At 38.8% G+C, this 46,893-nt stretch carries 32 protein-coding genes; 11 read left to right on the top strand and 21 right to left on the bottom strand.

Going from position 1 to position 46,893, the window contains the following annotated elements:
• Nucleotides 1-133 precede the first annotated feature (133 nt).
• Both A6E04_RS20455 and acnB read left to right on the top strand, forming a co-directional pair.
• Nucleotides 134-2,401 (top strand): patatin-like phospholipase family protein, encoded by a 2,268-nt coding sequence (locus A6E04_RS20455; protein WP_065612256.1) that lies wholly within the window; start codon nt 134-136, stop codon nt 2,399-2,401.
• Between the two features lie 222 nt (nt 2,402-2,623).
• Nucleotides 2,624-5,212 (top strand): bifunctional aconitate hydratase 2/2-methylisocitrate dehydratase, encoded by a 2,589-nt coding sequence (gene acnB / locus A6E04_RS20450; RefSeq protein ID WP_065612255.1) that lies wholly within the window; start codon nt 2,624-2,626, stop codon nt 5,210-5,212.
• Between the two features lie 90 nt (nt 5,213-5,302).
• Here acnB and A6E04_RS20445 read toward each other — a convergent pair whose 3' ends face one another.
• The 3 genes from A6E04_RS20445 to A6E04_RS20435 form a co-directional block, all read right to left on the bottom strand.
• The gene (locus A6E04_RS20445) at nt 5,303-6,442 is read right to left on the bottom strand and encodes a glycerate kinase (RefSeq protein WP_065612254.1); all 1,140 of its coding nucleotides are present in this window, start codon (nt 6,440-6,442) and stop codon (nt 5,303-5,305) included.
• A gap of 12 nt (nt 6,443-6,454) precedes the next feature.
• The gene (locus A6E04_RS20440; protein ID WP_065612253.1) at nt 6,455-7,720 is read right to left on the bottom strand and encodes a GntP family permease; all 1,266 of its coding nucleotides are present in this window, start codon (nt 7,718-7,720) and stop codon (nt 6,455-6,457) included.
• Between the two features lie 127 nt (nt 7,721-7,847).
• The gene (locus A6E04_RS20435; RefSeq protein ID WP_017021769.1) at nt 7,848-8,993 is read right to left on the bottom strand and encodes a sugar diacid recognition domain-containing protein; all 1,146 of its coding nucleotides are present in this window, start codon (nt 8,991-8,993) and stop codon (nt 7,848-7,850) included.
• A 143-nt stretch (nt 8,994-9,136) separates the two neighbouring features.
• Here A6E04_RS20435 and A6E04_RS20430 point away from each other — a divergent pair, with 143 nt between their 5' ends.
• The 6 genes from A6E04_RS20430 to A6E04_RS20405 all read left to right on the top strand — a co-directional run bounded on the left by A6E04_RS20430 (nt 9,137) and on the right by A6E04_RS20405 (nt 15,182).
• Complete coding sequence (locus A6E04_RS20430; RefSeq protein WP_065612252.1) at nt 9,137-9,505, top strand: YacL family protein; 369 nt, start codon at nt 9,137-9,139, stop codon at nt 9,503-9,505.
• 166 nt (nt 9,506-9,671) lie between these two features.
• Nucleotides 9,672-10,010 (top strand): P-II family nitrogen regulator, encoded by a 339-nt coding sequence (locus A6E04_RS20425; RefSeq protein WP_023604547.1) that lies wholly within the window; start codon nt 9,672-9,674, stop codon nt 10,008-10,010.
• A 17-nt stretch (nt 10,011-10,027) separates the two neighbouring features.
• Nucleotides 10,028-11,257: an ammonium transporter gene (locus A6E04_RS20420; RefSeq protein WP_065612251.1), complete on the top strand. Its 1,230-nt coding sequence runs from the start codon at nt 10,028-10,030 to the stop codon at nt 11,255-11,257.
• Nucleotides 11,258-11,429: 172 nt separating this feature from the next.
• Nucleotides 11,430-12,443 carry a Fe(3+) ABC transporter substrate-binding protein gene (locus tag A6E04_RS20415; RefSeq protein WP_065612250.1) on the top strand — a complete coding sequence of 338 codons (1,014 nt, stop codon included), beginning with the start codon at nt 11,430-11,432 and terminating at the stop codon, nt 12,441-12,443.
• Between the two features lie 67 nt (nt 12,444-12,510).
• Nucleotides 12,511-14,142, top strand: coding sequence for an ABC transporter permease (locus tag A6E04_RS20410; protein ID WP_065612249.1), 1,632 nt, complete (start codon nt 12,511-12,513; stop codon nt 14,140-14,142).
• A complete protein-coding gene (locus A6E04_RS20405; RefSeq protein ID WP_065612248.1) occupies nt 14,142-15,182 on the top strand; it encodes an ABC transporter ATP-binding protein in 1,041 nt (346 codons plus the stop codon). The genes A6E04_RS20410 and A6E04_RS20405 overlap by 1 nt, the downstream gene beginning before the upstream one ends.
• 92 nt (nt 15,183-15,274) lie before the next feature.
• On the opposite strand, the gene A6E04_RS20400 is transcribed toward A6E04_RS20405, so the two are convergent.
• The 14 genes from A6E04_RS20400 to hemL all read right to left on the bottom strand — a co-directional run bounded on the left by A6E04_RS20400 (nt 15,275) and on the right by hemL (nt 37,565).
• On the bottom strand, nt 15,275-16,687 hold the full coding sequence (locus tag A6E04_RS20400) for a phosphoglucomutase/phosphomannomutase family protein (RefSeq protein WP_017021776.1): 1,413 nt from the start codon (nt 16,685-16,687) through the stop codon (nt 15,275-15,277).
• Nucleotides 16,688-16,766: 79 nt separating this feature from the next.
• Nucleotides 16,767-19,172 carry a glycoside hydrolase family 94 protein gene (locus A6E04_RS20395; protein WP_065612247.1) on the bottom strand — a complete coding sequence of 802 codons (2,406 nt, stop codon included), beginning with the start codon at nt 19,170-19,172 and terminating at the stop codon, nt 16,767-16,769.
• A gap of 38 nt (nt 19,173-19,210) precedes the next feature.
• A complete protein-coding gene (locus A6E04_RS20390) occupies nt 19,211-21,115 on the bottom strand; it encodes a beta-N-acetylhexosaminidase (protein WP_065612246.1) in 1,905 nt (634 codons plus the stop codon).
• Between the two features lie 21 nt (nt 21,116-21,136).
• Entirely contained in the window at nt 21,137-22,012 is an 876-nt protein-coding gene (locus A6E04_RS20385) for a glucosamine kinase nucleotide-binding domain-containing protein (protein ID WP_017021779.1), read from the bottom strand.
• Nucleotides 22,005-23,732 carry a glycoside hydrolase family 9 protein gene (locus A6E04_RS20380; RefSeq protein ID WP_065612245.1) on the bottom strand — a complete coding sequence of 576 codons (1,728 nt, stop codon included), beginning with the start codon at nt 23,730-23,732 and terminating at the stop codon, nt 22,005-22,007. The genes A6E04_RS20385 and A6E04_RS20380 overlap by 8 nt, the downstream gene beginning before the upstream one ends.
• 51 nt (nt 23,733-23,783) lie before the next feature.
• Nucleotides 23,784-24,779 carry an ABC transporter ATP-binding protein gene (locus tag A6E04_RS20375; protein WP_023604539.1) on the bottom strand — a complete coding sequence of 332 codons (996 nt, stop codon included), beginning with the start codon at nt 24,777-24,779 and terminating at the stop codon, nt 23,784-23,786.
• Between the two features lie 23 nt (nt 24,780-24,802).
• Nucleotides 24,803-25,786 carry an ABC transporter ATP-binding protein gene (locus A6E04_RS20370; protein ID WP_017021782.1) on the bottom strand — a complete coding sequence of 328 codons (984 nt, stop codon included), beginning with the start codon at nt 25,784-25,786 and terminating at the stop codon, nt 24,803-24,805.
• A gap of 1 nt (nt 25,787) precedes the next feature.
• Complete coding sequence (locus A6E04_RS20365) at nt 25,788-26,813, bottom strand: ABC transporter permease (RefSeq protein WP_017021783.1); 1,026 nt, start codon at nt 26,811-26,813, stop codon at nt 25,788-25,790.
• Between the two features lie 2 nt (nt 26,814-26,815).
• Nucleotides 26,816-27,802 (bottom strand): ABC transporter permease, encoded by a 987-nt coding sequence (locus A6E04_RS20360; protein ID WP_012551046.1) that lies wholly within the window; start codon nt 27,800-27,802, stop codon nt 26,816-26,818.
• 146 nt (nt 27,803-27,948) lie between these two features.
• On the bottom strand, nt 27,949-29,622 hold the full coding sequence (locus A6E04_RS20355; protein WP_017021784.1) for an ABC transporter substrate-binding protein: 1,674 nt from the start codon (nt 29,620-29,622) through the stop codon (nt 27,949-27,951).
• A 613-nt stretch (nt 29,623-30,235) separates the two neighbouring features.
• Nucleotides 30,236-33,619, bottom strand: coding sequence for a response regulator (locus A6E04_RS20350; RefSeq protein ID WP_017021785.1), 3,384 nt, complete (start codon nt 33,617-33,619; stop codon nt 30,236-30,238).
• A 164-nt stretch (nt 33,620-33,783) separates the two neighbouring features.
• Nucleotides 33,784-34,803, bottom strand: coding sequence for a 16S rRNA (guanine(1207)-N(2))-methyltransferase RsmC (gene rsmC, locus A6E04_RS20345; RefSeq protein ID WP_050996374.1), 1,020 nt, complete (start codon nt 34,801-34,803; stop codon nt 33,784-33,786).
• 126 nt (nt 34,804-34,929) lie between these two features.
• Nucleotides 34,930-36,015: an AI-2E family transporter gene (locus A6E04_RS20340; protein ID WP_017021787.1), complete on the bottom strand. Its 1,086-nt coding sequence runs from the start codon at nt 36,013-36,015 to the stop codon at nt 34,930-34,932.
• A 254-nt stretch (nt 36,016-36,269) separates the two neighbouring features.
• Complete coding sequence (gene hemL / locus A6E04_RS20335) at nt 36,270-37,565, bottom strand: glutamate-1-semialdehyde 2,1-aminomutase (protein ID WP_017021788.1); 1,296 nt, start codon at nt 37,563-37,565, stop codon at nt 36,270-36,272.
• Nucleotides 37,566-37,800: 235 nt separating this feature from the next.
• Between hemL and erpA the strand changes: the two genes are divergently transcribed.
• From erpA to A6E04_RS20320, 3 genes are all read left to right on the top strand, one after another.
• Complete coding sequence (gene erpA / locus A6E04_RS20330) at nt 37,801-38,142, top strand: iron-sulfur cluster insertion protein ErpA (RefSeq protein WP_012551041.1); 342 nt, start codon at nt 37,801-37,803, stop codon at nt 38,140-38,142.
• A 130-nt stretch (nt 38,143-38,272) separates the two neighbouring features.
• On the top strand, nt 38,273-39,385 hold the full coding sequence (locus tag A6E04_RS20325) for an efflux RND transporter periplasmic adaptor subunit (protein WP_023604535.1): 1,113 nt from the start codon (nt 38,273-38,275) through the stop codon (nt 39,383-39,385).
• A gap of 9 nt (nt 39,386-39,394) precedes the next feature.
• Nucleotides 39,395-42,523: an efflux RND transporter permease subunit gene (locus tag A6E04_RS20320; RefSeq protein WP_065612244.1), complete on the top strand. Its 3,129-nt coding sequence runs from the start codon at nt 39,395-39,397 to the stop codon at nt 42,521-42,523.
• Between the two features lie 16 nt (nt 42,524-42,539).
• Here A6E04_RS20320 and shyC read toward each other — a convergent pair whose 3' ends face one another.
• The 4 genes from shyC to mtnN form a co-directional block, all read right to left on the bottom strand.
• The gene (gene shyC / locus A6E04_RS20315; RefSeq protein ID WP_065612243.1) at nt 42,540-43,850 is read right to left on the bottom strand and encodes a peptidoglycan DD-endopeptidase ShyC; all 1,311 of its coding nucleotides are present in this window, start codon (nt 43,848-43,850) and stop codon (nt 42,540-42,542) included.
• Between the two features lie 190 nt (nt 43,851-44,040).
• Nucleotides 44,041-44,652 (bottom strand): TRIC cation channel family protein, encoded by a 612-nt coding sequence (locus A6E04_RS20310; protein WP_012551037.1) that lies wholly within the window; start codon nt 44,650-44,652, stop codon nt 44,041-44,043.
• Between the two features lie 42 nt (nt 44,653-44,694).
• Nucleotides 44,695-45,648, bottom strand: a complete 954-nt coding sequence (locus A6E04_RS20305; protein WP_065612242.1) for a cobalamin biosynthesis family protein — start codon at nt 45,646-45,648, stop codon at nt 44,695-44,697.
• A 65-nt stretch (nt 45,649-45,713) separates the two neighbouring features.
• Nucleotides 45,714-46,409, bottom strand: coding sequence for a 5'-methylthioadenosine/S-adenosylhomocysteine nucleosidase (gene mtnN / locus A6E04_RS20300; protein ID WP_012551035.1), 696 nt, complete (start codon nt 46,407-46,409; stop codon nt 45,714-45,716).
• Nucleotides 46,410-46,893 lie beyond the last annotated feature (484 nt).

The raw sequence follows: 46,893 nt of genomic DNA, 5'->3' as shown, positions 1-46,893 counted from the left end.
GCTTTTTTACGTCTGTATAAACGTAATCTACGTTTATTAAGTATATTGTTAAATACCTTACTCTACTAGTTGAGCTTTCTCTCTACGCAATCATCCTGTATTCTTTTCTTATTGTATTTTCAAGGATGATGTTATGCGCTTCAAGCCACTTATATTCCCTTCTTTATGTCTTTATTTTTCTTCTTTCTTAGTGTTAGCTGATGAATCTCGTCCAAAAATTGGATTGGTGCTTGCCGGAGGTGGGGCTAAAGGTGCTGCACATATCGGCGTATTAAAAGCATTAGAAGAAATGCATATTCCCATTGATTACATTACAGGTACTAGTATGGGGGCATATATTGGAGGGTTATATGCATCAGGATTGAGTGCCGATGAAATTGAAGTCTTTATTGATTCCGTGAATTGGAATAGCGGTTTTGTTGATAAAGTTGAGCGAAGTGAAAGGCAAATAAGAGATAAAGAATATGAAGATCGCTACCAAATAGGAACCGATATTGGTTTCTCATTTACAGAATTAAAAGCGCCAAAAGGATTTGTTCAAGGCCAAAATATGGCAAAAATTCTTCGAACAACTTCAGGTAATGTTCCTTATTTAGAATCGTTTGACGATCTTCCTATCCCGTTTAGAGCGGTAGCAACCGATATTGAAAAACTCGAACCTGTTATTTTGGATAAAGGTGATTTGTCCAAAGCGATGATGGCCAGCATGTCAGTGCCAGGAGCCTTGCCACCAGTTGAATATGACGGCCTTTTATTGGTTGATGGTGGTAGTGTTAATAATATGCCTGTTGATATAGCAAGAGAGATGGGAGCGGATATTATTATTGCTGTTGATATTGGTTCGGACTATCTAGAAGCTAAAGACATATCTAGTTATTTATCTGTTATGGGCCAATTGACTAATTACATTGTAAAAAATAGTACTCTCCAACAAGAAAAATTATTAGATGAACAAGACATTTTACTTTCACCTCATGTCGGAAAAATGGAAACAGCAGAATTTGATAAAATGCCTTTTGCTTATGGTAAGGGTTATGATATTGCGTATGAAAAACATAAAGAATTAAATAAATTGGTTTTATCCAAAATTGATTATCAAGCATATTTAGAAGACAAAAAACTGAAAACTGAACAGCTTACCCGTGGTGAATCATTACCAATTAATAAAATAAAACTAGCTAATAATAGTCTATATACAGAGAAAATGCTGTTAGACCGATTGAATCTTAAAGAAGGTAAAGCTTATACCGCGGATGAACTTGAAGGGCACATCAGAGACCTGTATGTCATCGATAGGTTTGAAAGGGTTGATTATTACTATGAAGAAAATAACGTTGGTTCCCATGATCTTATTGTTGAGGTAAAAGAAAAAAGTTGGGGACCAAATTATTTAGACTTTCGTTTTGCTTTAGAAGATGATTTTGATAATCAAAGTAAATATTCATTAGGTATTTCTATAAATTTTACCGATATTGAATTAACAGGATTAAGAGATAATCGTTCAGAATTGAGAACAAATTTCGAATTCGGGACTGATAAATTAATTTCAGCTGAGTTGTATACTCCCTTTTTAGTGAACCAACTATTATTTACCTCTTTTAAATCGATTTATAGTGTAGAACAGAAAAAATTCTCCCTTTCAGGAAATGAGTTGAGCTCAATTGATAATAATTTCCCTCTAGAATACAGTGATCTTGTATTTGAAGGAGCGTTTGGTTTACAGGGGCACCTATGGAGTGATTTTAGAATTGGTGGCCGGTATACCAAGGGTGATGTTGCTTTTACCAGTATTTCAAGTATTGATGCAAGTTATACAAGAGAAGGTATTTTTGCTCAATATCGTCTTGATACACTGGATAATTATACCTTTCCTACTAAAGGCTTCTACGTTCGTTCTGAGTATTTATATTCTCATGATAATGTTGATGATAGCGCTATCGATTCGGATGGGACAAAAGATTCGGTTATAGAGTTTACAGTCAATACAAGAGCTGCTTGGACTCATTCTCGTCATACTTTCGTCGGTAACTTTGAATACGGTATTGTAGAAAATAAAAAAGGTGATTTACAATTAGAACCTAAATCTCTTGGTGGTTTTTTACGTTTATCAGGAACACCAAAAGACAGCTTAACTGGGCAGAATTTAATGTTTGCTAGTCTTGTTTATCGCTATCGTTTAATGGATAACGACTTTGGTTTATTTCAATCCCCTATATATTTAGGTGGCTCAATAGAAAATGGGGGGCTCTGGAATGGTGAAAGTTTTAAAGAAGCTCCAATTTATACTGCAGGGTCTATTTTTGCAGGAATAGACTCACCAATAGGACCAATTATTTTAGCTTATGGTAGAACAGAGCAAAGCCACGAATCGGTATATTTAAGCATTGGTGCAACATTATAATGTTTAAAAGTGCGCCATAAGTCATATGTTGTTTGATGTCGTTAGATTTTAATTTTAAGTTAAATTTGATATAGTCTGGCCACATTTTTAGTCTATATCGACATCATATTCTCTTGTTTTATTGAGATTTATAACAGTATTTAAAAGTTAATGGATATAAACTGAATCGTTTCCAAGGATGTTTACTCATTAAGAGTAGACCAGAAAGTGAGGAATTAAGTCGTGCTTGAAGCTTATCGTAAACACGTCGCAGAACGTGCTTCTGAAGGTGTGGTCCCAAGACCATTAAATGCTGAGCAAGTAGCAGCATTAGTTGAACTAGTAAAAAATCCGCCACAAGGTGAAGAAGAACTCCTTCTTGATTTACTAGAAAATCGCATTCCCCCAGGTGTTGATGAAGCAGCTTATGTTAAAGCCGGTTTTTTAACTGCAATTACAACGGGTGATATTTCTTCACCATTAGTGAGTCGTGAAAAAGCAGCAGAGTTACTAGGTACGATGCAAGGCGGCTACAATATTGATTCATTAGTAAGTTTGCTTGATGACGTCGAATTAGCGCCTATCGCAGTTAAGGCATTATCCCATACATTATTAATGTTCGATTCTTTTTACGATGTAGAAGAAAAAGCGAAGGCTGGCAATGTCTCAGCTCAACAGGTTATTCAATCTTGGGCAGATGCTGATTGGTTTACAGCAAAAGAAAAAGTAGCTGAAAAAATTACCGTTAAAGTATTTAAAGTCACGGGTGAAACTAATACCGATGATTTATCACCAGCACCAGATGCTTGGTCTCGTCCTGATATTCCTGTACATGCGAAAGCGATGTTAAAGATGGAACGAGAGGGCATTAATCCAGATCAAGAGGGCAGTGTTGGGCCAATTAATCAAATTGAAGAACTGCAAAAAGACGGTATTCCATTAGCGTATGTTGGTGATGTTGTTGGTACGGGGTCTTCTCGTAAGTCGGCGACAAATTCTGTTCTGTGGTTTATGGGTGATGATATTCCTTACGTACCGAACAAACGCACTGGTGGTGTTTGTTTAGGTGGTAAGATCGCGCCGATCTTCTACAACACAATGGAAGACTCAGGTGCGCTACCGATTGAATTGAATGTGCAAGACATGAATATGGGGGACGTCATTGATATCTTCCCTTATGAAGGTGTTGTTCGTAAAGGTAGCGCGGAAATCTCTAGCTTTGAGCTTGGAGCTGTATTACTTGATGAAGTTCGTGCTGGTGGGCGTATTCCACTGATCATTGGTCGTGGTTTAACAAGCCGTGCTCGTACTTCTCTTGGTCTTGAAGAGACCGGTTTATTTGCTAAACCAGTTGATCCATCGGCTTCAGATAAAGGCTACACTTTAGCTCAGAAGATGGTTGGTAAAGCTTGTGGAGTTGAAGGTGTTCGTGCTGGTCAGTATTGTGAACCTAAAATGACAACAGTGGGCTCTCAGGATACCACTGGCCCTATGACTCGTGATGAACTAAAAGATCTTGCTTGTCTTGGCTTCTCTGCTGATCTTGTAATGCAGTCATTCTGTCATACATCGGCTTATCCAAAGCCTGTTGATGTTAATACTCACCATACATTGCCTGATTTTATTATGAATCGTGGAGGAGTTTCACTTCGTCCGGGTGACGGTGTTATTCACTCTTGGCTAAACCGTATGCTTCTACCTGATACCGTGGGTACGGGTGGTGATTCACATACACGTTTCCCTCTAGGTATTTCTTTCCCTGCTGGTTCTGGCCTTGTTGCCTTTGCTGCTGCGACAGGTGTTATGCCTCTAGATATGCCTGAATCAATTTTGGTTCGCTTTAAAGGCGATATGCAACCAGGTATTACACTGCGTGATCTGGTTCATGCAATCCCTTACTACGGTATTCAGAAAGGGTTACTAACAGTCGCTAAAGCGGGTAAAGTAAATGAATTCTCTGGTCGTGTACTTGAGATTGAAGGTGTTGAACATTTATCTGTAGAACAAGCGTTTGAGTTATCAGATGCATCGGCAGAACGTTCAGCGGCTGGTTGTACAGTTAAGCTTTCTCAAGAGTCGATTGAGGAGTACTTGAATTCAAACATTGTTATGTTGAAGTGGATGATTTCTGAAGGTTATGGCGATCGTCGTACTCTTGAGCGTCGTGTTACTTCAATGGAAGAGTGGTTAGCTAATCCTGAATTGATGGAAGCAGATAAAGACGCGGAATATGCGCATGTGATCGAAATTGATCTTGCGGATATTAAAGAACCAATTCTTTGTGCTCCAAATGATCCGGATGACGCTCGTTTACTTTCAGAAGTTCAAGGTACAGAAATTAATGAAGTATTCATTGGTTCTTGTATGACAAACATTGGTCACTTCCGTGCGGCAGGTAAAATGTTAGAAGAGTTTAATGGCTCTTTAAGTACACGTTTATGGGTTGCACCACCAACTAAAATGGATAAAGATCAGTTAATTGAAGAAGGCTACTACGGTATATTTGGTCGTGCCGGTGTTCGTATTGAAACCCCTGGTTGTTCTTTATGTATGGGTAATCAGGCGCGTGTTGCTGATAAATCGACGGTAATGTCGACGTCAACTCGTAATTTCCCTAACCGTTTAGGTACTGGTGCTAACGTTTATCTGGCTTCTGCTGAGCTATCAGCGGTTGGTGCGATTTTAGGTCGAATTCCAACGCAAGCTGAATACTTAGAGTACGCTGAAAAGATTAATGCAACAGCAGCGGATACGTATCGTTACTTGAATTTCCATAAAATGGGTCAATACACAGACAAAGCAGATACGGTTATTTTTCAAGAACCTGCTTAATCTTTGTTTATAAATCAAAAAAGCAGCCAATTGGCTGCTTTTTTATTGCGTATTATTTGATTCCATAAGGGTATATTTAGAGGTATTACATTATTTTTTTGCACTCATAGAATAAATAGAAGCTACGTTTCTTGCTGTATTTTCAACATTTATTGCTGCTTCTTTTAGTGCAATCTCTAATGATACAGAGCGAGGAACGACACTAAATACCGCGTCAATACCATAATCATGAACAATAGCACAATCGTCAGATAAACAACCAGCAATGCCAATAACAGGTAAGTTATATTTTTTTGCAGTCCTGGCTACCCCAATTGGTGTTTTACCATGAATGGTTTGGCTATCGATACGACCTTCACCTGTAATGACTAAATCTGCATTAGATAACACATCACTTAAATTAACCGCGTCCATTACGATTTCGATACCAGGGCGAAGGGTGGCATCAAATAACCCAAGCAATGCAGCACCAAGACCACCAGCAGCACCTGCGCCTGCTATATCTTTAACGTCTTTATGTATCTGTTTCTTCATGATATCAGCGTAATGACTCAGATTATTATCAAGTTGGTTAACTATTTTAGGGGTAGCTCCTTTCTGTGGTCCAAAGACAAACGAGGCTCCTTTAGCGCCACATAATGGATTATCTACATCACAAGCGACTTCTAATAGAATGCTATCCAATCGAGGATCTTTATTACTCACATCGATAGTAACTAAGTTTGCTAATGAGCCGCCACCAAAAGCCAGATCATTGCCTTCTTTATCTAATAGTTTAATACCAAGTGCTTGAGCCATACCGATACCGCCATCATTGGTAGCACTGCCACCAATACCCACGATAATATGTTTAACACCTTTATCTAGCGCAGCTTTAATTAACTCACCCGTACCATAGGTTGTCGTATGTAATGGGTTGCGATGCTCAGGTGCGACAAGGTGAAGGCCAGAAGCCGCTGCCATTTCAACAATCGCCGTTTCTCCATTACCTAATAAACCGTAAAAACCGGTGACAGTATTTCCAAGGGGAGCGGTGACTTGGCATTCAATAATTGATCCGCCAGTAGCATCAATTAAAGATTGAACAGTCCCTTCGCCACCATCAGCCATCGGTAATTTAATATATTCAGCATTAGGTAATATTTGTTTAAAGCCAGCTTCAATTGCGGTAGCAACTTCCATTGCGGTTAAACTTTCTTTGTATGAATCAGGAGCGATAACAATTTTCATAATAAAGCCTTATTAAACAAATAAACCGAAGACGCCAAAAATAAGAGTAGAGACGGTAGCGATCATTAGACCGACTGCTGATTCGTAAGGGATTAGTTTTAAGCGTTCTTTCATATCCATATGAACAGCACCGCCTGTCGCATGAAAGAAACTGCCGTGTGGCATGTGGTCAAATACCGTTGCACCTGCATGAATCATTGCGGCACCAGCAAGAGCAGGCACGCCAAGCTCTAGGATAGTATGACTAAATACACTTGCAGCAACGGCAGTACCGGCTGTGGTTGATGCTGTTGCTAATGACATCATGGCACCAGAAATTGGCGCTAATAAGTAAGAAGGAAGACCAGATGCAGTTAATACTTCAATCAACCCTGATTTGAGACCTGAATTTGCAATAATACCAGCGAGTGTACCTGTACCTAGTAGCATCACTGCAACGGGAGCCATTCGAGATAGACCTGATACTGCAAAATGGTTAGTGTCTTTAAATCGGCCCATTGCTAGAGCACCAAGTAAGCCACCAAGTGGAAGGGCAATTAAAGGGTCAACATTAATTCCTGCGATAGGGCGTAAGGCAAGAAGGCTGATAGCAACAAGAGGGGCAACCATTGAAGCAACAAAACTTGGTAGGCGAGAATGATCAACAGAGACGACTTCGTGTTCTTGAACTTTACTGCCTTTATTCACCAATTTTTTAGCAATAAAGTAAGCGAAAACGACGCCAAATAAACCAGGAATAACACCGGCAGCCATTACCGAAGTTAAAGGAACATTAAAGGCATCAGCAGCAGCAATCGCATTTGGGTTAGGTGACATCACATTACCTGCTTTACCGCCACCAACCATAGCTAATAGAATTGCCATTTTTGAAAGGTCAGCACGACGAGCAATCGCTAATGCAATCGGAGCAACGGTAATTACTGCTACGTCAACAAAGACACCTACGGCAGTTAAAATCATCGTTGCGACGGCGAGTGCGAGTAAAGCTCTGGTTTCTCCTACTTTTTTAACAATAGTTTCAGCTATCGAAGTTGCTGCTCCTGATTCAATCAGAACACCAGCAAGAACACCTGCAGCTAGAATTCGAAGTACTGCTGTAACGATACTTTGTGCACCGCCAATCATTAAATTTACAGTATCGGTTAAAGACACGCCACCAACGATACCACCGATAAGCGCACCAATGATCATGCCATACGCAGGCGGTACTTTTCTCAAAATGAGCGTAATTGAAACGGTGAGAGCGGCCAGTGCACCCAAAGTAGATACTTCGATCATATTAATGTTCCGTTTAATAATTAAGATGTCGGTAATCTATCGGTAACAACGATAATAAGCTTTAGACTAATGACCAAATTTAATTGACATATAGTCTATTTTATTGTGCAGATGCACAAAGTGTGACTTATTGTTCATGCATTAATGTCGCTAGATATAAATATGTAATTTCATTTATCTTATTGATATCTAAGCCTGTTTCTTTTTGTATGTTATCTAATCTGTATCGTAATGTATTTCTATGTATGTGGAGAGCATTGCAGGTTTGAGCTGAATCACAATTATGGTTAAAAAAAGCGTGGAGCGTTTTAAGTAATACTCCTTTTGAATCGTGAGCATTAAGTTTTGTTATTGGCAGTTTCAATTGTTCCGAGCGCCAATTATCTGATTTGAGACCATTAATTAATACAGGAAGAACATTATCTTGATAAAAAAGAATTCGATTTTTTGAGTTTGCAGTGTTCATTGTGGCTTTTGCTGTCATATAGGACTGTGCAAGTCCTTCTATTGTTGGAAAATAATCACCGAGTGCTATTTTTATCGTAAATTTTTCATCATGAGAAATTCGTTGAAAAAGTTGGCGAATACGCTTTTCTTCATAAGTACGGTTCCAGCCATTTTCAGTTAATGTGATTGGTTTCAAAACGACGACTTCATTTAATGTAACTGAACTAATAGCAACCAGATTATCTCGTTCAGGATATTCCAATAAATGGACAAGTTTTTGTAAATGAGTCAGAGATAAATTTTCTCCTTTAAAAGAATCTACTTTTATAATTGTAGCTATTCTTGGTTGTTGAAGATCGAGTTCTAACCGCTCTGCAATAGAGTTGAGTTGTTGTGTATTTAAATCTGAAGGTTGAATTAATTGCAGTACTAATTCTTCTTTGTGCCTTTTTGACCATTGTATTTCAGTCATTAAAGCCGCTTGTTCTATGATGAGTTCTGCGGTCATTTTAACGAGTTCACCATATTGTTGTATTTCGCAAAGCTTTCCAGAAACGCCAACAGCACCAATAACCGTATTTTGAAAAATAATAGGGAGATTTATTCCCGCTTTTACACCACGTAATTGTAATGCGGTGGCGTTATCTATTTCGACGATTCTATTTTCATTAATCGCTAAAATAGCCCCCTCATGACGACAGTGTAATCTTGTTTGGTCACCTGAACCGATAATCACGCCGTATTCATCCATTACATTGACTGAATGCTTAATTATTTTCATTGTTCTTTCTACGATTTGTTTCGCAATGATAGTGGTTAACTGCATTATAAAATCTCGTTAATCATAAGGTGAAGCTACGGTTAGCTATAAAAAAAGCAGGGATGAGATTATACTGAAAGAAAATAGCTCAACGTTATCTTTGATTTTAAACGTGTGAGTTAACGCCAATATTATCGTTAGGATATCCAATGGATTACGAATTTAAGAAAAACACACTTGATGGCACTTATCATGCAAACTTTTCGATGGGACATGAGGCGATGGGTCGTTGGTTGGTTGAAGACGTAGCGAAGAATATAGAGTTATTGGCTGAGTTATATAAACAGATTGCAGCAGTAAAAAATACGCAAGATGAATGGAAACTGTCAGGAAAGGTAATGACATTGGTTTTGACTGACCAAGAGGTTATTGTGCAGGAAAATGCATTATTTGAAAACTCAGAAGAAGAATTTGAAGAAGATATTCATATATACGATGATGAATGTATTTCTGTTTGTGGATTAGAGGACTTTGAAGCGATGCTTCAAAGTTGGGAAGCATTTATTAGACGCTTCTAATTTGCGTTATTATTGCTCATTATTCGGGAAAGGCTGCACTTATTTAGTGCGGCCTTTTTTTTTTTAATAAAATTGGATTATAACTTGTTGATTGTTATGTGTTTGAAAGTTGGCACACGAATTGGATTATTAATTATAAGTTGCAAATAATTCGAAGGATTTAATCATGAAAATAATTAATGCCATTATTAAACCATTTAAGTTAGATGATGTTCGTGAGGCGCTAGCGGATGCTGGGGTTGATGGAATGACGGTCTCTGAAGTAAAGGGATTTGGTCGTCAAAAAGGACATACAGAACTGTATCGAGGGGCTGAGTATCAAGTCGATTTCTTACCGAAAGTAAAATTGGAAATTGCAGTTCAAGCAGAATATGTAGATAACATCATTGACGCCATTGTGAAAGCGGCTCATACCGGAAAAATTGGTGATGGTAAAATTTTTGTTTATGACCTTCAGCAAGCGGTACGTATTCGTACTGGTGAAACTGACACTGAAGCACTTTAAGGATAGAGGACAATATTATGGAACTTTCAATTACAGTATCAGAACTTCGCTATGCCCTTGATACCTTCTTCTTTTTAATGTCTGGCGCTCTTGTTATGTGGATGGCCGCCGGCTTTGCAATGTTAGAGGCTGGTCTAGTTCGCTCAAAAAATACCACTGAAATTTTAACTAAAAATCTTTGTTTGTATGCGATAGCTTGTACAACATACTTAATTGTCGGTTATAACATTATGTATGTTGATAATGCGAGTGGGGGTTTTCTACCTTCATTCGGAACATTAATTGGAACTCAAGTAGAAGGTGCAGATCACTCATTAGAGTCTGATTTTTTCTTTCAAGTTGTATTTGTTGCGACTGCAATGTCAGTTGTTTCTGGTGCCGTGGCTGAGCGAATGAAATTATGGTCTTTTTTAGTCTTCTCTGTGATTTTAACCGCGTTTATTTATCCGATGGAAGGGTATTGGACATGGGGGGGTGGTTTCTTATCAGAAGCTGGGTTTAGTGATTTTGCTGGTTCAGGTATTGTTCATATGGCAGGGGCTTCAGCGGCATTAGCCGGAGTATTATTACTCGGTGCACGTAAAGGTAAATATGGTAAGAAAGGTCAAATCTATCCAATTCCAGGGTCTAATATGCCATTAGCAACATTGGGTACTTTTATTTTATGGTTTGGTTGGTTTGGTTTTAATGGCGGCTCTCAATTGATGATTTCTGATTTTGAAAATGCGACAGCAGTCGGCCAAATCTTCTTAAATACGAATGCAGCCGCAGCTGCAGGGGCGATAGCTGCGTTATTTGTGTGTAAAACAACGTGGGGAAAAGCTGATTTAACAATGGTATTAAATGGGGCGTTAGCAGGTCTTGTTGCTATCACAGCAGATCCGTTATCACCTTCTCCTTTAGCTGCTGTTATTGTGGGTGCCGTTGCTGGAGCGTTAGTTATCTTTAGTATTGTGGCCTTTGATAAAATTAAAGTTGATGATCCAGTAGGGGCGATTTCAGTGCATGGTGTTTGTGGCTTCTTTGGGTTAATGGTTGTGCCACTGAGTAATGCGGATGCTAGTTTTGGTGCTCAGTTATTGGGAGCCGTTGTTATCTTTGCTTGGGTGTTTATAGCAAGCCTTGTGGTTTGGGCAATAATTAAAGCAACCATCGGAATTCGAGTTACAGAGGAAGAGGAACTAGAAGGGATGGATGTTCATGATTGTGGTATTGATGCTTATCCTGAGTTTGTCAGTGTGAAATAAACAGCATTGCTAATATGTTGTTACATAATTATTAACCTCAATGCGGTCGTATTGAGGTTTTTCTTTATAAAAGATGAGTCTGGTCATTGTCATTTTTAAATTCATTTGTATAATATCGATATTGATAAGTATTCTTATTACCATTTGTAACTAGAGATTTTAAAGGAATATCATGAAAAAGTTATTATCAGTTTCTGCATTAATTGCAGGCGTATTCGCACCAAGTGTTATGGCTGCAGAAGAAGTGAATGTTTACTCTTACCGCCAACCTTTCTTAGTTGAGCCAATGTTTAAAGAATTCACTAAAGAGACTGGTATTAAAGTTAACGTGAAATTTGCTAAGAAAGGGCTGGCTGAAAAATTAGCTCAAGAAGGTGAGTTAAGTCCTGCTGACGTTATTCTAACTACCGACATTAGCCGTCTTGCTGAATTAACGAATAAAAAATTAGTTCAACCTGTTGATAGTAAAACTATTGATGCGAACGTACCCGCTCAATACCGTGACGCAGACGATGAATGGTTTGCATTAACACTTCGTGCTCGTAACGTGTATTCATCTCGTGATCGTGTGGGTAAATTAGGTGCTGATTTTGATTATGCTGATTTAGCTAACCCTGAGTGGAAAGGAAAAATTTGTACTCGTAGTGGTAAGCACCCTTACAATGTATCTCTTGTTTCTTCGATGATAGCTCATCATGGTGAAGCAGAAGCTAAAACATGGTTAGAAGGCGTAAAAGCAAACCTTGCACGTAAACCTCAAGGTAATGACCGTGCTCAAGTTAAGGCGATTAAAGAAGGCCTTTGTGATGTTGCTTTAGGTAACAGTTATTACCTAGGTAAAATGGTGAATGATCCTAAGCAAGTATCATGGGCTGAGTCGGTATACATTAATTTCCCTAACCAAAATACTGATGGTACACATGTAAACATCAGTGGTATGGCGATGGCTAAATATGCACCGAATAAAGACAATGCATTAAAATTAATGGAGTTTTTAACTGGTGATGTTGCTCAAGGCATGTACGCTGAAGTGAACTACGAATATCCAGTTAAGCCAAGTGTTAAACCTTCAGAGTTAGTGGCATCGTGGGGTGAATTTAAAGCGGATACTCTACCTTTAGATGAGATTGCAGATAACCACACGAAAGCAATTAAACTTTTAGATGAAGTGAAGTTTGATCTTTAATTTGATATTTACTATTGGTGAGGTAACAATACCTCATCATTTTTAAAAGAGCCTTGTTGTTTAGGCAATGAAAGAAAAATTATTATTCTGGAAAACCGGTAGTTGGAGTATTTCTCTACTACTGGTTTTACCGATCCTAGCGATCTTATATACCGCCCTTGGTAATACTGATGACATCTTTACGCACTTATTTAATACGGTGCTACCTACTTATGCCTTAAATACGGTGTTATTAGTTTTTGGTGCGATGTTCTTCTCTCTTATTTTAGGTGTTCCTTCCGCATGGTTTATGGCTATGTGTCGTATCCCATCAGCTTCAGTTTTACAGTGGGCACTTGTGCTTCCTTTAGCTATGCCTGCATATATTGTCGGTTATATCTATACCGACTGGTTAGATTTTGCAGGGCCAATTCAAATCCTTTTAAGGGATGTTTTTGGGTGGCAATCTTATTCTGATTATTGGTTTCCTGATATTCGGACATTAACTGGCGCGATTCTTGTTATGTCTCTTGTGCTGTATCCCTATGTGTATTTGCTTGCTCGTGCTGCCTTTATGGAGCAAAACATTAGCTTATTACAGTCAGCTCGTTTGTTAAAATGTACCCCGTGGGAAAGCTTTAAGCGTATATCGTTACCTTTAGCTCGACCTTCTATTGCTGTGGCTTTATCTTTAGTGGCGATGGAAGCTTTAGGGGATTTTGGTACGGTGAGTTATTTTGCGGTGAATACGTTAACTACCGCAGTTTACGATACGTGGTTAGGCTATTCCAATTTAAATGCAGCAGCGAAAGTATCAGCCTTCATGTTAATGGGCATTCTTTTACTGATCAGTGGTGAGCGTTATAGTCGTCGTAAGCAAAAAATGTTTCAAGAAAAATTTAATACGAATGAAGAGTTTCAATATGAACTTCATGGATGGAAAAAATGGGCTGCATTTATGTGGTGCTGGGGACTAGTATCTATCGCTTTTATTCTCCCTTTGCTGCAACTGATTAGTTATTCTATTGATTATTTTGACGAAAGTTGGACTGGTGAATTTCAGCAATACGCATTAAATAGTTTATATGTTTCATCCATTGCCGCGATCATTGCTGTGTTAATCGCTTTAGTTGTTAATTTTTTATACCGCTTGCATCCAAGCAGTAAGTGGAGTGTGGTCCCGATGCGTTTAGCTTCTTTAGGTTATGCGGTTCCTGGAACGGTGCTTGCTATTGGTGTAATGCTTCCGATGATTGGCTTAGATCATTTTGTTAATGATGTATCTAAACAACTTGGTTTTGGTGTGATTGGATTAGTTTTTTCAGGTTCTATTTTTGCGCTGATTTTTGCTTCTGTTGTGCGATTTTCTGCCGTTGCTATTGGCTCTATTGAAAGTAATTTAAATAAAATCCCACCGTCATTAGACATGGCATCGCGCACTTTAGGTTGTGGAACATGGTCTATGCTACGTCGAGTTCATTTCCCATTAATTCGTCGTGGTTGTTTAATCGCTGGCTTATTGGTCTTTATTGAAACCATGAAAGAGTTGAATGCTGCACTATTGCTGCGCCCATTTAACTTTGAGACTTTGGCAACATATGTATTTAATTTTGCTTCTGATGAGCAATTAGAAATTGCAGCGATGCCTGCGGTATTATTGGTTTTGGTTGGATTGATCCCATTGATCATTGTTAACCGTTCTTTGGAGCGACATCATTAATGAACTCTGCACTATCTATATCTAATTTAACTTGTAGTTACCATGATCAGAATATCCTAACTCAGTTATCATTAACGGTTGAATCCGGTGAAATTGTTTGTTTGCTTGGTGCTAGTGGTTGCGGTAAGACGACATTATTAAAAGCTATTGCTGGTCTTTTACCCTTGTCGGAAGGTGAAATTAACCTTAATGGAAAAGTCATCACAAACAACAAGACGTGGTTGCCACCAGAGCAACGTAATATTGGGATGATCTTCCAAGACTATGCACTATTTCCACATCTTACCGTAAGCGAAAATATTGGCTTTGGATTAAAGGATTGGGAGAAGGTGCGGGCGGCAGATAAAGTAGAATCTATGCTTAACCTTGTTCATTTAAGCGGGTTTGGTGATCGTTACCCACATCAATTATCTGGCGGTCAGCAGCAACGTGTTGCAATTGCAAGAGCGTTAGCCAGCGAACCGGATCTTCTATTATTGGATGAACCCTTTTCTAATATCGACACTCAAGTTCGACATGATTTAATTAAAGAGATCCGCCGTATTTTTAAAGCTCAGGGCGTAACCGCTATTTTTGTGACTCATAGTCGTGAAGAGGCATTTGCTTTTTCTGATAAGTTAGCAGTAATGAATCACGGTGTGATTGAGCAATTCGGTAGTGCTAATGATTTATATTATTCACCAAACAGTCGTTTTGTCGCTGACTTTTTAGGTGGTGGATCGTATGTATCAGGAACGATTCAACAAGATGGAAATATTGATAGTGCCGTAGGTTTGATTTCTTGTGGTCGTAGTACTGAAGATACGAATAAAAAAGCAGATGTATTACTTCGTCCGCAAAATATTACGTTGTATCGTGATTCAAAAGGTACTGCTATTGTTAAAGAATTGCAGTTTATGGGGGATACTTGTCGATACGTAATTGAAGATGATGGGACGCAATTAATTGGTGTGTCTAATGATTCTTTATCTAATGGTGAGAAAGTGAGAATTGATATTAAACCTCATTGCCCAATTGTATTTCTTCAAGAGAACAACTAAGTATTTAAAACAAAAAGAACCCAGCTAATCGACTCAAGAATTAGCTGGGTTAAGTCTTTAGAAATGTATTTTTATTCAAAATACATTAGAAACTAAAGAGAAAGGAAAGCTTTCATTTCATTCAATATTTTTTCTGCTGTTAGTTGATCTTCCATTTCAGCAAAAATTCGTAGTAGGGGTTCTGTTCCTGAGAAGCGAGCAATTACCCAGCCGCCATTTTTAAAATAGACCTTCGCGCCATCTTCATAGCTGACTTTTTCTATTTCATATTCAAATTCTGGTAATTGTTGTTCAATATAAATTTTATTGTACAGTGCTTCTTTTTCGCTTGGTTTAAAAGTACAGTCGCCTTCGGCAGTATAGGCATAACCATATTTAGCATAAATTTCATCAAGCATTTCAGACAGTTTTTTACCAGTAACACTGATCATTTCAACTAATAAGCTTGAAGCGAATACGCCATCTTTACCTTTAATGTGGCCACGAATAGTTAAACCACCCGAACTTTCACCACCAAGTAAAGAATCATCCGCTTCCATTTGTGAACTAATATGCTTAAAGCCTACAGGAACCTCAAAGCTCTTTTCACCATGATCTGCTGCAACTTTGTCTAGTAAGTGTGTGGTTGCGATATTACGTACGACAGAGCCTTTCCAGCCTTTGTACTCAAGAAGATAATAATAAAGCAGTAATAACACTTCATTTGGGTGAATAAAGTGACCTTTTTCATCAATGATACCTAAGCGGTCGGCATCACCATCAGTACCGATACCTATATCATAGCCATCATGAGCAACTAAGTGCTTTAAGCGATATAGCGTAGCTGCATTTGGTGATGGCATTAAACCGCCAAACGACGGGTTTTCACCATCGTTGATAACATCAACATCACAGCGAGCACTGATTAATACTGTTTGTAAGGCATTTTTTGCAACCCCAAACATTGGGTCGATTAACACACGCAAGTTGGCTTTTTTAATTGAATCCATGTCAATTTTATCGATGATAGAATCAACAAAGGCATTCATTGGATTGATGATTTCGATACAACCGTCATTTAACGCGGCTTCAAAATCAACACTGCTTACATCTTGTTGCGTTAGGTGAGCGACTTGTTGTTCAATTTTTTGAGTAATAATTTCATCTGCATCTCGGCCTCCTTCAATAAACACTTTTATGCCATTGTAATCGGCTGGATTATGAGAGGCAGTGATACAAGCTGAGTAAATACATCCCATCTCTTTCGCTTGGTACATAACAATCGGGGTTGGGACGAATCGGTCAATAAAGCTTACTTTAATACCGTTTGCTGCGATTACTTCAGCAAACCATTTACCTGCTTTATCTGAAAGGAAGCGACGGTCATAGCCAATGACAAAGCCTTTTTCTTGAGCTTGTTCATTAATCATAATATTAGATAACGCTTGAGCGACAAGACGTACATTATCTTTAGTGAACTCTTCACCAATAAAAGCGCGCCATCCGCCAGTACCAAATTGAATCATTGTAAATTCCTTTTAGAGTAAGGAGCTTGCTATAAAGCTCCTTACTTTTGTCTTTACATTAGGTCGTTAATTAAACGAACTAACCCATAATAACGATAACGTCATTAACACTGCCTTCCGCTTGAACTGGAACAGCACCGTTAACTTCTTCGCCATTAATCGTGATAGATTGAACGCCTTTACTTACAGAGTTCGGATTTTTAACTTGAATATTGTAAGTCGCACCACGCCATTGACGCGTTACTGAGAATTCAGGCCAATCTGTTGGGATACAAGGATCAACCGTTAAGCCTTCAAACCCAACACGCACACCAAGAATAAAGTTAGTCACAGCGAAGTAAGCCCAGCCAGAAGTACCCGTTAACCAAGGGTGGTTAGCACGGCCATGATCTTGGTGATCTTTACCCATGATAAACTGTACATATGAATACGGTTCAGCCACACGCTTTTCAATCATGTCATTTTGGTTATATGGATTCAGTGCATCGTAAAATTTCATAGCACGGTCGCCACGACCTAATTTTGCTTCAGCGACCCAAGCCCATGGGTTTGGATGGGAGAAGATTGCGCCATTCTCTTTTACGCCTTGGTAAACTCGAGTAACAAAACCGATGTCATCATTTGGTGTTGAGAATGATGGTGAATTTAGGTGTAAGCCGTATTCAGAGAATAAGTTCTCATCAACTGCATCCATTGCTTTTTCGCCACGTTCTTGAGATACCGCGCCAGATAAAACAGCTAGCGTATTTGACTCAAGATGAACTCGACCTTCAGTTTGTTGTGCAGTACCAATTTTGTCGCCATCTTTAGTTAGGCCACGAATGTACCAACCACCTTCTTCATCCCAAAGGTGAGTTTCACACGCTTCGCGTACGTTCGCTGCCATTTCAGAGTATTTAGCCACATCGGCATCATTATTTCGGAATTTAGCTAAATCTAAGAACTCTTCTAATGCCCAGAAATGTAAGAATGAAACCATTGATGATTCACCACCACCAAGGTTTAGACAATCATTCCAATCTGCTCGTAAACCTTTACAAATGCCAGTACGGCCAACATATTCTGCTGAGAAATCTAACGCTGCTTTCATGTGTTCATAAACCGTAGCGTTACCGCCATCAGCGTATGGGATCACTTCATCGAAGAAAGAGTGTTCACCGGTTTCCATTACATATTTGATGATAGTTGGAACGATCCATAAATGGTCATCTGAACACGTATCTTCAATACCGTGGATCTTATCGTCATCCGATGGGGTTGGAACAACCGTAGGTGATTTTGATGGAACAACGTCTGCTTTTTCAGGATCAAACCAATCAGGATCAAATAAGTGTAGACCGTAACCCGCTTTCACTTGGCCGCGTAGTAAATCGACAATACGTTTACGTGTCATTTCAGGATTAGAGTGAGGAACAGAGATCGCATCTTGAGCAGTATCACGGTAGCCAAGGCCTGTACGTCCACCGACTTCAATGAATGAAGCAAAACGTGACCACACGACACAGGTTTCTGCTTGATACAGTGTCCAAGTGTTGATCATCGTATCCAAACCTTCGTTTGGTGATTTAACTTGGAATTTTTCACAACGCTCGCTCCAATGATCTTTGATCTCTTGGAATGCAGCATCAACATTTGCGACATCTTGGTATTTTTTACGTAGACGATCGCCATTGCCTTTACCTAGGCCAAGTACGTAAGCAAAGCGAACTTCTTCACCTGGTTGAATGGTGAATTGTTTATGAAGTGAGCCACAATGGTTGTAACAGGTTTGTGCAGAGTTAGAACACTGACCTTTTTCAACGGCGATTGGATTAGCTTCATCACGATATGCCCCTAAGAAAGTGTCACGTTGGCCGTCGTATGAATCAGGATCAAAGGTTGATGCTAAATAATAGAAACCTTCAAAATCATTGGTGTTGTAGTAAAGATCACATTCAATTACACCTTCAGTATAAGAAGTACCAGCTGAATACAAGGACATTTGATGGTTTTGGTTATCTGATTGAATATGGCTGAATGAGAATTCAACAAAAGAGAATGCAGAGATAACACGAGGCTTATCGCTGGTATTCTTAATTACCACATCCCATACTTCGGCATCTTCACCTTTTGGAACAAATAAGGTTTTGGTTGCTTCAATGCCGTTGTAATCACATTTGAATTTAGAGTAAGAAAGGCCGTGGCGAACTTCGTAGCTTGCTTCATCTAAGCTTTTTGCTACTGGCTGCCATGAGATTGACCAGTAATCACCCGTTTCATCATCACGAAGGTATACATAGTGCCCTGGACGGTCAAAAGTACCGTTTGGACGGAATTTAGTAACACGATTGTACTCTGGAGAATTATAGAAAGAGTAACCGCCAGCATTATGAGAAATAACGGTACAGAATTTTTCTGTGCCTAAATAATTCGTCCATGGAGCTGGTACGTCAGGGCGTGTAATTACATATTCGCGATTGTCGTTATCAAAAAAGCCGTATTTCATTGTTTTATCCTTAACTAAAATACTAATAAATGGGTGACTTATGGTTGACGGAAATTAATACCCTGACGTGTTAGGGTTGGTAATCGTCCATTTAACCTTGATAAAAAGTCTGTCCAGTTTCTGTGTTGTTTTTGTGTCCACATACCTTCAGACATCGCTAAAAGGCGTGGGAAAATCATGTAATCCATGCGTTCTTGGTTATTGATGATTTCACACCAAAGCGCGCATTGAATACCAAGAATTCGTTTACGAATAGGGTCGTTATCAGCAAGCTCTGCTAATGGTTCATAGTTATATGCATCTTCAAGAGGTAGCACGTTAGCCCAATCGACCCCCGGTTCTTCAGGTGCATAATCTTGTGCCATATCTAGGTAAGTAGTTTGGCCTGGCTGAAGGACGACATCAAAGCCTTGTTTAGCACAGTTAAGTGCTGCTTCTTCACTTAACCAAGAGTAGATAACGGTATCTTTACTTACTTTGTTTCCATGTTGAGCTTCTTCCCAACCCAACATCTGCTTACCAAGTTGTTTGAGTTTATTTTCAGCATGACGTAATAAATGACCTTGTAGTTCAACTGGGTCGCTATAGCCTTGTTCTTTCATTAATGCTTGGCATTTTTGGCTATCAGTCCAGACACCTTTAGGTACTTCATCTGCACCTATGTGAATGTAAGGGGCTGGAAATAACGCCGCAATTTCTTCAAGTACAGTATCAATAAAGGTGTAAGTACCTTCAATCGCAGGAGACAACACATTATCGGTGTAATGCTGAATACTGCGGTAGTTTGAATGATCGTCTTTATCAACCAATAAATGAGGTAATGCTTTGATTGCTGCACGGCAGTGTCCCGGAATATCAATTTCAGGAATAACGGTGATACCACGCATGTCGGCATAAGCGATGACCTCTTTGATTTCTTCTTGTGAGTAAAATCCGCCGTGTTTTTTTGCTACGTGGGTATATTGAGGTTCTAGAGTTTCTTCAGGGCCGCGCCATGCGCCGATGTTAGTTAATTCTGGAAATGCTTTAATTTCAACACGCCAACCTTCGTCATCCGTTAGGTGCCAGTGGAAAACATTAAATTTATACTGGGCTAACTGATTGATAAGTCGTTTAACTCTTTCAAGAGGGTGGAAGTGTCTTGCACAATCGAGCATCATTCCGCGGTAATGAAAGCGAGGTTGGTCGATTATTTTTACACATGGAATTGTTTGATTTTGCTCACTTACTAGCTGCAATAAGGTGGCACACCCATGAGAAAAACCTTCGTTTGAGCCAGCTTTAATTTGTACGGTACTTTCTGTAACGGTAAGTTGGTATGCGCCTTTATCCAATGTTGGATTAGACATAAAAACAATATTACCGGTATTTTTGATGGCTAACTCTTGAGATGTTATTGCTGCGAGCTCCTCAATAAGCCATTGTGAGGCACCATTGGCTAGATGCGTCTGAATTTCTAATGACGTTTTATTGCTTAAAACAAATTGCCCATCAAGACGTTGAACCGATTCCGGTTTTGGTATTAATGATAATTCAGCCGAAGCGACTTTTGGTATTTGAGTTCTCTCTGAGTAAGGTGATGCTAAAACGATAGGAGAAATAGAAACATCTAAAAAATAGTTTTTATCATCTTGAGTAATAAAAATACTCGCATCATCAAGTCCATCAGAAATAAAGCGGAACGGGGCCGTTGCAATCGTAAATTCGATATAATAATGGTTGTTTGCTTTTAGTACTTGTTTCTCTTCGGGAGTTAATTTGCAGAAACTACCGACTTGCTCAAGTTTTCCTTGTGTGTTGCTGTTTGGTGCGATGAAGCGATCAATGGTGAAATGAAGTTGCCAATGATGAAGATCTACATCACTTAAATTATGTAATGTTAAACCAAAACGACTTAGGTTGTCTTTTTCAGACAAAACAGCAAGATCTACACGATAATCCATCATATTTTCCTTAATATAATGCTAGAACAGGTTATGTTCTGCTTTTCCTGCCATCATGATGCCACCTTCAATAGCATCAAATTGTGGTTGTACTAAATATTGGCGAATAGAAGGCGATAGCCATTCAACAATGCGTTCCCCAATACTTCCCATTAATGCAATTCTTGTTGCGCCTTTATTATGTAATGCCGTTAAATACATCTCGATGTCAGTTGCTGTTTGTTTTAACAGGTCAATCGCTAACGTATCGCCTTGTAGTGCGAAAGAGAAAATCTCAGGAGAGAATTGGCCATAATCACATGGTCGAGCGCGTTTAGACCAGTCAACGATACTGTCGATATCATGGTTGAAATGATGAATAACATGATCGGTTAGAGTTGTCGTAGGTTTTATACCATCATAAGCTAAAAGGGTATTTTGAATTAAACGTAATCCCATAATTGCCCCTCCACCTTGGTCTGAGATAGGGAATTCTCTTCCGCCGACAATATGTTGTTTTCCATCATTAATATAAATCCCACAAGACCCTGTTCCTGCGATCATTATTGCACCATTATCGCCATTATGAGCACCGAGACAGGCACCATATGCATCAGTATTTAACACCATAGATGCAAACGGGTGTTCTAATTCCATGAATGCATACCATGCCGATTTTTGTTCTGCACCCGCGAGAGCAAGACCAACATGCATACGTGTAAAGTCGAGTTCTGTTAGTTGATGTTGTGACGATGCTTGAGTAATTGCGGTGATAATTGAATCCATCGCGACATTGATACCAAGTAAGATATTCGCACTGCCACTCTTAGCTTCACCAAGTAATTCGCCTTGTTTATTGCGAATTCGAGCACGACAAGATGTACCGCCACCATCAATACCTACATACAGATCAGTCATTATTATTTACCTGCATTGATTGATAAGAATATTGAGATAAAATCGCCAGTAGGTACCATGCACCGTGAGGGATCCATTGCTCTCCCCAACGCCAGTTTTGTAACATGTCATCAGCGTGTGGGACTGGATTAAACGCAATATCGTCTTCATCTTCAAATCCACTAGTAATCCCGTTACATACACCACCTTTAGCATTAAAGAACCCAAGATGAGGAAGGTAATCTGGATTGTTATGTCCATGACCATCTAACATGCACATGTCATAAGGATTTAAACCTAATACCCAATTTAAATTTTGTTGAGCAAAGCATTCGAGTTTTTGTACCGTATTTTTAGAGGTGATATAAGGGAGAGCTAAGTAACTCATGCTTGCCAAAGAACCTAAACGTGCATTTTCACCTTGCCACCAATAGCCCGATTCATTGTCGTGGGCGACAAAAAAAGAACTGCGTTTATTATCATTTACTGGTTTTACATATTGGCGAGGATAGCCAAAAGGGTTACTGACTTCTGATGTTATTGTCAGTTCAAATTGAACGGCTTGAGTTATTGTCAGTTGAGTGTTTGCTCGGCGACTATTATCCGTTTCAATATCGAGGTATTGAGAAAGCGCAATTGCAGGAAGCCCCGCTTCAGCCGCATGGTAATAAGGACGCTCTCCATTTTTAGTTGCAGACCAGAAATTATTTTGATTTTCATCACTTAGTTGGCGAGCAGATAATCTTTCAGCCCACACACGAGCTTCAATTAAGAAAGCGTTATTTTGGGTTGTTTTGAACAGTTCGATAACAGCAAGAAGGGCGCAATATTCATCAATAATATTTTCTTCACCGTTATTCAAGTAATTGAGATTGTTTTCTTTTAAGTGCCAATAGCCTTTAACTGCTGCGCTTAAATACTCGTCGTGAGTAAATTCACCTTCAGTACTTAAACGAGAAGCCGCCGCAAGAGCTGCAATGGATATACCACCACCTTGACGAAAACCAGCTTGATAATCATCAGACTTATGACCATTTTGAGTTGAATAAGCACAGATATCTCGTTGAGTTATATCTTTACTCCATTTATCAAAAACCGTCATATAGAAGAAACCTTCCGGACTTTGCATACGAACTAAGAAGTCAGCACCAAATAACGCCTCTTCCGTAAGACGAGTGCGAGAGAATGCAGCAAAATCCGATAGGTTTTGAGTTAACTCTAAGCCTTTAAGCATATTCCATACAACCATTGGAATTTGCTGAGGGTTTAAATAATTAGCGTAAGATAAGTGGCTTAAATACTTACTGACATCACCCGATGCGTCATACCAACCACCATGAACATCAATGGTTTCTTTGCTATTGATGATAGGGGCTTTTTTATCTTGTTTATCAAAAATACCACTACAACGTTGAGACTTAAAATAATGTAAAACATCAGAAAACGTGTTTTTCATTAGTAAATGGGTACCAATGGTAAAAGGGTGTGATTTACTGTCATTAATCGTGAGAATAAACTCACCTTGTTGATTAAAGTCTGAGAAATCAATCTCTGCAAAATACCCTTGATGCCATTTAGCAATTTGGAGTGATGAAGAAATAGAAAACTGATGTTTTACCTGTTGTGTTTGAGTACAAATAAGGTTGCCTAATAACTCTTTATTAAGAGGTGAATCAGTTAATAATACGGCTGATTTAGGTCCATTATGTTCATATCCAATGTGGTTTGTTAACAGTTGCATCTATTTCTCCAAAATACCAATTACTGCTGTTTGAGGTTAACTTGTGTGAAATTAATTTTCGAACAAGTAACAACGAACAAAATGGTTGTCTGACAGTTTTGTTACGCCAGGCATACGTTCTTTACATTTTTCAGTTACATGAGTACAACGCCCAGCAAAAGGACAACCTACTGATTCTGGAGTCCAAAGAGGAATTTCCCCTTTATTTCCTTTCAGTTTGGTATGAATCGACTTGCTTGGATCAGGTACAGCAGAAACTAACAATTGTGTATATGGGTGTTGTGGATCATGGATGATCTCATCGGTATCGCCCCATTCAACCATATGCCCAACGTACATTACCGCGAGATCTTCCGCGATGTAACGTGCTGTCGCGATATCGTGAGTGATATAAAGTAGAGACATTTCTTTCTCAAACTTCATTTCTTCCATCAGGTTAAGTACACCTGCACGGATAGATACATCAAGCATTGATGTTGGTTCATCAGCCAGAACAACTTCAGCACCTACTGCAATATTACGAGCTAAATTCACACGTTGACGTTGACCACCAGAAAGTTGATGTGGGTATTTTTCTGATGTTTCTTTTGGTGGATTTAGGCCGACCTGATCTAAAAGATCGAAAACGCGTTCTTGTAACTCTTGTTTGTTTCTAGGGTCTACTTTCTTATGGATAAGCAGTGGTCGAGCAATATGGTGAAAGATGTTATGGGTAGGGTTTAGAGATCCAAATGGGTCTTGCCATACCATTTGTACGCCTTCACGATAAGCCATCAGATCGTTTTTCTTGACGATATCCTGGATGTCGCGACCTTTATACTCGATAAGACCGTCTGTTGGCGCATACATTTTTGCTATCATTTTTGCTGTTGTAGATTTACCTGATCCAGATTCACCAACAACAGATAAGCCACGGCTTTTGTACATTTTGAAAGATACGTCATTAATTGCACGCATCATTGGTTGTTTGAGTGCGTTACTGCTGATAGGGAAATCTTTTACTAGATTTTTACCTTCAACTAATAGTTTGCCAAGTGGTTTGCTCATAATTTACTCCAGATAATCCGTTATTATGCTTTTGCTTGTCTAATTGGTTCACCGTATAGATGACAATTAGATAAGTGGCCAATTTCAATCTGACGTAATTGTGTCGGTACTGAACGACATGTATCGTGTACGCGGTCACAACGTGATTGGAAGCGGCAGCCTTGTGGGATCTCAAGTAAATTTAATGGGTTTCCTGGGATACCTGTTAACTTAGTTTTTGGCCCCGTTAGTGGTGGAAATGAACTCCCCAACCCTTTCGTATATGGGTGATAAGGTGAGGTTAAGATCTCTTTTGAAGAGGCAACTTCAATTAACTCACCTGAGTACATGATCCCAATGCGATCTGAAAACTCAACCATTAACGATAGATCGTGCGTAATGAATAGAATAGAAAAACCAAACTCTTCTTTAAGCGCGTAAATTTTCTGTAGAATTTCACGTTGAACGACAACATCAAGTGCGGTTGTTGGTTCGTCCATGATGATCATTTTAGGATTAAGTGCTAATGCAATAGCAATCACCAAACGTTGACGCATACCACCAGAAAACTGGTGAGGGTAATCCGTTAAACGGTTTGGGTGAATATCAACAATTTCTAACAAACCTTGAGCACGAACAATCGCTTGTGCACGAGTCATCGTTGTGTGGCGCATAATTACGTCACAAAATTGCTCTTCGATTGTTAATACAGGGTTCAATGCGTTCATGGCACTTTGGAATACCATGGACATTTCACTCCAACGGAATGCCTGCATTTGTTTATCGCTGTATTTTAAAATATCACGGCCATCGAATATTACTTCACCACCGGTGATAAATGCTGGTGGCTTATGCAAGCGCATTAAAGAGAATGCAATAGTTGATTTTCCACAACCAGATTCACCTGCTAAACCAAAGACTTCACCTTTACCAATGTCAAAACTCACATTGTTTACAGCACGTACATCACCTGATTCAGTAATGTAATCCACACACAGATTGCGGATAGAAATTTGCGGGTCAGTCATATCAATCTTCCCTGTTCCAATTTAATACTGGTTTACCTAGGTCTGGTTTACGCTCGTTTGTATCTTGAGCGGCTAGTTTTTTCCAACGTTTCATTCCTTTGTGAGAACGAAGTTGTGGGTTAGCGATTTCATCAACGGCGAAGTTAAGCATTGCAAGACCGACAGCGAGAAGTGTCAGAGCCATACAAGGTGCAATCAGCTCCCACCATGCCCCAATTAGGATAGATGATGATGTTTGTACGTTGTACAACATGATGCCCCAGCTAATGGTACTTGGGTCACCAAGACCTAAGAATGAAATGGTTGCTTCCATCATGATGGCGTACATTACTGAACCAATGAAACTTGCGCCTACAATTGAAATAAGGTTTGGAAGAATTTCAACAAAAATGATGCGCAATGAAGATTCACCTAAAACCTCTGCCGCTCTAACAAATTCTTTTTCACGTATTGATAAGGTTTGAGCTCGAATAACACGTGCGCCCCATGCCCAGGACGTACACCCAATAATCAAAGTAATGGTTACGGGGCCCGCCTCACCGATGAATGCAGCAAGAACGAACAGTAATGGATATTGTGGAATAACCAGCATGATGTTCATTGCTGCGGTTAAGATATCATCGACTTTTCCGCCGAAATAACCCGCAGAGATACCAATTACGGTTGCTAAGAAACACACCACTAAACCAGCACCAAAACCAACCGCCAGTGATACACGAGCGCCATGAGCAAGCTGAGACCAAACATCACGTCCCATACGTGTTGTTCCCATTACGTGATCTGCTTTTTTAGACATTAATAAAGAACGACGGTCAGTGGCTAAATTTTCTGAAACCCACCCATCAGGATTGTTTTCAGCCGCATTGACAACAAAGCTTGGGTATTCATGTGGATTACCTGTTCGTTTATCTGGTGCGTGGTCACTTAAAAATGGAGCAAATACAGCGACGAAGATAAACGTAAATAAGATACCTAAACCAAACAGTGACTTAGAGTTACCAGTAAGAAGTTTAATTAAGTTTTTCATTATTATTTTCCTCCCTTGCGTAAGCGAGGGTCTAGAACAACGTATAACATGTCTGCAAGAAGGTTAAAGAACAGCATAAACAGAGTCATGATTAATAGCTGACCTTGAAGTACTTGGTAATCACGAGAATTAATGGCGTTGAATAATACAGAGCCAAGACCCGGGTAGTTAAAAATGATTTCAACAATAAGTTGACCGCCAATAGCCATACCTAAAGACATTGATAAAGCAGTAACGCTTGGTAGCATTGCGTTACGAGCCGCGTAGTTAAATACCACTCTGTTTTCACTCAATCCCTTGCCTTTTGCCATGGTGATGTAGTCTTCACCAAGCAGATTAATCATGTTGTTACGCATGTTTATCAGGAAGCCACCAATTTGAACTATTGATGCACACAACAAAGGAAGAATAGCGTGGTAAGCGACATCTTTAATAAATGCCCAGCTAGTCCAGTCGGGAATATTACCTGGTGTATATGCATAACCTGTGGGGAACCACTTTAATCCCACGGCAAAAGTAAACATGGCAAGCATCGCAATAACTACTTGTGGTACCGCTTGGATAACCAACATCCCAGGAGAGATAAATGTGTCATAAGCGCTGCCTCGTTTCCAAGCCGCAAAAATACCTAATATAGATCCTAGAGAGAAAGATAGAACAACCGCAGTACCCGCCAAGAAAAGAGACCAACCAAATGCGCCACCTAATAGTGTATTTACACTTAGAGGGTAGAATTTAATTGAAGTACCTAATTCCCAAGTTAGGATATTTTTAATATAGATAAAGTATTGCTGATAAAGAGGCCCATCAACAAAACCAAGTAGTTGTTTCATAGCTTCGATACGCTCAGGAGTTACCTGAGTAGTCGCATTCGCGAACATCATGGTAACTGGGTCACCTGGCATTGCTCGCGGTATAATAAAGTTAATCGTTGCAGCAACGACCAACGCAATAAAATAGAACGATAAACGTCTTAGAAAAAATCCCATAATTCACACCTTACTCATCCAGATATTATTTGCCTGACCTGGAAATCAGGACGCAAAATCCCCTGACGACGAGCGCCAATCCTTTAGCTAATAGGGAAGGGGGAATAGGCGGTGCACAAGAGATGCACCGCAAAAGTTGTTACATATTACTTAACAGGCTTTAGGTCAAGAACATGTAGAAGACGTTCAGGAATACCAGCCCAGATGTTTGGACGGCCCTTAGGATTCTTCTCGTTCCACCAGCCAGTGAAGCGTTGTGTGTTGTATTGGTACATGTAAGCACCAGACAAGATTGGTAGTGTTACTTGGTTTTCAGCGATGATCTTCTGAATACCATGAGCGATTTCAATTTGCTCTTCTTTGTCTGCTGTTTTGTAAAAGCTATCAAGTAGTGCATCTAGTTTCGCATCTTTAAAGTAGTGCATTGCGAAACGAGGCATACCATCGCCTTCTTGTAGTGCTGAGTTGTATGCACTGTTCCAGTAAAGGTGTGGATCGGCACCGTGGAAGTAGTTAGTGAAAGCTACATCATATGTGCCTTCTAGCATCGCTTGGTTATAAACCGCAAACTCAGGAGTACGAGCTTTTGTTTTAATGCCAACTTCATCTAGTTGTTCAACCGCAAGTTGTACTGTGTTATTAAAATCAGTCCAGCCATTTGGTGATTGGATTAGAAGCTCAAATGGTTTACCTGATGGCGTATCAACATAGCCATCGCCATTTACATCTTTAAATCCAGCGTCAGCTAATTGCTTCTTCGCACCTTCAACGTTATATGTGTTGAATTTTTTGTATTTATTATGAATTGTTTCGTCAGACCATGCTTCAAATGCATAACCAAGACCTGATGCGAAATCATTCACTGTACCGCCACCGTAGAATGCGATGTCGATGATAGTTTGACGGTCAAGAGCCATACCCATAGCACGACGGAATTCAACGTTTGTTAACGCTTCGTTTTTAGCTGCATCTGGGTTTTTGAAGTTAACCATCAACGCTTGAGTACCTGATGGCGGGTACCAGTATTGGTGATTTGGACTTGCTGATGCGTAAGTACGGTCGATGTCAGGAATGAACGATGAAGTCCAATCTAGCTCAGAGTTTACGATTTTACCAAGTAGTTGGTCATTATTCGCAATTTGAGGAACACGTAAACAATCAACATCTAGGTTCGCATTATCCCAGTAGTTAGGGTTACGACACTGAATGTAAAGTTGAGGTGTAAATGTATCGATTTCAGTGAACGGACCAGTACCGACTGGATTTTCATTAGTAAACGTTGTTGGGTTTTCAACTTTTGACCAAATGTGCTCAGCAACAACTGGAACTAATGAAATTTCGTAAGGTACGTTTGAGTTAGCTTCAGACAAAGTGAATTTAACTTGGTATTCATTCAAACGTTCAACTTTAGTAACCCACTTATTGATACCACGTTGGTCAAGTTCTGGCTTGTCCTTCAGTAGTTGATAAGAGTAGATAACATCATCAGCAGTAAATTTTTCGCCATCAGACCATTTAACGCCTTTACGAATGTCAAAAGTAACACTCATTAGGTCGTCTGACATACGGAAGTCTTCTGCAAGACGCATTACAGGTTCATTACCATGCATTTCATTGAAGATAACTAATGGCTCGTAAACAAAATCAGTTGTTGTTCGAAGGTTAGTGGCAAGGTATGGGTTAAAGTTTTGAATCATTGTAGGGTAGAAATCAGGTACTATTGTTAGCTCACTGCGAGCTGCTGCATCTGTAGCAGCAAAACCAGTTGTTGCTGCTAATACTGCAGCAGCTAATGTAGTTTTTTTAATATTGGCAAGCATAGCTGTTCCTTACTCTTTGCTTTAGTTTCACGATTATACATATTTAACAATTTGCTAAATACACATTAAGGCATACCTCAAATACCAATTTTTCCAGAACATCCTAAATGGTTGTTGAGTGGTCTGTATGCCTTGGGCATGTATAGAAAAACGTTTTCTGACTAAAACGTCAATTGAGATTACCGTTAAAAACGGCAAAATCAGCTTTTCTCACGTCAAAAACGTCATTTTTGTTTTTTACGAGTGAATTTTGCACAATTAGCCTAATGTGACCAGTCTCTTATTTACATCGTTCTATAAAATTAATAGTTAGTGGTTACTTACTTTTTAGGCTTTTATTTAAATGGCTTTGTGTCTTAATCTGAGAGATAGTGATAAGTATCACGTGTGATCTCTGTCATTAATTTTACCGCTAAAATTATCACCGCATGTTTGTTGTGAGTGGCTTCTCATTCTTATGACAAATATATTATTTACAACTTATTTGTCGATTTTTTAGCGTAATTTTATCTTTTTAAGTCGTGAGTTTTTATCTTAATTCGCTGAGGAAAATTGTGTAGGTATAAAAAAACCTGCAATATATTGCAGGCTTTTAATCGGAGATTTGCGATGATTAATTTGATGAAATAAGAATTTGAAGCTTATCTTTTATTCTTATGAGCTTCTCTCTGTCTTGGTTGTGTTCGTTACAATGTTCTAGAATATATTCCAATGTACTGACTACCGTTCGCCAACGTGGTGTTTTAGGGAGAGACTCAACTCGTAAATACTTATCTAGCGTGCGAGTTTGCAATGTGCTTCTATCAAGATATACGCGCCATAATCCACTTTCTTCTGCGAGTGTAAATTTTGAATGCCCAGTAGATTCTTCCCAATATGATAGGGCAGATATCATGCCATCAACAATGAGCTCTCGCATAATTGTTCCTTTATCTTCTTTATTTTCATTCGCTTTAATTGCCAATTGTGCAATGTCACCACCAATAGAAGACAAAGAGTTAAGCTTTTGCTTATCTCCTTCGAAAGCAAACGCGGACAACGCCTCTACCGCGCTTTCTAAATCATATATACGCTGCTCACTGGCTTCATTTTTATGACTAACAATAAGCATTAGAGATAAGCCTGATGCGGGAGGTAGGTGTACTAAGTCAGCATTAATTTGTTCAATAGAACCATCAATATAGACATCGATATTACCTCTATAATGTTTATCACCTTCAATTAAGCTGCGTTTAGCTATTAATTCATCAATTGAATATCGTGATAATTGCTCTTCTGTACGTAAGAAAAGTTTTGCTGCAGCATGGTTTACATATTGAATTTTACCGTCAGATTTAGCACAAATAATGGCTTCTTGGGCATGGTTTAGTTGCCCTAAGATATGAGTTTGTGTTTCTAATAAACTGGCTTCTACTTTTTCTCTATGTCGGATCTCTTGCTGTAAGCGATCATTCTCTGTTAGCCTTATTTCTGCTTGGCTTGCTTGTAAATGTGCTTTTATCCTTGCCGCCAGCTCTTGTTTATTAAATGGTTTACTCAAATAGTCATTAGCACCTGATTCAAAACCTCTCACTCTATCTTGAGTTTGGTTTAAAGCCGTGAGCATGATAATAGGCAGTTGAGAGTGGCTATATTGTTTTCTGACCTCCTGGCATACTTCATATCCACTCATTCCTGGCATCATGACATCTAGTAGCACTAATTCAGGCGTTTCTTCTTCTAATTGTTTTAATGTCTCAGGGCCATCATTGGCCGTTTTTACGCGATAGCCTTCCAGTTTTAAGAAACTACTTAACACTTGTAAATTAACGGGCTCATCATCAGCAACAAGAAGTAAAGGACCATTCGGATTTTCTGGTTGAGTTTCATCTAAATCGTCTAAATTATATTCTAGTTTTTCTGGTGTTTGATAATGAGCAATATCTTCTTTTGTTAGGGATTTATGTTGTTGAATTTGATCTTTAGACGCTAAAGGTAAAGTAAAGCTAAAGGTCGCGCCAACCATTGGTTGGCTGCTTACGTACAGCGATCCACCCATTAATTCTATTAATTGGCGACTGATTGACAAACCAAGCCCTGATCCTTGGCGATAGCGATTAGAATCATGCCCTGCTTGAATTAAGGGTTCAAAAATATGCTCTAATTCATCAGCAGGAATACCATGACCAGTATCGACAACTTGAACTCGTAAGAATTGATCGACAACACTTGCTGAAATAACAATCTTTCCTTCTGAAGTGTATTTAATCGCATTACCGATTAAATTATAAAGTACTTGTTCTAATCGTTGTTCATCAGCATAGACAGAAGGTAAAGATTTATCTACTTGATTGATTATTCTTATTGGTTTGTTGCCCAGCAAATGATGCGATAGCTCTAAAACCAAACTTGTTGCCGATGATAAGTCGGCAACGTGGCGATTTATATCCAGATTGCCGTGACGCATTTTGTGGTAATCCAAAAGATCATTCACTAAGTTGGTTAGGCGCTGGCCACTATTAATTATAATTTCTAATTGATGACGATGAGAAGCGGAGATTGGACCATTAGCACCAGTATAAAGGGCTTCAGCAATACCGACCATACCGTGTAATGGTGTTCTTAATTCATGAGATGTGGTGGCTAGAAATTCATCTTTGAGTTTATCAGCCGCTTCTAATTCTTGGTTTTTATGTTGAATAATAGAAAGATTTGTTTCTAATTCTTCATTTTGAGCTTTGATTAATTGAATTTTTTCACGAATAGATCGCTGCATACGTGCAAAGCTGACTGCTAATCGTCCTATTTCATCTTTTCGATCGGTGCTGATCATTTTTTGATCGAGATCGCCTGCCGAGAGTCTCTCTGCTACCCACGTTAACCTCAATAAAGGTGCAGTAATTGAATTTGATAAGAAATGGGAAGCAATAACAACACACACAATGGCTAATATCATCGCGATAACAAAAATTTGTTCTAATTGTTTGATACGAGAGAAGGCTTCTTTTTCTGGTAATTCAACAGAGAGCCCCCATACTTTGTCGTCAATGTGAACCACGGTAAAAGCAGAAAGTACACTATTGTTGTTTTTATCAGTAAAGCTGCCTACGTCAGTTTTCCCGCTTAATGCTTGGATAATATTTTCAGATGTATTTTTATCGGTACTGATACCACTAATTAAAGAAAGAGAATTATCACCAACAAGATAGCTTTTTATCGATGATGAATCTTGTTGTCCATTTTTTAATAGCAGGCTTAGACCGTTGTTTGGCAGTTTAAACAAGACAAAGCTGTGCAAATAACCTTGCTGTACAATTGGTGCAGCAAACCAAGAGACATTTTCTCCATTCATAATAGAAAAGTCAGAAAATACGACAGGAATATCGTCTTTATTTTCTGGTTTTTCCATCATAGACCGAATTTTACTGTAGGTTTTTCCAAGTGGTGTGTCGTGGTATTTTCCCGTAATTAAATTAGTACCGTAGTTATCTTCTTTTTTCTGGGAATAAACGACATTACCATCGATATCGACTAAAAGAATGTCAGTGAAATCAGATCGCTTTAATAGTTCAAGGTATGCCCAGTGGTATCGTTTATGAAGTAAACGATAGCGCTCACTACCAATATAAGAATCGGATTCAGGAAGAATACTGGTTCGTATTTTATTACCAGAGCCGCCAATGTATCGAATTTGAGCATTGCTCCTCGCATCTTCAATCGTATTACCAAGGCGAGGGAAGGCACTAATTAAACCATAGAAACGCCCACCACTAGCATTGGCTAACTCGGAACGAGCAAAGCCAAGTACTTCTGATTTACGAGCTTTGAAGTAGTTACTTACTTGCTGCTCTTTATTGTCTCTTAATGAAACAAGATGCGCGGTACTTTGAGTTGCGAGATCTTGGCTATGTGAGTGTAGAAAAAATATAGCAATAACAGAAAGAGGAGTAATACTTAAAACAAGAAATGCAATCATTAACGTATTTTGAAGACGTTTAAAGTGTTGTTTTTTATCCATTTGAAGGCCTAATATGCACTGTTATCCGTTCAGCGAAATTGACACGATTGACGTATCAATGAAAATATGAAGTTTATTAATAACGAGGAACTCTGCTGCCTCTTATACGTAAATTACGTTAAAAATCAAGCAACAGAGTCTCAAAGTGCGGCTGTATACAATAATTACTTTTGTGCGGAATAAATTCTGAATTTATTATTCTTTGCTAATGTGTTGCAATGACCAAATACTTTTTCAACAATTGGTGGATATTGTAGAAAGCTATTAGCGACAAAAATCATTTGACCGCTATGAGTTAAATTTTGCGGTGCTTTTTGAAGCAACTCTTCGGTTGAAGAATAATGTGTTTTTAGCCCTGCATGAAAAGGTGGATTGCTGATGATAAATTGGTAGTTTTGTTTCGTGTCAGAATATACGTCACTTGCAAATACATTCCCTTCTAATCCATTGGCTTTTAATGTCTCAATGGAAGAAGCAATTGCGAGCGCACTAATATCAACCATATCTAAATGGATTTTCGGATTAATGGTTTTCATTACAGAACCTAACACGCCAGCACCACAACCAAAATCTAAAACATGACCACGTAAACTTGGCAGAGTTTGAAGCAGTAATTCTGAACCTTTATCAAATTCACCATGGCTAAATACACCAGGTAAGCTTCTTACTTCAATCGTGTGTTCTTTAAATTGAACTTGATATTCTTTAAACCAATCTTGTAAGTTAAAGCTTGGCGCCGCTTCTGTACATTGACCCCAATAAAAGCTGCAACGTCGAGCTGAATCCAGTTTGTTCATTGGTCCAAAATTCGCGAACATTTTCTCTACGCTTTTTACTCCGCTGCGGTTTTCACCAACAACGATGATCTCGGTGTCTTTTCCTAGTTTGGCTAATAGCATAGTGAGTAAGTACTCAGCTTCAGCTTTTGCTTTTGGCCAATACAGTAAAACCATATCTGCATGGCTTTCTTCTATTAATTCGGTTCCGAAATAACAGTTAATTTTTGGGTTTTCTGAAAATTGTTTGTAGTAACCATAATTGGTCGTAAAGATAGATGTAGAAGCACAATGCTTATCTAGCTCAAGAGGGAAATCATCATTAAGCTCACCAGCAATGAGTACGTGTTTACCTTCAAAATAGGCAAGTTGACGCTGAGTTATTTGACTTGGAGCAGAGTAAGACATAATGGCCTCGAAAGAATACAAAAACTGGCGAGATTGTCCCACAAAGGAAGGGTAAGGAAAAGAAAAGTAAGAGGCTGTTTAACCTTAGTTAGGTAATACAGCCTTAATGTAGTTGCTTTGAGGGTGTTAGTTCTTATCTTGCTGGTCTAAGAAGCCTTTGAATTCAGTTTCGTACATATTAAATAGAACCAAAGTCAGTGCGAAAATCAATGGGCCATAGATTAAACCGATTAAACCATATAAATGAATGCCGCCTAGTAGTGAGAAGAAAATAAGCAGAGTGTTCATTCCTGAATTTCCTTGCATTAATAGTGGTCGCACAATGTTATCAATTGAACCAACAACAAGTACGCCCCAAGCGGTTAAGAAAATCGCCCATTCCCATTGATTGGTTAGCAGTAAATAAATGGTTGCCGGAATCCAAATAAGTGCGGTTCCTACGACTGGAATAAATGAGGCAAATCCCATCATCGTTCCCCAGAATAAACCTGGGAAGCCAGCTAGCCACATGGCAAAGCCTCCAGCAAGACCTTGTGCTATTGCGGTCAAAAACGAACCAAGAATAGCGGATTTTGATACTTCTTCAATTTCATCAAGTAAACGGTCTTCTTGGCTTCTAGAAAGAGGAAGTACATGACGAAATGCCGAGATTATTTTATCTTGATCGCGCAGTAGGAAGAACAGAACAAATAGCATTAAGAAGAAATTTACTAAGACATTCGTGGCATCGCCAAGGATCTGAGCACTAACACCGACAACTTTAGTTCCAACTTGAGAGGCTAATTGCGCTACTTTTTGTGTGATTTCATTTGGATCTATGGCATCAAAAGGCAAGTGTTTATTAATAAAAGCCAATATTTGAGAGACAATAGGGTGTTGAAATAAAGTTTGAATGCCACCTTCGGTTACCCAATGATAAGCGTCTTTAGAAAAAGTAGCCCCTTGCTGAACAATGGCAACAAAGACAAAAAAGAGGGGAATAGCGATAATAAAAGTTAACGCGGTACAAGATAAAATAGCCGCACTATTTGGGCTTTTTGGCAGTTTTTCGCTAATTTTATTATGTAAAGGTGCAAATAAGAGAGACATAATAAAGGCAAGAATGATTGGGCTTAAATAGGGTTCTATTAATAGAAAGCACGCATAACTTGCAACAAGTAAAGCGGCGACTAAAACCCAATGACTAGAATTTAGTTTATTGAAATGAGACACATTATTCCCTTATGATGCGGTAGCGATTTATAAATGATGAATGTAAGTTATATAGATACTTGTTAATCTTAGCAAGAATAATGGAGAGTAACGATGGGCTGTTGTGGTAAAGATACGTGCAGTAGTAATAAAAAAAGAAAAATACCAATATTGCCGTTAATTATTATTGGGCTAGGAGTACTAGTCATTTATTTTTGGCAATAAAAATGGTCTTCTTTGATTAAGAAGACCATTTATCGGTTAATTGATTACATTTATTTTGATTCGGCCGCTATTTTAGCAAAACAACGATCAGCGGCTTCTAATGTTGCTTCTATTTCTTTTGGACCGTGTGCTAAAGAAGTAAAGCCAGCTTCAAATGCAGAAGGGGCAAGGTAAACACCGTGTGCTAACATTAGATTAAAGAAACGTTTGAATCGTTCGATATCACATTTAGTCACATCTTCGTAAGTTGTGATTGTCTCTTGGTCTGTAAAGAAGAAGCCAAACATTCCACCAACATAGTTAACAACCATCGGGATCCCGTGTTTATTTGCTAATTCTTTAAAGCCTAAAGCAAGTTGTTTTGTTGTTGTGGCAAGTCTTTTTTCATTGCCTTCTTCAGTAAGAACTTTCAAGCAAGCAAAACCTGCTGCCATCGCAACGGGGTTGCCAGAAAGCGTACCTGCTTGATATACCGGACCCGTAGGTGCAATGTATTGCATTATATCTTTGCGGCCACCAAATGCGCCTACAGGCATGCCGCCACCGATAACTTTACCTAAACAAGTTAAGTCAGGCTTAATGTTGTAATAGCCTTGAGCACAATTTTCAGCAACACGGAAACCCGTCATCACTTCATCAAAAATTAATAGAGCGCCTTCAGCATCACAAATTTCACGAAGACCTTCATGAAACCCTTCAACTGGCGGAATGCAATTCATGTTGCCAGCAACAGGTTCCACGATAATACAAGAAATCTCGCCTTTATTTGCAGCAAAAAGTTCACGAACAGAATCTAAATTATTAAAGGTGGCTGTTAATGTATATTTAGCAAAATCAGCAGGAACGCCTGGAGAGCTTGGTTGGCCAAGAGTTAATGCGCCTGAACCCGCTTTTACAAGCAAACTATCAGCATGGCCGTGATAGCAACCTTCAAACTTCATGATTTTGTCACGACCAGTGTAGCCACGAGCAAGGCGAATCGCACTCATCGTTGCTTCAGTACCAGAACTTACCATGCGAACTTGTTCCATCGATGGAACTAATTCTGATACTAATTCAGCCATGTTAATTTCAGTTTCAGTTGGAGCCCCGAAACTCAGTCCGCGTTGTGCCGCAGAGATAACCGCTTCACGGATCGCAGCATGATTGTGACCAAGGATCATTGGACCCCAAGAACCTACATAATCAATATAAGCTTTACCATCGGCATCAAAAATTAATGGGCCATCGGCACGCTCAATAAAAATTGGTGAACCACCAACGCCAGCAAAAGCACGAACGGGTGAGTTTACACCACCAGGGATTTTCTCTTGCGCTTTTGCGAATAATTCTGCTGATTTGGTCATTACTTATATCCTCATAGTAATCAAGTGGACCAGTTGGACGTTATTGTACCTAAATTGAATTAGAATGCTTGAGTTGATCGTATTAATCCCCATCTAATAAGTAAATAATCGTGTTGTGTGAGCATTGACTTAGCCCGGTTGAAGAGGATGTTTGTATTGAATACTTGAATGAAACAGTCAGGTATTAGATAATCAAAATTAAAATAGAATTGGAAACCAATCTTGAGAGGTTTAAATGAGTGATGTATCTGTGCCGTTAACGTTTTCTGATGTTGCAGCAGCAAAAGTTAAAACGTTAATTGCAGAAGAAGAAAATCCAAATCTAAAACTGCGTGTTTATATTACAGGTGGTGGTTGTAGCGGTTTCCAATACGGATTTACTTTTGATGAAGAAGTAAATGAAGGCGATATGACCCTTGTAAATGATGGTGTAACACTTGTTGTTGATCCAATGAGCTTACAATACTTAATTGGTGGCATTGTTGATTATACTGAAGGCCTAGAAGGCTCTCGTTTTTTCATTAATAACCCTAATGCAACGACAACTTGTGGTTGTGGTGCATCATTTAGCGTTTAAGATTTACTATAATATAGGTAAATGAATATTTTTTCGTTTACCTTATTCTCTGCTTTGTAAAACGACATAACTTACAGTAAATCAGGATGTATTACTGTTTACCTATTCCTAAGCACTAAGGATTGTTGCTATGGGTAAATTCACATCTGCTTTTTTTTCATACCTCGTTCATCGCCCTTGGATTATTTCGTCCATTTTATTTTGTTGTTTATTATTCTGGGTATTAAGTGGACCTTCTCAAGCTGAAGAATCTACGAGAAAACAAACACTAAATACGCTCACTATTCCTCTTGCTAATGTTGCTGTTGAAACTTTTTCATCAACGCCCACGAACCGTACTATTTCTTTATATGGGCGCACCGCTCCTGATCGTGAGACGACGCTTGGGGCTCAAGTTGCTGCTCAAATTGAAGAAATTCTAGTTAAAAAAGGGGCTCAAGTAAAAAAAGAACAGCCAATAGCTCGTCTTGATATGGCCGATCTTGATTTGCAACTTAGTCAAGTTAAAGCCATTTATTCTGTTCGAATGAAAGAATTTAAAGCCTCGAAAGAGTTACGACGCAAAGGATTACAAGGTGAGGTCGCTTTTAGTCAATCTCAAGCTTCATTAGCCGAAGCGAAAGCCAGAGTTAGAAATGCAGAATTAATATTAAAAAATACCACGATAGTTGCGCCATTTGATGGGATTGTTGAACATTTGTTTGTGGAAGTCGGCGATTTTGTGAGCCGAGGAGATCCAGTTGCAAAAGTGGTGGTGCTTGATCCACTAGTGATCGAAGTCAATGTGAGTGAAAGACACATTATTCAATTGAATGTAAATCAAAAAACAAGGGTGAGTTTTATTAATGACTCTTCAATTGAAGGGCGCGTTCGTTATATATCGAGGGTTTCTTCGATTTCGACAAATACGTTTCCTGTTGAAATCGAAATTCCCAATATAGGAGATCGATTACCCGCAGGAATAAGCACTGAAGTTGAGATCGATTTAGATCTTCAACCGGCCATTAAAATTACACCAGCCATGCTTTCGCTTAATGAAAATGGAGATCTCGGCGTTAAAACGGTAGTCCAATCGATGGGCAGTCAAGAAAGCACTGATCAGGTGAAATTTATTCCCATTCAATTAGTAAAAGCAGAAGATGATGGAGTGTGGTTGACAGGGTTAGGCGAGTTAGTTGAAATCATTACGGTTGGACAAGGATTTGTTCGCGATGGTGATTTTATTCATGCGAGAAGAAAGTAAGGGAATACTATGCTAGCAATTATTAATGCGGCATTAAGTCGTTCTCGGACGATGTTAATGTTACTTACTTTACTGCTTATTTCTGGTGCGTTGACATACATAGTTATCCCCAAAGAATCGAACCCCGATATCACCATTCCTATTATTTACGTTTCAATGAGTCATCAAGGAATTTCTCCAGAAGATTCTGAGCGTTTACTTGTTCGGCCAATGGAGCAAGAATTACGATCCATTGAAGGGATTAAAGAAATGACGTCGGTGGCGGGTGAAGGTCACGGTTCAGTGACGTTAGAGTTCTCCGTAGGAACGGATTTAGATAAAGCGCTGAATGACGTAAAAGATGCGGTTGATCTTGTTAAGCCTAATTTGCCAGAAGAGAGCGATGAACCAACTGTTAATGAGGTAACTTTAGCCGCAGAGCAAGCCGTTTTATCCGTTGTGTTATATGGCACGGTACCAGAGAGAACAACAATACAAATTGCTCGTCAACTAAGAGATAAACTAGAAAGCTATAAGCAAATATTAGAGGTTGATATTGCAGGGGATCGAGATGATGTTGTTGAAATTATTGTTGATCCTCTTTTACTTGAAAGCTATGGCTTAGATCAAGCTGCTATTTATAATTTGATTGCTTTGAACAACCGAGTGGTTGCCGCTGGATTTGTGGATACAGGCTATGGACGATTCTCTATCAAAGTACCTTCCGTTTTTGAGTCATTAAAAGATGTTTTAGAGTTACCAATTAAGGTCGATGGTAAGCAAGTAGTGACGTTTGGTGATATTGCGACAGTTCGTAAGGCGTTTAGAGATCCAAACAGTTATGCACGATTGAATGGTGAAAAAGCCATTGTTTTAGATATAAAAAAACGCTCAGGTGAGAATATTATTGAAACCGTTGAGATCGTAAAAGCGGTTTTATTGGGAGCCCAAGAGTTAGAGACGTGGCCAAATAATCTTTTAATTAAATACACTTGGGATGAGTCAAAAGACGTGAAGATCATGCTTAATGATCTGCAAAATAATATTTTATCGGCGATATTGTTGGTTGTTATTGTGATCATTGCTGTATTGGGCGCGAGAACCGCACTTTTGGTTGGGATCTCTATCCCCGGCTCTTTTCTTACTGGCTTATTAATGCTTTCCCTCGCAGGATTAACCGTGAACATTGTGGTTCTATTTTCATTAATTATGGCGGTAGGCATGTTAGTTGATGGAGCCATTGTTGTGACTGAATATGCTGATAGGAGAATGCAAGAAGGGGCTCATCGAGTCATCGCCTATAGAGAAGCAGCGCAAAGAATGGCGTGGCCCATTATAGCTTCTACTGCAACCACTCTTGCGGCATTTGCTCCTTTATTATTCTGGCCAGATACGACTGGTGAGTTTATGAAATACTTGCCATTAACTCTAATGGCGACATTAACTGCCTCTTTATTTATGGCTTTATTATTTATTCCTGTTTTAGGCAGTTTATTTGGTAAACCCCAGCAAGTTCTCCCTGAAAAAAGACATAAATTACAAGCATTAAGTAATGGTGACTACAGTCAGGCTACTGGCATAACTAAATTGTATTTCAATACATTATCGATTGCTTTGAAGCATCCATTTAAAATACTTTGTTTGGCTGTTGTTTTCTCTATTGGCATTGGCTTTACTTACGCTAAAGCGGGATTGGGGGTGGTGTTTTTCCCTGAGGTAGATCCTCCGTTTTTAACCGTCAAAGTTAGATCTCATGGTGATTTATCTATCAATGAAAAAGATAAGATCATGGTGGAAGTACAAAATGAAATATTAGGAATGAAGGAGTTAGATAGTATTTATACTCGTACAGGGGGGGATGATGAGATAGGCCAAATTCAAATAACACCTATAGATTGGCAATATCGTCGATCAGTGAAAGAGATTATTGAAGATTTAAGAGATAAAACAGAAAATATTGCAGGGATAGAATTAGAATTTAGTACACCCAATGCTGGCCCACCAAGTGAGCATGATTTAGTTATTGAATTGAGTTCTCGTGATGGTGAAGCATTGAATCAATCGGTTAGAAAAGCAAGAAACTGGATAGATGCCAATCCTGCTTTTACGAATGTTAGTGATACTTCGAATAAACAAGGCATTGATTGGAAAATCGATATCCGTAGAGACGATGCGGCACGCTTTGGTGCTGATGCAACATTGGTTGGTAATACCGTACAATTTGTCACTAATGGATTGAAAATTGGTGATTACTTACCTGATGATAATAATGAACAAGTTGATATATTAGTACGATTTCCTAAAGAGCACCGAGATATTGGACGTTTTGATGAGCTAAGGGTAAAAACCAGTCATGGTTTAATTCCTATAACCAATTTTGCTCGAATTATTCCTACTCACAAGCAAGATACGATTCATCGAATTGATGGACACCGAGTATTGACAGTAAAGGCTGATATGAGTGATGGTTATAATTTAAGTATTGAATTACCAAATATTGAGCGTGGTTTAAAAGAGTTAAATTTACCTAAAGGAGTTGTATTTAAACTTAGAGGGCAAAATGAGGAGCAAAATAATTCAGCTGTTTTCCTTCAAAATGCATTTGTTATTGCATTAGCAGTAATGGCCATTATTTTAGTCACGCAGTTTAATAGCTTTTATCAAGCTTTGCTTATATTAAGTGCGGTTTTATTTTCAACCGTCGGAGTGTTTGCCGGGTTACTTATTTTTCAACGACCGTTTGGTATCATTATGTCAGGTATTGGGGTGATTTCTCTTGCTGGCATCGTGGTTAATAATAATATAGTCCTGATTGATACCTATAATACATTGCGTAAAGCTGGTGTGGATAAAGTGGATGCGATATTACGAACGGGTGTGCAACGTTTACGACCAGTGATGTTAACGACGATAACGACCATATTAGGGTTGATGCCAATGGTGCTTGAAATGAATATTGATTTACTTAATCAAAAGGTTGAATTTGGTGCACCAAGTACTCAGTGGTGGTCTCAGTTAGCGACTGCTGTAGCTGGTGGACTTGCTTTTGCTACGGTGCTGACATTAGTACTGACACCATGCTTATTAATGCTAGGAAGAGATAACGTAGGAGTGGTTAAAGATATTAGTAAAAGAAAAAGCCCTAGTCTTTATAACTAGAGCTTCATTATTGATATTAGTGAGTGAGTACCGGATGAGTACCTACAATAAATTGACTGTATTGGTTTAACTCTTTTAATCGCTGTTTTGCGACAACTTCAAACTCTTTTTTATCTTTACCTGTTAGCGATTTAGATTGGGGTAAAGAAACGGTTCTTGAGTCTTTATGAACGCCATTGACTAAAAATTCATAGTGTAAGTGAGGGCCGGTCACTCGGCCAGTTCCACCAAGCGTACCTACGGTATCACCTTGTTTTACTCGCTGTCCTGCTTTTACATAGCGTTTAGTCATGTGTAAATATTTTGTAATGTAAGTATTACTATGACGAATGAATACATAGTTACCATTAAACTGGTTATATCCTGATTTATCTACGACACCATCACCGGCAGCCCAAATCGGCGTTCCTACAGGGGCAACATAATCAGTCCCTCTATGTGCGGTTCTTTGTCCTGTTACTGGATGAAGACGACGTGGATTAAAATTAGAACTAACATAACGAAAATTAATTGGAGAGCGTAAAAATGCTTTTTTCATCGCTCGACCATTAGGTTCGTAAAAATTTCCATTTTTATCATTACGAATTGCGGTAAACGTGTCGCCACGGTTAGTGAAAGTGGTCGCTATAATATTTCCTTTACCTGCATATTCGCCTTCTACGTACTTCTCTTCATAAAGTACAGTGAAGGTATCACCAGCACGAATATCTAATGCAAAATCAATATCCCAACCAAAAATCCCCGCTAGTTCCATTATCTGATTCGGGTTTAACCCTGCAGTAATAGAAGCATTCCAGAAATTGGAAGTAATCGTTGCTTTGGTATAATTCAGTTGAGTTTCAATTTCTTGTTTTTCAAGTAACCCTAAGTAACCATCGCCTACTTTACTAATACGGTAGGTTTCAAATTGACTTATAGGACGGATCAGTTGGATGATTTCTTGATTTTGATTAAAACCAAATTTAAGTTTATCACCAGGTCGTAAGCGAGTCAGTTGTGTTTCTATTTCTTTGTCGCTACTGGTTAGGTTATATAATTGACGGGCGCTTAATCCGACTCGGTTGAATAATACAGAGGCACTTTCACCTGATTTTACTGTGTAAGTTTCCCAAGTCAGTTGTTGGTTTTTACCTGATTGTTCATGAGAGATCAGGGCTTCTTGACGGATTTCTGTAGGGTAAGTTTGACCAACGTTTAATTTATAAAAGCCAGAATTAGGAGCCACAGAGTCTGGAATAGTTGCAATTGCGGCAACGACTCCTGCACTGCAGAGACCTATAAGAATGCGATGAATCACGGGAATACGAGTTAATTTAGATAATATCATTCGATTAAGTAGTAAATATTGAATACAAATAACAACATAGAAGTTTAGCTTGTTTTTCGCTTTACTGCCATGAGCGGAGGTTATAGTTAAAGCTTCGTCACCTTTTTTCTAATAAAAGTTCAATAAATAAACAGGCTTAATCATGAATAGAATAGATAGGCAGCAAACATACTGCCTATCTAGGGATTGATTATTTGTTTAGCGCAAAGGTAGGTAAAGATAAATGCCAACGAATAGCGGCTAGACGAATAACAAGAGTTGTCGCAACACCACATAGCATTGCGGTGGATGAGGGAACATTAAACTCTAAGGCTGAGGTATGAACTATTCCGCCTAAGATACAAGCGGTGGCATAAACTTCGCTCCTCAATACCATCGGAACTTCACGGGCAAGAACATCGCGAATAATCCCACCACCACAACCGGTAATAACGCCCATAATAACTGCGACCATGGGATCTGCATTATACTTAAGTGCTTTTTCTACACCAATACCGACAAAAACGGCGAGACCAATCGCATCCGATACTGGTAAAACATACCAAGGAAGTCGCTTTGGTTTTCTGATGATAAGCATAGTTAAGATACAAGTAATAAAAATGACCAACAAATAATTTGTGTCGGTAATCCAGAAAACGGGGGTTGCACCTAGAGCCATATCACGAATCGTACCACCACCAATAGCGGTAACACTTGCCAAAACGGTAACCCCAAAAGGGTCCATTTTTAACCGCCCAGCTAATAACACTCCTGAAATTGCAAAAATGGCGGTACCGAACATATCAATTGTATAGATTAACATCTTGTCCTCTATGACTTACTGCATGATGTTGTTGAAGTAAGGTTATAGCCCTTGTTTAAGTATAACCATGATGACGCTTTGAAGAATTATCCAAATGGCGATTCTCCAGCTTAAAAAACGATGGATCTGAGCTAAGTGAATCGCTGAAGGTACAATTTTCCCTCCTAGCTTTGGACGACTTATTTTCTTTCCTTGATAAATTACGGGTCCTCCCATAGATAATTCAAATTTACTGCCAATGATAATTAATAACCAAGCGTTATTTTTATTTGCCCAACTTTTTTGTTGTTGTTTGAGGCGTTGAAGGGTTAATCTGCATTTTTCACCTAAAAGACATAATAAGCTAAAAAGTTTTAAAGGAATAAAATCAAGGAACGCTTGAATGGTTAAAGCGGGGATCCCAAATGGACGAAATGAATCTCTTGATGGAGACCAAGCTCTGGCTAACTCTAAAGATAAGCGATAAATGAAAGCACCAATCCCACCAGCGATGCCATACCAGAATAAAACCCCAATAACCGTTCGGGCATAACCTAAAATAATGGTTTCGGCGCTGGCTTTCCCTAAACCTAAAATTGATAGAGGTTCTACATCTCGATTTACCCAAGGAAGTAAGGCTTCTTTTGCTTCTTTTTTATTATTTTGATTAATCGCTTGAATAGTTTCTTTACAGAGTTTTTCAACCCCTCGCCATTCTAAAGAAATTAAGAGTAATCCTAGATTGAATAAGGGAAGATTCCAAACGATAGGTAATGCAGCAATACAAACAATAAATGAAGGGATAATCATTAAGCACCAGGCAAGAGCGCCTGAAATAAAACGTTGTTGATAGGATCGAGCTGTATTTACTTTTGTAGACAATAGTTCTGCAAACTTTCGCCAAATAGTCATTGGGTGGGCGTGAACAGGTATCGGCAAAAATAAATGAAATAACAATGCGCCCCATAAAACTAATAGGGAATAATCGGCGATGAAGAAGGACAGTTTATCAAGCATATATGTATTAACTATATATAGGGGGACAATGGAGCAAACGAATCGTTAACTCCATTATTATGTTATTACTTTAATAAAGTAACCATCTTCATCACCATTTCTGATGAACTTTCTGCAGCAAGGGGCAAGAATTCTTCAAAACTCATTGGTGATTCTTTATCTGCCACATCAGATATTGCACGAACAACAACAAATGGAACACTAAATTGATGACAAGTTTGAGCAATAGCTGACGCTTCCATTTCAACAGCGATAACAGAAGGAAAATGAGAGCGAATAAATGCTTGGCGCTCAGGCGTACATACAAAAGCATCACCAGTACAGATTAAACCACGTACAGCATGCTTATCTTCCATTTGAGTCAATGCTTTTTCTGCGACTGCCATTAGTTTTTCATCTGCTTTAAAAGCAGCTGGTTGTTGTGCCATCTGTCCCATCTCGTAACCAAATGCAGTTACATCAGCATCATGATGACGAACTTCTGTAGAAATAACGACATCACCAAGATTTAATGAAGAATCAAACCCACCAGCAGAGCCAGTATTAAGAACAACATCTACATTATGATCTGAGATAAGAAGAGTTGTTCCTACGGCTGCCGCTACTTTACCAATGCCTGATTGAAGTAAAACGACTTCAGCACCATTTAATGTGCCTGTATGAAAAGTACAACCAGCTTTGATTGTTGTCGCTAAGCCATTAATTTGTTCTTTTAGAATGGCAACTTCTTGTTCCATTGCACCAATAATACCGATTTTCATTTGTTTATCTCAGTAACGTTCGAATAGAACTGAATTGTAACATAGCTATTTAAGGTGGTGGAATAAGAGTTTTCTTGAGATAAAAGAGGATAAAGCGAGGTTATTGATGCCTTTATATACGTAATGGTTGTTTATTGTTCGGTTGATTGTTTTTTTTAATAAAAGACTTGCATGAAATGCGCATCGGCCTATACTTCGACTCCACCAACGCAGAACGGTGATTTAAATCACAAGTTCAGCAAATGTTGGTAAGCTCTTTAACAATTTGAAACCTATTAATCTGTGTGGGCACTTGTGAGTTGATAATCACTAGTTTGCTTTTACTTTTCGAAGTGAATTCAAACAAAAATAATCAATGAACTGAGTGACTACACAAAATTACTTTTATGTAAGAAATCAGTATAAATCATTGAGCCGGTTTTGTTTCTGCTGAAACAAACCAAAAAACTTTAATTGAAGAGTTTGATCATGGCTCAGATTGAAC

The organism is Aliivibrio logei (assembly GCF_001691055.1).
GTDB lineage: Bacteria > Pseudomonadota > Gammaproteobacteria > Enterobacterales > Vibrionaceae > Aliivibrio > Aliivibrio salmonicida.
Note: the sequence above shows the minus strand (reverse complement) of the source record. Positions and strands in the feature narration are given on the sequence as shown.

Excerpts from the sequence above, each read along its gene's own strand:
- A6E04_RS20425 (WP_023604547.1), top strand. The coding sequence starts at position 9,672 with ATGAAAATAATTAATGCCATTATTAAACCATTTAAGTTAGATGATGTT.
- rsmC (WP_050996374.1), bottom strand. The coding sequence starts at position 34,803 with ATGTCTTACTCTGCTCCAAGTCAAATAACTCAGCGTCAACTTGCCTAT.
- mtnN (WP_012551035.1), bottom strand. The coding sequence starts at position 46,409 with ATGAAAATCGGTATTATTGGTGCAATGGAACAAGAAGTTGCCATTCTA.
- A6E04_RS20405 (WP_065612248.1), top strand. The coding sequence starts at position 14,142 with ATGAACTCTGCACTATCTATATCTAATTTAACTTGTAGTTACCATGAT.
- A6E04_RS20410 (WP_065612249.1), top strand. The coding sequence starts at position 12,511 with ATGAAAGAAAAATTATTATTCTGGAAAACCGGTAGTTGGAGTATTTCT.
- A6E04_RS20390 (WP_065612246.1), bottom strand. The coding sequence starts at position 21,115 with ATGGATTATCGTGTAGATCTTGCTGTTTTGTCTGAAAAAGACAACCTA.
- A6E04_RS20360 (WP_012551046.1), bottom strand. The coding sequence starts at position 27,802 with ATGGGATTTTTTCTAAGACGTTTATCGTTCTATTTTATTGCGTTGGTC.
- A6E04_RS20375 (WP_023604539.1), bottom strand. The coding sequence starts at position 24,779 with ATGAGCAAACCACTTGGCAAACTATTAGTTGAAGGTAAAAATCTAGTA.
- A6E04_RS20380 (WP_065612245.1), bottom strand. The coding sequence starts at position 23,732 with ATGCAACTGTTAACAAACCACATTGGATATGAACATAATGGACCTAAA.
- A6E04_RS20320 (WP_065612244.1), top strand. The coding sequence starts at position 39,395 with ATGCTAGCAATTATTAATGCGGCATTAAGTCGTTCTCGGACGATGTTA.
- hemL (WP_017021788.1), bottom strand. The coding sequence starts at position 37,565 with ATGACCAAATCAGCAGAATTATTCGCAAAAGCGCAAGAGAAAATCCCT.
- A6E04_RS20305 (WP_065612242.1), bottom strand. The coding sequence starts at position 45,648 with ATGCTTGATAAACTGTCCTTCTTCATCGCCGATTATTCCCTATTAGTT.
- A6E04_RS20400 (WP_017021776.1), bottom strand. The coding sequence starts at position 16,687 with ATGATTCAATTTGGTACTGGCGGATGGCGCGCTTTTATTGGTGAAGAG.
- A6E04_RS20440 (WP_065612253.1), bottom strand. The coding sequence starts at position 7,720 with ATGATCGAAGTATCTACTTTGGGTGCACTGGCCGCTCTCACCGTTTCA.
- A6E04_RS20455 (WP_065612256.1), top strand. The coding sequence starts at position 134 with ATGCGCTTCAAGCCACTTATATTCCCTTCTTTATGTCTTTATTTTTCT.
- A6E04_RS20415 (WP_065612250.1), top strand. The coding sequence starts at position 11,430 with ATGAAAAAGTTATTATCAGTTTCTGCATTAATTGCAGGCGTATTCGCA.
- A6E04_RS20385 (WP_017021779.1), bottom strand. The coding sequence starts at position 22,012 with ATGACTGATCTGTATGTAGGTATTGATGGTGGCGGTACATCTTGTCGT.
- shyC (WP_065612243.1), bottom strand. The coding sequence starts at position 43,850 with ATGATATTATCTAAATTAACTCGTATTCCCGTGATTCATCGCATTCTT.
- A6E04_RS20370 (WP_017021782.1), bottom strand. The coding sequence starts at position 25,786 with ATGACTGACCCGCAAATTTCTATCCGCAATCTGTGTGTGGATTACATT.
- A6E04_RS20310 (WP_012551037.1), bottom strand. The coding sequence starts at position 44,652 with ATGTTAATCTATACAATTGATATGTTCGGTACCGCCATTTTTGCAATT.
- A6E04_RS20325 (WP_023604535.1), top strand. The coding sequence starts at position 38,273 with ATGGGTAAATTCACATCTGCTTTTTTTTCATACCTCGTTCATCGCCCT.
- A6E04_RS20395 (WP_065612247.1), bottom strand. The coding sequence starts at position 19,172 with ATGAAATACGGCTTTTTTGATAACGACAATCGCGAATATGTAATTACA.
- A6E04_RS20435 (WP_017021769.1), bottom strand. The coding sequence starts at position 8,993 with ATGCAGTTAACCACTATCATTGCGAAACAAATCGTAGAAAGAACAATG.
- A6E04_RS20445 (WP_065612254.1), bottom strand. The coding sequence starts at position 6,442 with ATGAAAATTGTTATCGCTCCTGATTCATACAAAGAAAGTTTAACCGCA.
- A6E04_RS20355 (WP_017021784.1), bottom strand. The coding sequence starts at position 29,622 with ATGCTTGCCAATATTAAAAAAACTACATTAGCTGCTGCAGTATTAGCA.
- A6E04_RS20420 (WP_065612251.1), top strand. The coding sequence starts at position 10,028 with ATGGAACTTTCAATTACAGTATCAGAACTTCGCTATGCCCTTGATACC.
- A6E04_RS20350 (WP_017021785.1), bottom strand. The coding sequence starts at position 33,619 with ATGGATAAAAAACAACACTTTAAACGTCTTCAAAATACGTTAATGATT.
- A6E04_RS20430 (WP_065612252.1), top strand. The coding sequence starts at position 9,137 with ATGGATTACGAATTTAAGAAAAACACACTTGATGGCACTTATCATGCA.
- A6E04_RS20365 (WP_017021783.1), bottom strand. The coding sequence starts at position 26,813 with ATGAAAAACTTAATTAAACTTCTTACTGGTAACTCTAAGTCACTGTTT.
- erpA (WP_012551041.1), top strand. The coding sequence starts at position 37,801 with ATGAGTGATGTATCTGTGCCGTTAACGTTTTCTGATGTTGCAGCAGCA.